Source organism: Actinomycetes bacterium (assembly GCA_035506535.1).
In the GTDB taxonomy this organism is placed as follows: Bacteria; Actinomycetota; Actinomycetes; order DATJPE01; family DATJPE01; genus DATJPE01.
On sequence record DATJPE010000001.1, the window covers coordinates 57,672 to 108,092 of the forward strand.

Below are 50,421 nucleotides of genomic sequence, written 5' to 3' on the forward strand. Positions count from 1 at the left end.
CGCCGCCGGTATGACCAAGACCGGCAAGGTCGCCACATACGGAGGAATCCCCATCCCGCCGGTCACGATCTACATGGACGGCTTCTGGGAGGGCGTCCAGTACTACAACAAGCAGAACAACAAGCAGGTCCAGGTCCTGGGGTGGAACGAGACCCAGCAGAAGGCCGGGACCTTCGTCAACGGGGGCAACCCCTTCAATGACCTCAACAAGGGCAAGCAGATCACCGCGGCGTTCCAGGGCCAGGGTGCAGACATCGTCTTCCCGGTGGCCGGTGGCACCGGTCTGGGCTCGGCCGCCGCTGCGAAGGCTTCGGGCGGCAAGCTCTCCGTGATCTGGGTCGACACCGACGGGTGCGTGAGTGCCCAGCAGTACTGCTCGGTGTTCCTCACCAGTGTCACCAAGGGGCTCACCACCTCCGTCACGGCGTACGTGAAGGCGCTGGCGTCCGGCGCCAAGCTCGGCGGCGGCAACTACATCGGGACCCTGCAGAACGGCGGTACCGGCCTGGCGCCGTACCACGACTACGCCAGCAAGGTCCCGGCGGCACTCACGGCTCAGCTGGCGCAGGTCAAGGCCGACATCATCTCCGGCAAGATCACGATTACGTCGCCCAGCCAGCCCAAGTAGCCCGGGGTACCGGTGAGGCTGGAGCTGCGAGGGATCACCAAGCGGTTCGGCAGTCTGGTCGCGAACGACCACATCGACCTGACCGTCGAACCCGGTGAGATCCACGCGCTCCTCGGCGAGAACGGGGCCGGCAAGAGCACGTTGATGAACGTGCTCTACGGCCTCTACGCCCCCGACGAGGGGGAGATCGTCATCGACGGTCGCCCGGTCCACTTCGGTGGGCCGGGCGACGCGATCGCGGCCGGGATCGGCATGGTGCACCAGCACTTCATGCTCATCCCCGTGTTCACCGTCGCGGAGAACATCGCCCTCGGCCACGAGGAGACGTTCGGCGGTCCACTGGGCTTCCTCGACCGTCGACGGATCAAGCGCGACGTCCAGGAGGTGTCCAAGCGGTACGGCCTTGCAGTGCCTCCCGACGCCCTCGTCCAGGATCTGCCCGTCGGCGTGCAGCAGCGCGCCGAGATCCTCAAGGCCCTCATGCGCGACGCGTCGGTGCTCATCCTGGACGAGCCCACGGCGGTGCTCACGCCGCAGGAGATCGAGGAACTCGCCGCCGTCATGCGGAGGTTGCGCGACTCAGGCACCTCGATCGTGTTCATCACGCACAAGCTCAAGGAGGTTCGCTCCTTGGCGGACCGCATCACCGTGATCCGCCGGGGTCGCGTCGTGGGAGAAGCGACGACGTCGATGTCGGAGGCGGACCTCGCCTCGATGATGGTTGGCAGAGAGGTCCGACTGACCGTCGAGAAGCAGAAGGCTTCCCCGGGCGAGGTCGTCCTGGACGTGCGCGATCTGCGATACCTCGATCCCGCGGGGGTCGTTCACGTCGACGGGGTGAGCTTCTCGGTCCGCGCCGGCGAGGTCGTGGCCATCGCTGGGGTGCAGGGGAACGGTCAGACCGAACTGACCGAGTGCATCCTCGGGCTCGAGCAGCCGCTCGCGGGCGTCATCGCGGTCAAAGGGCTTGACATCACCAAGTTCGGTGTCGAGGACCGCCTACGCATGGGCCTCGGGTACGTCCCCGAGGACCGGATGCACGATGGCCTGATCGGTGCGTTCACCGTCGCCGAGAACCTCGTGCTGGACGTGCACAACAGCCCGCCGTACGCCAAGGGGATGATGCTCGATCTCGGCGAGATCGAGCGCAACGCTCAGAAGCGCGTCGAGGAGTTCGACGTGCGCACACAGTCGGTCGAGAGCACCGCGGACACCCTGTCTGGAGGCAACCAGCAGAAGGTCGTGCTGGCCAGGGAGCTGTCTCGCCCGCTTGATGTCTTCGTCGTCGCGCAACCGACTCGCGGACTCGATGTCGGATCGATGGAGTTCGTGCACCAACGCATCATCCAGGAGCGTGACCGTGGGGCGGCGGTGCTGCTGATCTCCACCGAGCTGGAGGAGATCCTCGGTCTCGCGGACCGGATCCTGGTCATGTACCGGGGGCAGATCATCGGCGCGCTCGAAGCCGCGTCGGCCACGGCCGACCAGGTCGGCCTACTCATGGCTGGGGCGGCGCTGGAGTCGACGGGAACCGGCGAGGGCGCAGCATGACCGGGAGTGCGCAGAACGCACCCTCCTCCGACCCGACGACCGCCAGCACACGTGGCGGGGTCATCGCATGGCTGCGCACCGCCCATCCCGTCGTCGTCACGGCGTTGGCCATCCTGTCCGCGATCGTCGTGGGCGGGCTGCTCATCGCGCTCACCGACGATCGCACGACCCATGCGATGACGTACTTCTTCTCCTACCCGTGGGACACCTTCACCTTCGGGTGGGAGGCGATCTGGGAGGCGTACAAGGCCCTCTTCGAGGGAGCGATCTTCAACCCGTCCTCGATCTCGAGCGGAAGCATGACCCAGATGCTCTCGCCGATCTCCGAGACTCTGGTCACCGCCACCCCTCTGATCCTCGTCGGCCTCTCGGTCGGCCTCGCCTTCCGCTCCGGGCTGTTCAACATCGGCGGCCAGGGCCAGATCATCATGGGGGCGATCTGCGCCGGGTTCGTGGGCTTCGCGTGGAATCTTCCGCCTGGGCTGCACCTGCTGCTGGCCGTCGTCGCGGGCGTGATGGGTGGCGCGCTGTGGGGTGGTCTCGCCGGTTGGCTCAAGGCTCGGACCGGGGCGCACGAGGTCATCACGACGATCATGCTCAACTACATCGCGCTGTACTTCCTGCAGTACCTGCTCAGCATCTCCGGATTCCAGCGGCCCGGCTCGAACCAGGCGATCTCGAAGATCGTCTATCCCAGTGCCCGCCTGCCCCATCTGCTCGGACCGGATCTTCGTCTGCACGCCGGGCTGTTGGTCGCGCTGGCAGCGACCGCCGGAGTCTCCTGGCTGCTCACTCGGAGCACCACTGGGTTCCAGCTGCGCGCGGTCGGAGCGAACCCGAACGCAGCCCGGACCGCAGGGATGCGAGTCGAGCGCAGCTTCATCATCGTCATGGTGCTCGCGGGAGCCCTGGCCGGGCTGGCCGGCTGCACTCAGATCCTGGGTACCAACACGGCGATCACCGGTGACATCGACGCCGGCTTCGGCTTCGACGGGATCACGGTGGCGCTGCTCGGCCGGGCGAATCCATGGGGCACCGTGCTCGCGGGCCTGCTGTTCGGCGGGCTCAAGGCGGGCGGTCTCGCCATGCAGTCCCGTACGTCGACGCCAGTCGATCTGGTCACCGTCCTCCAGGCTCTGGTCGTGCTGTTCGTCGCGGCTCCCGCGCTGGTGAGCTCGGTGTTCCGCCTGAAGCCCACGGGCGAGGGGGTCAGTCCCCAGCTGGCCAAGGGGTGGAACGGATGAGCCTGACCGACCAGGAGCTCTCGTCGATCGAGCCGGGGGAGGCGCCGCTCGTTGTCGAGGTCCCCATCTCGCAGCGTCGCCGTCTTGTGACGGGGCTCGTGCTCATCGTCCTCGGCCTGTTGTGCGTTCTCGCTCTCGGACTCGGCTCCAAAGCTGGCCGAAGTGCCCACTTCTCGCTGACCCAGGCGGGGGCGCGCTTCACGATTCCCACGATCGCGCTGCCGGCGCGATGGGTGTGCGTCGTTCTGGGCCTGGTCGTGATCGGGCTGGGGGTCTGGCAGATCGCCCGCGGCTTCACCCGCCGGGCCATGCGATGGGTCATCGCCGTGACCGTCCTCGCGGTCGTGGTGTCGTTCTTCTGCTGGGCCGCGACGGGGCCCGGGGGCGAGACGGTGGACCTGTTCCAGCTCTTGCAGAACACCCTGATCAGCGCCGTCCCCCTCATCCTCGGCGCTCTCGCCGGTGTCGTCGGCGAGCGCTCGGGTGTCATCAACGTCGCCATCGAGGGGCAGCTGCTCGTTGGTGCGTTCACCGGCGCCCTCCTGGGGTCCGCGCTGCACAACGACGGGGTCGGCGTCGTCGGGGCGATGTTGGCCGGCGGTCTCATGGGCGGCTTGCTCGCCGTGTTCGCGATCAAGTACTTCGTGAACCAGGTGATCCTGGGTGTCGTTCTCAACGTCTTCGCCCTCGGCGTGACGGGCCTCTTCTACGACTCGCTCATGCAGAAGAACCCCGACACCTACAACAACCCGGCGGTTCTCGGGTCGATCAAGATCCCCATCCTCGGGGACATCCCCGTCATCGGGCCGCTGTTCTTCGACGAGAACATCATCGTGTATCTGACGTACCTGTTGATCATCGCGGTTGACGTGGGGCTCTTCCGCACGCGGTGGGGGCTGCGGACCCGTTCGGTCGGCGAGCACCCGAGGGCGGCTGACACCGTGGGCATCAACGTCAACCGGACTCGCTACGTCAACGTCATGGCGGCGGGGCTCATCGCCGGTCTCGGCGGGGCGTTCCTCACCATCGGACAGGTCGGGACATTCAGCAAGGACATCAGCGCCGGCAAGGGGTTCATCGCTCTGGCCGCGGTCATCTTCGGACGTTGGAGCCCTCGCGGCGCGGTCGCCGCCGCCCTGCTCTTCGGCTTCGCGGACGCCCTTCAGACGGTCCTGACGATCATCGGCACACCGGTCACCATCCCCTCGTCGTTCATGGCGATGCTGCCCTACCTCGCGACCATCTTCGCGGTCGCCGGCCTCGTGGGACGCGTCCGGGCGCCGGCCGCGGACGGGCAGCCGTACACGACGCGATGAGCGCGCCGGACTGGGAGCTGCTGCGGGAGCGCGCGGTCGAGGCGATGCGCGCCGCGTACGCGCCGTACTCCGCCTTCCCGGTCGGAGCCGCGGGTCTGGTCGACGACGGTCGCATCGTCGCCGGGTGCAACGTGGAGAACGCGTCGTACGGCCTCACGCTGTGCGCCGAGTGCGGGCTGGTGTCCGCCCTTCACGCGAGCGGAGGGGGACGGCTCGTGGCTGTTGTGTGCGTCAACGGCGAGGGCGACCTGCTCATGCCGTGCGGGCGCTGCCGCCAGCTGCTGTGGGAGCACGGCGGGGCCGAGTGCCTGCTGCTGACCCGTCAGGGACCGCAGCCGATGCGCGAAGTGCTGCCGGCCGCGTTCGACGCCGCAGAGCTGGGCGAGGTCGGTCCGTGAGCACCGAGGCGTTCAGCGCCGTGGAGGTTATCGCCGCCAAGCGGGACCGTCGGGAGCTGAGCGACGCGCAGATCGACTGGGTGGTCGACGCCTACACGCGGGGTGCCGTCGCCGACGAGCAGATGGCCGCGCTGGCGATGGCCATCCTGCTCAACGGCATGACCACAAGGGAGATCGCGCGCTGGACGGCCGCGATGATCGCCACGGGCGAGCGGATGGACTTCTCCAGCCTCGGGCGACCGACCGCCGACAAGCACTCCACCGGCGGGGTCGGCGACAAGATCACCCTTCCGCTGGCGCCGCTGGTCGCCGCCTGCGGGGTGGCGGTGCCACAGCTGTCCGGGCGCGGTCTCGGTCACACCGGTGGCACCTTGGACAAGCTGGAGTCGGTCCCGGGCTGGCGGGCGCTGCTGTCGAACGAGGAGATGCTCGACCAGCTGGTCGAGGTCGGGGCGGTGATCTGCGCCGCCGGGGAGGGGCTGGCGCCGGCCGACCGCAAGCTGTACGCGCTCCGCGACGTCACGGCCACCGTCGAGTCGATCCCGCTCATCGCCAGCTCGATCATGAGCAAGAAGATCGCCGAGGGCACCGGTGCACTGGTGCTCGACGTGAAGGTCGGCTCGGGGGCGTTCATGAAGGACGCGGAGCGGGCCGGCGAGCTGGCCCGCACGATGGTCGCGCTCGGCCAGGAGTCCGGCGTCCGGACCGTCGCCCTGCTGACCGCGATGGACACCCCGCTCGGTCTCACAGCCGGCAATGCGCTCGAGGTGCGCGAGTCGGTCGAGGTGCTCGCCGGCGGCGGGCCATCGGACGTGGTCGAGCTCACGCTGCGCCTCGCGCGCGAGATGCTGTCCGCTGCCGGGCGCGAGGACCTCGACCCCGCCCAGGTGCTCGCGGACGGGCGGGCGATGGACGTGTGGCGACGCATGATCCGCGCGCAGGGCGGCGACCCGGACGCGCCGTTGCCGCTCGCGCGGGAGAGCATGGTCCTGCCGGCCCCCGCCACCGGGGTGCTCACCCGGCTCGACGCGCTGGCCGTGGGCGTCGCCGCGTGGCGGCTCGGGGCGGGACGTGCGCGCAAGGAGGACCCTGTCCAGGCCGGGGCCGGCGTCCAGCTGCACGCGAAGCCGGGCGACCGCGTACGCGCGGGCCAGCCGCTGCTCACCCTGCACACCGACGACCCGGCCCGGTTCGGCCGTGCCCTCGAGGCCCTTCAGGGGGCCGTCGAGGTCGGCGGGAGCGTGGCCGCCCTGCCTCTCGTCATCGACAGGATCGCGTAGCACGCACCACCCAGCAGCCCCGAGGCGAGGAGGATCACCGTCGACTCCGCGCAGGTCACGATCGGCGACTCCATGCCGTCCCGCTCCCATCCGGCGACCCCCGGCCAGCCGCCGCTGCGCGCGTACGCGACGACGATCAGGCCGAGGGCGGCCGCACAGGCGAGGACGTAGCCGGGGCTGACCCACCACCGGCTGCCGAAGGCGGCCACGGTGGCCACGCCGGCGGCGAGCAACGCCCACCCGACGACCGCACGCATCACCGGCGTGTCGGCCTGGGTGGGGACGCCGCCGTAGCCGACGACGCCGAGGACGGCCACCGCCGCGAACAGGCCGTCGACGGCGAGGGCCGAGGGCAGGCCGCGGACGGGGCGCTGCGGTGGCGGCAGGCAACGTGCGGCGGCCCCCGCCCAGGTGAGGATGACCGCGGTCAGCGCCAACGCGACGAGCGCGCGCCACCACAGCGCGGTGTCGTCGCTGGCTGCCGTGACGAGCGACGCCCTGACGGGGACCGCGGCGAGCGTCATGGGGCCGAAGGCCGTACCAGCGGCTGTGATGGCGGCCAGCTCCCACTTCCCGAGACGGATCAGGCCGCTCGCGACGGCCACGGCGAGAGCGGCCACGGCGGTCATGGCCAGCACATGGGCCGGGAGGGAGTACCGCTGCCCCGCGGGCGTGGCCGACTGGGCCCACGCGGTCAGGGCGGAGAGGAGCAGGACCAGGACGACCGCCGCTGCGAGCGAGCGGGCGGCGAGACGTCGCGCCCAGCCGGGCACGCGCTGCCAGAAGTACGCCTCGCCGGGCCGGGTCCGCAGGTCCATGCCCGTCATGTCGACGGGTGTGCGCCGGCGGTGGAGGCGCCGAGGGTGTGAACCCGGTCAGGTCCCCTGGGTCGACGTCGGCTGCTGGAAGCCCAGCAGGGGCTCGCGCGGGCGGAAGGGGTCGCTGATGGGCGGTGCGGCGAGTTCGGCCCGGGGGCAGCGGGCGAGGGTCAGCCCGGCCCACGTCAGGGCGTCGTCGCAGATCGAGTCGACCGTCCAGCCCTGCTCCCGTCCGAGCCGGGTGACGGTCACCTTGTAGATGGTGATCTGGTGGCGACGTGGTGCGTCGTACATGACTGCGATCGACCCGATCAGACTGGAGCTCCCCCGAGTTCCCCCCACGCCGTCCCACGGACGGTCGTAGCGCTGCCACAGCGATGGCGTGGGGTTCCACAGCCCGCCCTTGGCCACATGCAGACGGTCCAGCTCGCGCATCACCCGCAGGGTGGAACGCTCGTCGAGGACCGCAGCGGGTCGGATGACCCGCGTCTCTTCCGTCAGCGCTGCCATGCGCAGGTTATCGGCAGGGGGCGGATCGTCTTGAGCCTCCGCGCGCGTGAGCCGGGGAGGGGCCTCGCTACCGTGAGGCCATGACGGCTCACGCGCTCACCGCCGACCGCGCGCTGCAGGCGCCCAAGGTGCTCCTCCACGACCACCTGGACGGCGGGCTGCGCCCCTCCACCGTCGTCGACCTGGCCGCGGAGCTCGGTTACCCGAGCCTGCCGACCAAGGACCCCGACGAGCTCGGGGCGTGGTTCGCCGAGGCGGCGAGCAGCGGATCGCTGGAGACCTACCTCACCACGTTCGCGCACACCGTGGGGGTGATGCAGACCCGGGAGGCGCTGGTTCGCGTCGCCGCCGAGTGCGCCGAGGACCTCGCGGCCGACGGGGTGGTCTACGCGGAGGTCCGCTACGCGCCGGAGCTGTTCCTCGAGCGTGGGCTGACCCTGCCCGCGGTCGTCGAGGCGGTCCTCGAGGGTTTCCGGCTGGGGGAGGAGCGCGCGCTGCTGGCCGGGCGGCGGATCCGCATCGGGACCCTGCTGACCGCGATGCGGCACGCCGCCCGCTCACGCGAGGTGGCCGAGCTGGTCGTGGCCTACCGCGACGACGGCGTCGTCGGCTTCGACATCGCCGGCGCCGAGGCGGGCTTCCCGCCCACCCGCCACCTCGACGCCTTCGAGTACCTCCGGCGCGAGAACGCGCACTTCACCATCCACGCCGGCGAGGCCTTCGGGCTCCCCTCGATCTGGGAGGCGCTGCAGTGGTGCGGCGCGGACCGGCTCGGTCACGGCGTACGGATCGTCGACGACATCGGGATCGACCGTGACGGCTCGGCTCGGCTCGGCCGCTTGGCCGCCTACGTCCGGGACAAGCGGATCCCGCTGGAGATGTGCCCGTCCTCCAACGTGCAGACGGGTGCGGCTGCCTCCATCGCCGAGCACCCCATCGGGCTGCTGGCGAGGCTTCGTTTCCGGGTGACCGTGAACACCGACAACCGGCTGATGAGCGCGACCTGCCTGTCCCGGGAGCTCGTGCTGCTCGGCGAGGCGTTCGGCTGGACCCTGGACGATGCCCGGTGGGTCACCATCAACGCGATGAAGTCGGCCTTCATCCCCTTCGACGAGCGGCTCGCACTCATCGATGAGGTCATCAAGCCGGGGTACGCCGCCCTCGGCGCGACCTGACCACCGTGCTCAGGGGATGGCGAGGGTCCATGCCGAGTAGGCGTGGACCAGGCCCAGCCGCTCATAGAGCCGCCGCGCCGGGTTCCCCTCGCTGACCGCCAGGGACAGCGACGGCGCTCCCGCCTCGGTCAGCAGCGCCAGCGCCCGCTGCAGCAGGGCTGCGCCCGCTCCCGCGTAGGCCGGGTCCGGGAGCCGTGCGACGTCGACCACCCAGGGGCCGCCATCCGGCGCCACCCCCTGCCGGTCGGTCACCGCGAGCAGGGCGACGACGCGCTCCTGGTCGACGACGAGGCCGCCGACCGGCAGCATCGGGCCGAGCACCTCCTCGAGGACGTACGGCCGCAGGTCCTTTGCGGCCACCTCGTCGAGGCTCGTCCGAGGGTGGTGGTCGGGGTGGCCCGGCGGGTACGCCGCCTGTACGACGACCGCGACCTCCTCGAGGGGGCGGTCCCAGCCGGTGATCCGTAGCCCGAACGGCAGCAGGGGGACGGCCCAGGCGGCCGGGGCGGGGTCGGCGATGAGGTCGCGGGAGTGGATGTGGGCGTGACGGGTCAGCACCGCCCCGCGCTCCCGCAGCGCAGCCACGAGCTGCGGATCCGTCGTCGCGGCGCGCCAGCCGGACAGCTCCCTCGCGGCCGCGTCGGCGGCCGCGTCCGGCCCCAGGGAGCCGGCCGTCACGAAGTCGGCGAAGGGTCCCCCGCCGGCTGCAAGGGGCAGGTAGCCCAGAACGAGCTCCCCGCTGTCGTCGCGGACCTCGACGTCGTCACCGTTCATGGTCTTCCCCCGATGTCATGGTCTTCCCCCGATGTAGCTCGTGGATGGTGCCCACCGTCTCGAAGCCGAGGCGCCGGTACAGCAGGCGGGGCCAGTCGTCGGCATCGGCAAGCAGGAACACGAGGTCGGCGCCGTCCCGATGGGCCCTGGCGATCGCGTGCAGGACGAGCGAACGCGCCAGCCCTCGGTTGCGGTACTCGGGCAGCGTGAGAACCATGTCCACCTCGGCGAGACCCAGCCACTGGCGCAGGTCGGCATGCGCCGCCGCGACGCCGTCGACGTACGCGAGGTAGGACACCACAGGCGCCACGTACGCATCGCGTCGGCTGACCAGCTGCTCCACGGTCGCGGACGGCATCTGCGGGTTCTCCACCCGCCAGGCGGTGCGGGCGAAGGAGCGCGTGGTCGCCTCGTCGGCCGTGCGGACGTCGATGGCGGGGTCGGGCGGGGCTACCGTCCGGGACCTGTCCAGGGCCATGACCAGCAGGGTGGACACGGTGTAGCCGGCGGCACGTGCCGCATCCGCGACCTCGGAACCGCCGCTCAGCATGAGGACCTGTCGGTGCGCCACGCCGGCCAGCGCGCTCTCGGCGAACTCCAGCAAGTCCGCGGCGTCGACGGCCCCGGTGACGACGACCTTGTTGTTGTCGTGCGAGTCCGGCCAGCGCGCATCGAGGACGGCGACCATCCCCCTCGGCCCGGGGACCACCTCGCCGGCCCGCGCGAGGGTCTCGTCGACCAGTGCCGAGACGGCGCGGCCGAAGGCGGGGTCAGACACCGATGGGGTGCCAGACGGTCTTGGTCTCCACGAAGGCGCGCAGGCGCGAGAGCCCAGGGGGCGCCGTCCAGTCGACCTCCGGCCCCTGCGTCGCTCGGAGCACCCGCTTGAGGTTGTCGGCCGCAGCGGCCTCGAGGTCAGCGGCGAGCGGCCCGGCACCGGTGAGGTCGATGGCGTTGACGTCCATGTGAGAGGCGAGAGTCGTCAGGGTCTCGGCGTTGTAGCCGGTGAGGAGGTTCACGACTCCGCCGGGGACGTCTGACGTCGAAAGCACCTCGGCGAAGGTGAGAGCCGGGAGCGGCGCCGTGCGAGAGGCGATTGCCACAACCGTGTTGCCACTGGCGATGGCTGGCGCGACCGTCGAGACCAGCCCGAGGAGGGAGGACTGTTGCGGCGCAGCGATGGCGACCACACCGGTTGGCTCGGGGACGGAGAAGTCGAAGTACGGTCCGCTCACCGCGTTCGCGCCCCCGAGCACCTGCGTGAGCTTGTCGGCCCACCCGGCGTACCAGACCAGCCGGTCGATGCTCGCGTCGACCACCGCTTCGGCCTTGCGTGCCGCCAGACCCTCACCGGCGCCGACTTCACCGACGAACTGCGAACGACGTCCCTCGAGCATCTCCGCGACGCGGTAGATGACCTGGCCCCGGTTGTACGCCGTCGCGCCGGACCAACCCGGGAACGCCTTCCGTGCCGCCTGCACGGCGTCCCGGGCGTCCTTGCGTGAAGCCAGGGCGACATTTGCCAGGAACTCGCCCTTGGCGCCGTGGACCTCGTACGTGCGTCCCGACTCGCTGCGGGGGAACGCCCCACCGACGTACAGCTTGTACGTCTTGCGCACCTCGAGCCGGCTCATGCGGAAGCCTCCGTCGCCAGGTAGGCCTCGAGGCCGTGGCGGCCGCCCTCGCGGCCGTACCCGGACTCCTTGTACCCGCCGAATGGCGACGCCGGGTCGAAGCGGTTGAAGGTGTTGGCCCACACCACGCCGGCGCGAAGCCGTGCGGCCATCGACAGGATGCGGCTGCCCTTCTCGGTCCAGACGCCCGCCGACAGGCCGTACGGGGTGTTGTTCGCCTTCTCCACCGCCTCCTCCGGCGTGCGGAACGTGAGCACCGACAGCACCGGCCCGAAGATCTCCTCGCGGGCGATCCGGTGCGCCTGCGACACCCCCGTGAACACCGTGGGCGGGAACCAGAAACCCCGGTCCGGCAACGCGCACGGCGCCGACCAGCGGTCCGCGCCCTCCTCGTCACCGGCGTCGGCGAGCGCCCGGACCCTCGCGAGCTGCTCGGCGGAGTTGATCGCGCCGATGTCGGTGTTCTTGTCCAGCGGGTCGCCGAGGCGAAGGGTGGTGAGCCGCCGTTTCAGGCGGTCCACCACGTCGTCGGCGACCGACTCCTGTACGAGGAGCCGTGAACCCGCGCAGCACACGTGTCCCTGGTTGAAGAAGATGCCGTTGACGATCCCCTCCACCGCCTGGTCCACGGGGGCGTCGTCGAAGACGATGTTGGCGCCCTTGCCGCCCAGTTCCAGGGTCAGCCGTTTGCCGGTGCCGGCTACCGCGCGGGCGATCTGGCGTCCGACCTCGGTCGACCCGGTGAACGCGACCTTGTCGATGCCGGGGTGCTCGACGACGAGGCGACCGGTCTCGCCGGCGCCGGTGAGGATGTTCACGACGCCGGCCGGCAGGTCCGCCTGCCGGCAGATGTCGGCGAACACCAGCGCGGAGAGCGGCGTCGTCTCCGCCGGCTTGAGGACGACGGTGTTGCCGCAGGCGAGGGCGGGGGCGACCTTCCACGCGAGCATGAGCAGCGGGAAGTTCCATGGGATCACCTGGCCGACGACCCCGACCGGGCCGGGGTTCGGCCCGAGCCCGGCGTACTCGAGCTTGTCCGCCCATCCCGCGTGGTAGAAGAAGTGCGCCGCTGCGAGGGGGACGTCGACGTCTCGCGACTCCCTGATCGGCTTGCCGTTGTCGAGGGTCTCGAGCACCGCGAGCTCCCGCGAGCGCTCCTGCAGGATCCGCGCGATCCGGAAGAGGTACTTGCCCCGCTCGGCCCCCGGCATCCGCGACCACACCCCGTCGTAGGCGGCGCGGGCAGCGCTCACGGCCCGGTCGACGTCGCGTGCACCGGCGGCGCTCACCTGCGCCAGCACCTGCTCGTCGGCGGGGTTCACGGTCGCGAAGACGCCGCCGTCGACCGGGTCGACGAAACTGCCGTCGACGAACAGGCCGTACGACGGCTCGAGGGTCACCACAGCCCGCGACTCCGGCGCCGGGGCGTAGGTGAACGTCTTGCCGGCCATGGGTGTCCTGTTCAGTCGAGGGTGAAGTAGTCGGGCCCGGAGTAGCGTCCGGTGGCCAGCTTGGTCCGCTGCATGAGCAGGTCGTTGAGCAGGCTGCTCGCGCCGAGGCGGAACCAGTCGGGGTCCAGCCAGTCGTCGCCGACCGTCTCGTTCACGACGACGAGGTACCGGAGCGCGTCCTTGGCTGCACGGATCCCGCCGGCCGCCTTGACCCCGACCTGTCGGCCGGTGGCGTCGCGGAAGTCGCGCACGGCTTCGAGCATGACCAGGGTGACCGGCAGCGTGGCCGCAGGGGAGATCTTGCCGGTGCTCGTCTTGATGAAGTCCGCGCCGGCCATCATGGCGAGCCAGGAGGCGCGACGGACGTTGTCATAGGTCTGCAGCTCGCCGGTCTCGAGGATCACCTTCAGGTGCACGGACCCGCACGCCTGCTTCACCGCGCGGACCTCCTCGAGGACCTCCAGGTAGCGCCCGGAGAGGAAGGCCCCCCGGTCGATGACCATGTCGACCTCGTCGGCTCCCGCGCGTACGGCGTCCCGCGTCTCGGCCAGCTTCACGTCGAGGAGCGCGCGCCCGGACGGGAAGGCCGTCGCCACGGCGGCCACCTTGACCCCGGAGGAGCCGAGCGCGGCGCGGGCGACCTCGACGAGGTCGTCGTAGACGCAGACGGCGGCCACCGGTGGCGCGCTCGGGTCGGCCGGGTCGGGCCGTCGCGCCTTCGCGCACAGGGCGCGCACCTTGCCGGGGGTGTCCGCGCCCTCGAGCGTGGTGAGGTCGACCATCCGGATCGCGAGGTCGAGCGCGAAGGCCTTGGCGTCGGTCTTGATGGAGCGGGTGGCCAGCGCCGCGGCCCGCGCGTCGGCGCCTACCTGGTCGACGCCCGGAAGCCCGTGCAGGAAGCGCCGCAGGGCGGCCTGCGAGGTCGTCGCGTCCGCCAGCACGTCCGGTCGCGTCGTCGTCGCGGTCGTCGTCGCAGTTGTCGTGGCGGTTGTCCGCACCGTCGTCGGCACCGCCTCAGCCTACGCGGGCGGAGTGGGTTCCAAGCCGGGGAAACGGTGTCATGAGGAGCGCAAGAGGCACCTCGCGCAAACGCCTGACAGTGGCTCAGCGGTTCAGTGGTATCTGCTCAACGGCTCAGCGCATCGGCGAGGTCCGCGCGGATCGCGTCGAGGTCTCGGCGCGCCCGCGCGCGGACCGCCGGGAGGTCGTCGCGGGAGGCGACCGGCAGCACGACCTCGAGATAGGACTTCACCTTCGGCTCGGTCCCCGATGGCCGGACGACGACGCGCCCGGCGCCCGCGAGGTGGAAGCGCAGCCCGTCGGTCGGCGGGAGGCCACCGAATCCCGCGGTGAGGTCGTCGACGCGCTGGACCTCGCGACCGCCGAGACTGGCCGGGGGTGCCGAGCGCAGGGCCGACATGGTCGCCGGGATGACGGCCACGTCCTGGATGCGCACCGACAGCTGGTCGGTGGCGTGCAGTCCGTGCTGGACAGCGAGGTCGTCGAGGAGGTCGAGCAGGCCGCGCCCCTTCGCCTTGAGCCCGGCCGCGAGCTCCGCGACGAGGAGAGCGGCGCTCACACCGTCCTTGTCGCGTACGGCCTCCGGGTCGACGCAGTAGCCCAGCGCCTCCTCGTAGCCGTACGCGAGCCGCGGCACCCGGCCGATCCACTTGAACCCGGTGAGCGTCTCGACGTGGGTCAGCCCGTTCGCGGCCGCGATGCGGGAGAGCAGGGAGGAGGACACGATCGAGCAGGCCAGGACGTCGCGCCCCGGCGGCAGGCCCCGTGCGAGCAGGTGCGCCGCGAGCAGGGCGCCGACCTCGTCGCCTCGCAGCATCCGGTAGACCCCGTTGCGGTCGGCGACGGCGACGGCGCAGCGGTCGGCGTCCGGGTCGTTGGCCAGCACCAGGTCGGCGCCGACGTCGGCGGCAAGGCGGAGGGCGAGGTCCATCGCCCCTGGTTCCTCGGGGTTCGGGAAGGCCACCGTCGGGAAGTCGGGGTCGGCCTCGGCCTGGGCCGCGACGACGTGGGGGTCGGGGAAGCCGGCGCGCCGCAGTGCCTCGCGAAGCACGGGGCCGCCCACGCCGTGCAGCGGCGTGGTGACGACGACGAGGTCGCGCGGGCCCCCCGGTAGCGGAAGGGACGCCACCCGGTCCAGGTAGGACTCGAGGACCGAGTCGTCGAGGATCGCCGCGTCCGCGGACCTGGGCAGGTCCCCCAGCTGCCCCACCGAGCGGATGCACGCGGCGATGCCCGCATCCGCAGGGGGCACGATCTGGGAGCCGTCGCCGAGGTAGACCTTGTAGCCGTTGTCCTGGGGCGGGTTGTGGCTCGCGGTCACCATCACGCCGGCGGACACGTCGAGGTGGCGGATGGCGTAGGCGAGGACCGGTGTGGGGAGCGGCCGCGGCAGCACGTACGCCGGCATGCCCGCACCCCGGACGACCTCCGCGGTGTCTCGGGCGAAGACGTCGGACTTGTGGCGCGCGTCGTAGCCGATGACCACCCCGCGCGTCATGCCCTGCTCACGGAGGTAGGCCGCCAGACCGGCGGCGGCCCGGGTGACCACGACCCGGTTCATCCGCGCCGGGCCGGGTCCGAGGGCGCCGCGCAGACCGGCCGTCCCGAACTCGAGGTCGCCGGCGAAGGCTGCGGCCAGGGCCGCGGTGTCGCCGGAGTCGAGCATGGCCCGCAGCTCGGCGCGCGTGTCCGGGTCGGGGTCCTCGGTGAGCCAGGCGAGCGCCTGGGCGCGCAGGTCCCTCATCGGCGCGTCACAGCCGGGCGACGACGCCGGCCAGCAGGTCGCCCATCCGCTGCGCGGCCGCCCGTCCCGCCGCGAGCACCTCCTCGTGGTCCAGCGCCGCGCCGGTGACGCCCGCGGCGGCGTTGGTGACCAGCGAGATCCCCAGCACCTCGGCGCCGGCCTCACGGGCCGCGATCGCCTCCAGGGCGGTGGACATGCCGACGAGGGATCCCCCGATGGCCGCGACCATCCGGATCTCGGCCGGCGTCTCGTAGTGCGGCCCGGGGAACTGGACGTACACGCCCTCGGGCAGCGACGGCTCGACCTCGCGGCACAGGGCACGCAGCCGTGCCGAGTACAGGTCGGTGAGATCGACGAAGCGCGCTCCCCGCAGCGGCGATCGCCCGGTGAGGTTGACGTGGTCGCTGATCAGGACGGGCGTCCCCGGTGTCCAGGCGGGGTCGAGGCCGCCGCATCCGTTGGTGAGGACGACGACCCGGGCACCGGCCGCCACCGCGGTACGCACGCCGTGCACGACGGCGTCGACGCCCCGGCCCTCATAGAGGTGGGTGCGGCCGAGGAACACCAGCGCCCGGGTGCCGGATGCGGACACGAGCGAGCGCACGATGCCCGCGTGCCCCTCGACCGCCGGGGCGGCGAACCCGGGCAGGTCGGTGACCCGCAGCTCCGCCGCGGTCGTCCCGATCCGGTCGGCGGCCGGCACCCACCCCGAGCCGAGGACCAGGGCGACGTCGTGGCTGCGGACGCCGGTGAGCTCCACGAGCCGATGCGCGGCGTCGCGCGCGAGCGCGTACGGGTCGTCCGTCACGACCGCAACGTACCGCCGCGGCTCCCGTCCTGTGGCGGCCTCTCCGTCACTCCGATGCCCGTGAGTGACGTGGCAGCCGCCACAAGTGGGCGGGGGCCGGCCGGGGGTCAGCCGATGGACCGGCAGGGCCGCCCGCGCAGCTCGGCGACGTAGTCCGCGGGCGCACCGGCGACCTCGGCCGCGTCGGCGATGATGCCGAGATAGCGGGCGGAGGGCAGGCCGCCCTCGTAGGCGTCGAGCACGTACACCCAGGCGAGCACGTCGGCCTCGAGCGTCGCGACCCGCACCCGAACCTTGCGGTAGAGCCCGATCGCGCCCCCCTCCCACTCATCGAGCGCCGCCTCGTCCGCATCGGTGAGCTCGTAGAGCATCACGTAGACCGAGCTGGTCGGGTCCTCGACGAGGGTGGCCAACGCGCCCTCCCAGCCGAGGTCCTCCCCGCCGAAGGTCAGGCGCCAGCCGAACAGCCAGCCCGAGGACAGCGGCGGGGAGGAGGGGGTGCGTTCGGCCATCTGGCGCGGGTCCAGGTTGCTGCCGTAGGCCGCGTAGACCGCCATGGCGGATCAGGGTACGGAACCCACGCCCGGGGTCGGCAACAATGGCGTCCGTGGCGCGCGTGGTGATCATCGGTGGCGGCCCGGGGGGCTACGAGGCTGCCCTGGTGGCCGCCCAACTGGGCGCCGAGGTGAGCATCGTCGAACGGGACGGGCTCGGCGGCTCGGCGGTGCTGACCGACTGCGTCCCGAGCAAGACCCTCATCGCCACCTCCGACGTCATGACCTCCGTGCGCGAGAGCGACGAGCTCGGGGTTCGTGTGGGCATCGGGCGGGCCCCCGCCGAGGGCGTTGGGGTCGACCTCGGTGCCGTCAACGACCGTGTCCTGCGGCTGGCCCATGCCCAGTCCGACGACGTACGGCAGCGCCTCGAGGCCGAGGGGGTGCACGTCGTCGTCGGGACCGCGCGGCTCGTCGACGGCGGGTCCGCGGTCGTGGCTCGCACCGCGGGCGGCGAGGAGCGGCTCGACGCCGATGCCGTCCTGCTCGCCACCGGGGCCCGCCCCCGCGAAGTCGCCGGCGCTGAGCCGGACGGGGAGCGCGTCCTCACCTGGACCCAGCTGTACGCCCTCGCGGAGCTGCCCGACCGGCTGGTCGTGGTCGGCTCGGGGGTCACGGGCGCCGAGTTCGCGTCGGCGTACGAGGCCCTCGGCAGCGAGGTGGTCCTCGTCTCCTCCCGCGACCTCGTGCTTCCGGGCGAGGACCCCGACGCGGCCCAGGTCATCGAGAACGTCTTCCGCCGGCGCGGCATGACCGTCCTCAACCGCTCGCGCGCGGCATCGGTCCGGCGTACGGCGGACGGCGTCCTGGTCTCCCTCGTCGACGGCCGGACCGTGGCCGGCTCGCACTGCCTGATGGCGGTCGGCTCGGTCCCCAACACCGAGGCACTCGGCTTGGAGGAGGCGGGCGTCGAGACCGACGAGCGGGGCTTCGTCGTCGTGGACCGCGTCTCGCGCACCTCTGCCCGTGGCGTGTACGCCGCCGGCGACTGCACTGGGGTCCTGATGCTCGCGTCGGTCGCCGCCATGCAGGGCCGCATCGCCATGCGGCACGCGCTCGGCGACGCCGTCGCGCCGCTCGCCCTGAAGACGGTGTCCTCCAACGTCTTCACCGATCCGGAGATCGCGACCGTGGGGGTCACGCAGGCCGACGTCGACGCGGGCCGGGCGGACGCGCACGTCGTGAAGCTCGCCCTGGCCGGCAACGCCCGCGCGAAGATGCAGGGCCTCCAGGACGGGTTCGTGAAGCTGTTCGCCAGCTTGGGCTCGCGTACCGTCACCGGCGGCGTCGTGGTCGCACCGCGTGCGAGCGAGCTGGTGTTCCCCATCGCGCTGGCGGTCAGCCAGCGCCTCACCGTCGACCAGCTGTCGGCGGCCTTCACCGTCTATCCCTCGCTGTCCGGGTCCGTCGCCGAGGCTGCCCGTCGCCTCCACGCCACGTCCTGACCCCCGGGAGCGGCCGGACCTGTCCACGTCCTGACCCCCGGGAGCGGCCGGATCTGTTTCGAATGAACGCGGCGTTGCTGCCGACCTAGTGGAAGAACGCCGCGTTCATTCCAAAGAAACGGGGGGGGGGCGTCAGATGAGGTACTTGGCGTAGGCCTCGGTGGTGAGGAAGGAGGGCAGGGTCTCCCCGAGGGCGACCTCGTCGAAGACGGCGCGGGCGTCGGCGAGGCGGGAGGCCGCGCGGTCCTCGGGCGCGAGGGCGGCCTCGATGGCGACGTACTCCTCGGCGAGCAGCTCGCGGACGAGGAGGCGGTCGACGGTACGCCCGTTGGTCAGCTTGGCCTCCCAGCGGATCCACTGCCACACCTGGCTGCGGGAGATCTCCGCGGTGGCCGCGTCCTCCATGAGGTGGTCGATCGCGGCGGCCCCGTTGCCACGAAGCCAGGAGTCGAGGTATCGCAGGGCGACGCGGATGTTGCCACGCAGGCCGGCCTCGGTGATGGTGCCCGGGGTGCGGTCGAAGGACAGCAGCTGCGAGGTGGTGACGTGCACCTCGGGGCGGCGCCGGGACCGCTGGTCGTCCTGGTCCCCGAGGAAGCGGTCGAACACCTCACGGCACACGGGCACGAGGTCCGGGTGGGCGACCCAGGAGCCGTCGAAGCCGTCGCCGGCCTCGCGCTCCTTGTCGGCGCGGACCTTGGCCAGGGCGACCTGCGTGACCTCGGGGTCGCGCCGGTCCGGGATGAAGGCGGCCATGCCACCGATGGCGTGCGCGCCCCGACGGTGGCAGGTCTGGACCAGCCGCTCGGTGTAGGCCCGCATGAACGGCACCGTCATGGTGATGTCGGCGCGGTCGGGCAGGACGTACTTCGGGCCTCGCTCGGCGTAGGCCTTGATGACGCTGAAGATGTAGTCCCAGCGGCCGGCGTTGAGCCCCGCGGAGTGGTCGCGCAGCTCGAAGAGGATCTCCTCCATCTCGAAGGCGGCGTGGATCGTCTCGATGAGCACGGTGGCGCGGATCGTGCCGAGCGGCATCCCCAGCGCCTCCTGCGCGTGCACGAACACGTCGTTCCACAGCCGCGCCTCGTGGTGGCTCTGCAGCTTCGGCAGGTACAGGTACGGGCCCGCGCCGCGGTCGAGCTGGCGCCGGGCGCAGTGGAAGACGTACAGCCCGAAGTCGAAGAGGCTGGCCGAGATCGGGGCGCCGTCGACGCGCACGTGCTTCTCGGGCAGGTGCCAGCCGCGCGGGCGCACGGTGATGGTGGGGACCTTCGAGCCGACCCGGTACTCCTTGCCCTCGGGGGTGGTGAAGTCGACGGTGCCGTCGAAGACGTCCATCAGGGTCAGCTGGCTGCCGACGATGTTGGCCCAGGTCGGGGACGTCGCGTCCTCCAGGTCGGCCATCCAGACGTCCGCGCCGGAGTTCAGCGCGTTGACCGCCATCTTCGGCTCGACCGGCCCGGTGATCTCGACGTGGCGACGCGACAGGCCGGCCGCCGGCGCCGCGACCTGCCAGGTCGAGTCCGCGCGGATCTCGGCGGTCTCGGGCAGGAAGTGCGGGTCGGCTCCCGCGTCGATGCGCGCGCGCCGCTCCCGGCGGGCCTGCAGCAGGCTGCAGCGGCGGTCGGCGAAGCGGGCGTGCAGGTCGGCGACGAAGGCGAGCGCGTCGGGGGTCAGCACCTCCTCGAAGCGACCCGTCACCGGGCCGGTCAGCTCGACCCGGCGGGACAGCGTGGGGACGCTCATGCGTGGCTCCCGAACTGCTCCGCCTCGGTCGAGCCCGCCAGCGCGGTGGTGTCGCTCGCCGGGTTGAGGGCGGTGGTGACGGCGTCGAAGTAGCCGGTTCCGACCTCCGCCTGGTGGCGCACCGCGGTGTAGCCGTCGTCGACGGAGGCGAACTCCGCCTGCTGCAGCCGCACGTACGCGCTCATGCCCTCGCGGGCGTAGCCGTGGGCCAGCTCGAACATCGAGTGGTTCAGCGCGTGGAAGCCGGCCAGGGTGATGAACTGGAACTTGTAGCCCATCGCGGCCAGCTCGCGCTGGAACTTCGCGATCGTGTCGTCGTCGAGCGCGGCCTTCCAGTTGAAGGACGGCGAGCAGTTGTAGGCGAGCATCTTGCCGGGGAACTGCGCGTGCAGCGCCTCCGCGAACTCCCGCGCCTGGCCGAGGTCCGGGGTCGAGGTCTCCACCCACAGCAGGTCGGCGTACGGCGCGTACGCCAGCCCGCGCGCGATGACCGACTCCATGCCTCCGCGCACCCGGTAGTAGCCCTCCGCCGTGCGCTCCCCGGTGCAGAAGCGGGCGTCCCGCTCGTCGACGTCACTGGTCAACAGCGTCGCCGCCAGCGCGTCGGTGCGAGCCACGATGAGCGACGGCACGCGGGCGATGTCCGCGGCCAGCCGGGCGGCGTTCAGGGTGCGGACGTGCTGGGCCGTCGGGATCAGCACCTTGCCGCCCAGGTGGCCGCACTTCTTCTCAGAGGCCAGCTGGTCCTCCCAGTGCACGCCCGCGGCGCCGGCCGCGATCATGGCCTTCATCAGCTCGAAGGCGTTCAGCGGCCCGCCGAAGCCGGCCTCGGCGTCCGCGACGATCGGCGCCAGCCACTCCACGTCGAGCTCCTGGCCACTGGAGACGGCGATCTGGTCGGCCCGCAGGAGCGCGTTGTTGATCCGGCGCACCACCGCCGGCACCGAGTTCACCGGGTACAGCGACTGGTCCGGGTAGGTCTGCCCCGCGAGGTTCGCGTCCGCGGCGACCTGCCACCCCGACAGGTAGATCGCCTCCAGCCCGGCCCGAACCATCTGCACGGCCTGCCCGCCGGTGAGCGCGCCCAGCGCGGGAACGTGGGTGCGAGTTTGCAGCAGCTCCCACAGCCGCTCCGCACCGCGGCGCGCCAGCGTGTGCTCCTCGTGCACCCGGCCCGAGAGCCGGACCACGTCGCGGGCGGAGTAGGTCCGCTCGATGCCCGCCCAGCGCGGGTGCGTCGCCCACTCGTGGGCCAGCAGGTCGGCCTCGGCCTGCAGGTCCGGCGCGAGGGTGGTGTCGGTGGTGGGGGCGGACATGGGGGTGCTCTCCTTGGGTCGGCGGCCGGCCTGGGCTCGCCCCGTGTACGGGCTCGTAGCCGGTTCCTCGAGATTGAGCGGAGAATCGACGTTCTTCAACGAGCTGACTCTGGAAAGAAACGCACTTCTTGTCGTATCGTGCAGACATGGCGAATGACGTGACGCTACAGCGCACGAATGGTGTTGCGGATGTCACATCCGGCGACCTCATCACCCTCGGGCGTCGGGTCCGGCACCTGCGCCGGGCGCGCGGGCTCACGCTGGAGCAGCTCGCGGCCGAGGTCCAGAGCTCACCCTCCCAGCTGTCGCTGCTCGAGAACGGCCGTCGCGAGCCTCGGCTGTCCTTGCTGCAGAACCTGGCCGCGGCCCTCGGGGTCAGCCCCGCGGAGCTGCTCGGGCCGGAGCCGCCGAGCCGCCGGGCGGCGCTCGAGATCGCCCTGGAGCGCGCCCAGCGCGGTCCGGCGTACGCCGCTCTCGGGCTGCCCGCCGTCCGTCCGGGCGCCCGGCTGCCGACCGACGCCCTCGAGGCCCTCGTCGGGCTGCACGCGGAGCTCGCCCGGCAGGCCGAGGAGCGGTCGGCGACCCCCGAGGAGGCACGGCGGGCCAACGCCGAGCTGCGCCTGGAGATGCGCGCCCGCGACAACTACTTCGAGGAGCTCGAGCGCGCGGCGGCGGACCTGTGCGCGGTCGCACCGTGGGAGGGACCGCTCTCGCAGCGGGCGCTCGGCGAGATGGCCGCCCACCTGGGGTACTCGCTCGTTCGGGTCGACGACCTGCCCGAGTCGACCCGCTCCGTGGTCGACCTCGAGAACCGGCGGGTGTACCTCCCGCAGTCGCCCGACTCCGGCGGGACCGACCTGCGGGCGCTCGCCCTGCAGGCGCTCGGGCACGTGGTGCTCGGGCACACGGTGCCCAGCGACTACGCGGAGTTCCTTCGCCAGCGGGTCGAGACCAACTACTTCTCCGCCGCGATCCTGGTCCCCGAGCGCCGCGCGCTGGAGCTGCTGCGCCGCTCGGCCGCGGCCAAGGACGTGGCGATCGAGGACCTGCGCGACGCCTTCGCCGTGTCCTACGAGACGGCGGCGCACCGGTTCACGAACCTCGCCACCCGTCACCTCGGCATCCCGGTCCACTTCATGCGCGTGCACGAGAGCGGCACGATCTACAAGGCCTACGAGAACGACGGGGTGCACTTCCCGACCGACGTGACCGGGGCGATCGAGGGCCAGCGCGCCTGCCGCCAGTGGACCGCCCGCCAGGTCTTCGCGCAGCCGGACAAGTCCATCGCCTACGCGCAGTACACCGACACCCCCAGCGGGACGTACTGGTGCACCGCGCTCACCGAGCAGACGCCGGCCGGTGAGTTCTCGGTCAGCGTCGGCGTCCCCTACGCGCACGTGAAGTGGTTCCGTGGCCGCGAGACGACGGAGCGGGCGGTGTCGCGCTGCCCCGACGAGCGGTGCTGCCGCCGGGCGCCGGAGCACCTCGCGGCCCGCTGGTCCGGGCGCGCGTGGCCGTCGGCGCGGATCCACAGCCACCTGCTGGCCGCGATGCCGCCGGGGACCTTCCCCGGCGTCGACGACACCGAGGTCTACTCCTTCCTGGAGTCGCGGGCGGGCTGATCGGCGCCGCGACACAATCGGCGCATGGCCCACCTGCGCTGCGACTTCTACTCCGACGTGCTCGGCCTGAGCACGTCGATGACCGTGATCCTCCCGCAGCAGACCGCGACCCAGATCGGCCTGGCCGGCCGAGCGTCGGACGCGCCGCCGCCGGTGCTGTACCTGCTGCACGGCCTCTCCGACGACGACACCATCTGGCTGCGCCGCACGTCCATCGAGCGCTACGTCGCGCCGCTGGGGCTCGCGGTGGTGATGCCCCAGGTGGGCCGCAGCTTCTACACCGACGAGGCGCACGGCGGGCGGTACTGGACCTTCCTCTGCGAGGAGCTGCCCGCCGTGGTCCGCTCCTTCTTCGTCGTCTCCGACCGGCGCGAGGACACCTTCGTCGCCGGGTTGTCCATGGGCGGCTACGGGGCCCTGAAGTGGGCGCTGCGTCACCCCGGCGCGTTCGCGGCCGCGGCGAGCCTCTCGGGCGCGCTCGACGTCGCCGCCCTCCAGGCCGCCCCGCCGATGCCGGAGGACCCCACGCTCATGCGCCGCGTGTTCGGCGAGCAGCCGGTGGCCGGGGGACCCGAGGACCTCCTGGCCCTGGTCGGCGGCGCGGACCCCGAGGAGCTGCCCGCCCTGTACGTCTGCTGCGGGAGGCAGGACCCGCTGCACGCGCGCAACCAGGTCTTCGTCGCGGCATGCGCGGAGGCGGGCGTACCCGTGACCACCTCCTTCGACCCCGGGGAGCACGAGTGGGGCTACTGGGACGAGAAGATCCAGGAAGTCCTTGCCTGGCTGCCCCTGAGGACGTGAGTCACGGACGCCGGGGCAGCCCCGAGGTGCTGTACGTGCGGCCGTCGAGGTCGACCGCGTACGCCTCGTAGCCCGGCTGCACCGTGAGCCAGTCCAGCCCGGGGACGCCGCACGCCACCAGTGCCGTCGCGAACGCGTCGGCGAGGGCGGCGTCGGGTCCCACCACCGTCGCCGATCGAAGCCGACGGGCCGGCCGGCCGCTTCGCGAGTCGATGACACCTGATCCCGTCGAGGTCGAGACCGCGATGTCGGTGACGTCGAGGACGGCCGTGAGGTCGGTCAGCGCGTCGGGTCGGCGTACGCCCACCGCCCAGGGCGCTCCCGCTGCGCGCTCACCGCGAACCAGCACGTCGCCGGCCGCGTCGATGCGCACGCCGGTCGCCACCGGCGCGAGCAGCTCGGCCGTCGGGCCGAGGGCCCAGCCGAGGACGATCCCGGCCGGGTCGAACCCGCCGGGCAGCCCCCAGGGGTCGAACCAGCCGTCGCTCGCCGCCCAGGCGCGCTCGCACGCCATGAGCAGGTCCTCGACGAGCGGCTCGTCGACCTCGGCGATGCGCCGGTCGCGGCGCAGCCGGGACACCGCGCTGTCGCGCCCGGGGCCGAACACGCCGTCGACCCGTCGAAGCCAGGCGGCGGCAGCAGCGGATGCGCGGTCCGCGGCTTCGTCGTCGGCCACCCCCCGAAGGTCGACGTGCAGCGTCTCGCCGAGCAGCTCGTGGCTGCGCACCAGCCGATGGCCGGCGCGCTCGACGGTACGGGTCATCCCCCCACCTCCCCTCTCGTGGCCGGGCATCGGCACTGTCGAGGCGGGGGTGTAGCCGAAATGATCACGAGTTCGCGCCTGGTGGGTGAGTGCCATGACCGCGACCCTTCTCGCCCTCGCTGGGGTCCGGCTGTGAGACCCGTGGGCGTCCCCTGTGGGTCTGCGTCGGCCGGCCAGGACCGACCCCCGGGGGGACCCTCCGGGGGCGGGCTCAGCGGGCCTGCTGGAGCGCCGCGGCGAGGGAGGACATGAACGCGCGGCTGGTGTCGGTGGCCCCCGAGACGACGGCGACCTGCGCGGACTGGGCCCGCAACGCCTCCTGGACCAGGATGGGGACGGCCCGGGCGTTGATGTAGGCCGACCGGCCATCACTGGGGGTCACCGGTACCGAGACGGCGGTGACCCGCTTGCCGCGGACGGTGACCCGCACCTGGATCGGACCCCAGCCGTTGGAGACGACCGGCCCGGTCACCGTCCGGGTGACCGGGGGCGGGGGAGCCGGGGGCGGGGCCGACCGCGTGGGGCGCGGCCGGCTGCTGCGGTGGGCCTTCGGAGACGTCGGCGCGGAGCGCGAGACCGACGCGGCGGCGTGCGCGCGTCGGTGCGAGGTCGGCGCGGGCGAGCGCGGCGACGGCGTGTTCCTCGTGCTCACCGGGGGGGCCGAGGCCGGGCCGGCCGCCAAGCCCGAGGCGTCGCTGGGGGCGGCCGGTGGGTCCGGGGTGGAGGCGGCGGGAGGTGGCGCCGCGCCGATCGCGGGGCTGCCGGCCCGGGGGGCGACGACGACCACCGCCGCAGCCCCGGCCGCGGCTGCCGCGGCCGCCAGGAGGACTCGCCTCACGCGTCCGCGCCCTCGGGCAGGAAGGCGAAGCTCTCGGCGTGCACCCGCTCCTCGGGGATCCCCAGTCGCCCCGCCTCGCGCCGGATGGCGCCCACCAGCGCCTGCGGCCCGCACACGAAGATCGTGCGGTGGCGGATGTCCGGGACGAGGGTGTGCAGGCGGTTGGCGTCGAGCGGCTGCTGGCGTCGGTCGCCCGCGAGGAGGAGGACCCTCGCGCCGTACGCCCTGGCCAGGCGCTCGAACTCATCGCGCCACAGCGCCTCCTGCAGGTCGCGGACCCGGTAGAGGACGACCGCGTGGGCGTGCCGACCCGCCTCCTCGAGGATCGCGCGCACCGGTGCGACGCCGACCCCGCCGGCCACGAGCAGCAGCTTCTGGCCGTGCAGCTCGCCGTGGGGGGCGCTGTGGAAGCGCCCGTACGGTCCTTCGACCGCGACCCGCGCACCCGGGCGGAGGTGCCGCAGCGCCTGCGAGTGCGGACCGACCTCGCGGGCGGTGACCCGGATGAAGCGCGAGTTCGGCACCGAGGACAGCGAGTACGGGTGCGCGCGCCACCACAGCCCCGGGACGAGGAAGCGCCAGAGGAAGTACTGACCGCCGTGCGCCTCGAGGTCGCGCAGGTGGGAGCCGGTGAGGTAGACGCTGACGATGCCGGGCGCCTCCTCGACCACGGAGTGCACCCGCAGCTCGTGGTACAGCGACGTCGCGACCGGTCGCAGCACCCGGCCCCACACGACCATGAGGGCGACCGTCACGAACAGGGCGAGCCACAGCCGTTTGGTCAGCGGGTGCGTCACGAAGCTGGCCCCGTTCATGACCTCGTGGCCGTACGCCAGGAGCACCGCGGCGTAGGTCGCGAGGTGGGTCAGCCACCACGTGACGTAGCGCAGCCGTCGGCGCACGCCAGGGACCGCGAGCACCCCGATGACGGCGAACACGGTGAAGGCCAGCGTGGCCCGCAGCATCGCCGGGTACCCGGTCACGATCCGCCAGGCCTCGGTGAGCGGGCTGACCTGGTCTGCCGCCGCATAGCCCCAGACGACGAGGGCGACGTGCGCGAGCAGCAGGTAGAGGGTGGCCGCACCGAGGCGGCGGTGGGCGTGCAGCAGCCGGTCGTGGCCGAGCCGCCGCTCGATCGAGGGCAGGCGCGCGGCGAGGGCCACGGTGCACAGCGCGAAGTACGCGGCCAGCAGGCCGGCGCAGCGGCCCAGGAACGTGGCGATCCCGCCCGGGCTCGAGGCGAAGCCCGGCGCCTCGCCGACCCAGGCAAGACCCGTGACGACCCCTGCTCCGAGTGCCACGATGCCCACGCCGAGGTCCACCCGTCGGGGGCCGGGCAGGACGGTCGTGTACGCCGAGGCCGGAGCCGGGGTCGTCACGACCTGAGCGTTCCCGAGCCCTCTGAGAGCCCTCTTAGAGCGCGCGTCGGTCAGGCGTCCTCGATCTGGCACCGGACGCCCTTCAGGCGTCCTCGATCTGGCACCGGACGCCCGTCAGGCGTCCTCGATCTGGCACCGGACGCCCGTCAGGCGTCCTCGATCTGGCACAGCACGGCCCCCGTGGCCACGGAGGCGCCCACCTCGGCGGTGAGCCCGCGGACGACGCCCGAGCGGTGGGCGTTGAGCGGCTGCTCCATCTTCATCGCCTCGAGCACGATCACCAGGTCGCCCTCGGCGACGGAGTCGCCCTCGGCGACGAGGACCTTGACGACGGTGCCCTGCATCGGAGCCTCGAGCGCGTCGGTTGAGGCGATGGCCTTGGCCTTGCGGGCCCCGGTGCGCCGCGGCGGGCCCTGGGTGGGGGCGGGCGCCGAGGTGCCGAGCCCGGCGGGCAGCACCACCTCCAGCCGCTTCCCGCCGACCTCCACCACCACCGCCTCCCGCCGCTCCTCCTCCGGCCGCGCGGAGGGAGCGGTGAAGCGCGGGATCGTGTTGTCGAACTCGGTCTCGATCCAGCGCGTGTGGATGCGGAACGGCTCGTAGGGGTCGGCCGGGGCGAAGGCTGGGTCGTCGACGACGACGCGGTGGAAGCTCAGCGCCGTCGCCATGCCGTCGACCTCGAACTCGCGAAGCGCGCGCCGGGAGCGCTCGAGGGCCTGCTGGCGGGTAGCACCCGTGACGATGAGCTTCGCGAGCAGGGAGTCGAAGTTCTGGCTGATGGTCGTGCCCGCCTCGACGCCGGAGTCCAGCCGCACGCCCGGTCCGGACGGCGCGCGCCAGGTCGTGATCGTTCCGGGCGCGGGCAGGAACCCGCGGCCGGGGTCCTCGCCGTTGATGCGGAACTCGATCGCGTGGCCACGGGGCTGCGGGTCGTCGTACCCGAGCGTCTCGCCCTCGGCCAGCCGGAACATCTCGCGCACCAGGTCGATGCCCGTGACCTCCTCGGTGACCGGGTGCTCGACCTGCAGGCGGGTGTTCACCTCGAGGAAGGACACCGTGCCGTCCTGGCCGACGAGGAACTCGCACGTCCCGGCGCCGACGTAGCCCGCCTCCTTGAGGATCGCCTTCGAGGCGCGGACGATCTCCGCGTGCTGAGCCTCGGTGAGGAAGGGCGCGGGCGCCTCCTCGACCAGCTTCTGGTGGCGGCGCTGCAGCGAGCAGTCCCGGGTGGAGACCACGACCACCCCGCCGTGCCGGTCGGCCAGGCATTGGGTCTCCACGTGCCGCGGGTTGTCCAGGTAGCGCTCGACGAAGCACTCGCCGCGGCCGAAAGCCAGTACGGCCTCACGGACGGCGGAGTCGTAGAGGTCGGGGATCTCCTCGAGGCTGCGGGCCACCTTGAGACCGCGCCCGCCGCCGCCGAAGGCGGCCTTGATAGCCACGGGCAGCCCGTGCGTCCGCGCGAAGTCCACCACCTCCTGCGCGCCGGCGACCGGGTCCGGCGTGCCCGGCACGAGGGGGGCCTGCGCCCGTTGGGCGATGTGGCGTGCCTTCACCTTGTCGCCGAGCGCCTCGATGGCCGCCGGCGGCGGGCCGATCCAGGTCAGTCCGGCGTCGATGACCGCCTGGGCGAAGTGGGCGTTCTCGGACAAGAACCCGTAGCCGGGGTGGACCGCGTCCGCGCCGGCGCGCGCCGCCACGTCGAGCAGCTTGTCGACGACGAGGTAGGTCTCGGCGGCGGTGCTGCCGCCGAGGGCGTAGGCCTCGTCGGCCGCCCGTACGTGCAGGGCGTCGCGGTCGGGGTCGGCGTACACGGCGACGCTGCCGATGCCCGCGTCGGCGCACGCGCGGGCGACCCGGACGGCGATCTCGCCGCGGTTGGCGATGAGGACCTTGCGCACGTGGCGGAGCCTAGTGTCCTCGGCTTGACGTTCGCTGCCGGACCGGTGGCCCGGGCACACCCACCCTCTAGGGGAGCGCCGCGGCGCGGACGCAGAGCACGTCGGGCATCCGCTGCCCGGCGAGGGTCCAGCCCTCCCCCTCGTCGGCGCTGACCCAGACCTCTCCGCCGCGGGTGCCCACGTAGATCCCCAGCGGGTCGGCCCCGTCGGTGGTGAGCGCATCCCGGAGCGAGATCGTCCAGCAGTGGTCGGGCAGGCCCGCCGACGCCGCGGCCCAGGAGGAGGCGCCGTCCCCGGTGCGCCACACCTGCAGCTGCCCGTCCGGGGGCAGCCGGTGCGCGTCGGCGACGAGCGGGACGAGGTAGGCCGTCCCCGCGCGCCGTGGGTGCGTCGCCACCCCGAAGCCGAAGTCCGCGGGCAGGCCCGCTGTCGCGAGCGACCAGGTGCGGCCGTCGTCGGTGGAGGTGAACACTCCGCCGTGGTTCTGCGCGACGAGGTGGTCGGGGTCGTCGGCGAAGCGGGCGACCTTGTGCACGCACTGGCCGAACTCGGGATAGCGGTCGGGCATGAACCGCGCCTCGATGCCGGTGTTGGACGCCGACCAGCTGCTGCCGCCGTCCTCGCTGCGGTAGACCCCGCCGGCGGAGATCGCCACGAGCAGCCGGTCCGGGTCCCGGGGATGCGGCAGGACCGTGTGCAGGCACATGCCCCCGGCCCCGGGGTTCCACTGGGGCCGGTGCGGGTGGTCCCAGAGCCCACGGACCAGCTCGAAGCTCTCGCCGCCGTCGACGGAGCGGAACAGCGCCGCCGGCTCCACGCCGGCCCAGACCTCCTCCGGGCGCTCGGCGGGTCCCGGCTGCAGCTGCCACACCTGCTCGACGGACGCACCCAGGTCGGCGGGGAAGCGCACGGCGCCACGTTCCAGCTCGGTCCAGGTCTCGCCCAGGTCGTCCGAGCGCACCACCACCGGTCCCCAGTGCTGGCTGTGGGCCCCGGCCAGCAGCCGAACGGGGTCACGCCGGGTGTCGATGCCGACCCCCGCGACTGCCTGCATCCCCAGGTGCGGATCCGACCAGGACCAGTCGACCCGGTCGGTCGAGGTGGCCAGGAACAGGCCCTTCTTCGTGCCGACCGCCATCAGGTACCTCGTCATGGCAGGCGATCCTCGTCCTCGCCACCGACAGGCCTCAACGCCTCCCGCGGCTGCGTTCGCAGGTGCGGTCGTCCCATGGTCGAAGGTCCGCGCACCTGCGGGTCAGGAGGTCCGCCACACGTCAGTGACGGCGACGCCGGCCTGGGCCAGCATGCGGCGCAGGAGGGGCAGGGACAGGCCCACGACGTTCGACGGGTCCCCGTCGACCCCGTCGACGAACCAGCCGCCGAGCCCGTCCAGGGTGAAGGCGCCGGCCACCCGCAGCGGCTCGCCGCTGGCGACGTACGCGTCGATCTCGTCGTCACCGACGTCGGCGAAGCGCACGACGGTCGACGCCGCGGCCGCGGCCTCCTGCCCTCGGTGGATCACGCAGTGGCCGGTCCGGAGCACCCCGTCACGGCCCCGCATCATCCGCCAGCGCAGCCGTGCCTCGGCGGCATCGGCGGGCTTGCCGTACGCCGTCCCGTCGAGGTCGAGCACCGAGTCGCAGCCGACCACGACGGCGTCCGGGTCGGCCAGCCGGTCGGCGACCGCGCGCGCCTTGCGGCGGGCCAGCTCCAGGGCGACCGCCTCGGGCGGGCCGTCCACGCCGTCCTCGTCGACCCCGCTCACGACGACCTCGGGCGACACCCCGGCCGCACGGAGCACCCCGAGCCGGCCGGGGGAGGCGGAGGCGAGCACGAACCTCACGGCGACGCCCACCATCGGTGCGCCACCAGCTCGGCGACGACCACGTCGGCGAGCAGCCGTACGTCGTCGACGTCGTCGTGGGCGTAGCGCAGGCCGTACGCCGACCCGGCCGGGTCCGCACCAACCGTGACGACGGTGGAGCCGCGCTGCGCCGTCCAGCCCAGCAGCTCGCCGTCCTGCGCCGATCCGGCGAGCAGCAGCAGCCGGTAGTCCAGGGTCTTGGTCAGGTAGACGTCGACGTGGTTCCAGTCGCCGGTCTCGCAGGCGGTCGAGGGGCGGCGGGGCCCTTCGCGGACCATGAGCGCCGACTGCTGCGCTGTGCCGAACCGGCGGGCCGGCGCCGCGATGTACACCCCGGCCGGCCCGTCGAGGTGATCCGCGACGGCTGGCAACCACCGATCGCGGCGCGACATCAGATCGGCGGTGGCATCGACCGCCGCCTCGAGGACCGGTGTGAGGTCGCCGAGCCGACCGGTCGCAGTCTTCTCGAGCGCCAGAAGCACGGCCTGGGTGTGGGTGAAGCTCCGGCAGGCGACACCTCCCTCCTCGGGGCCGCACAGCAGCGGCACGGTCTCGATGGCGAGTCCGTCGAGCGGGCTGCCGCCGACCTCGGTGACCGCCAGGACGCGGGTCCGCCCGCGGTATCGCTCGGTGGCGTCGAGGGTCTCCGGCGAGGTCCCCGAGGCCGACACCGCGACGACGAGCTGCCCGGAGCGCGGTGGTGGCAGCAGGTCGCTGGAGGCCAGCTCGGCGGTGGCCCGCAGCCCGTGCGCGCGCATCCGCGCCGCCGCGACACCCGCGGCGTACGCGGAGGAGCCCATGCCCAGCAGCACGATCTCGTCGATCCCGTCCAGCAGCCGCGTGAAGGGCCGGGCCTGGACGAGCACGTCCGCGAGGTACGCGAGCGTCTCGGGGCGGCGTTCGACGTCGGCGAGGAATCCGGCCGGGTCCATGGGCGCAGTCTGTCCGCGCGTCAGCCGAGCAGCGCCGGCAGCGCGGCGTCCGGGACGTAGAGCCAGCGGGGCAGGTGACGCGCGGCGTAGACGTACTCGCGGCACTCCTGCTCGACCGCGAAGGGGGCCAGCAGCCGCTCGTCGAAGCGGTCCGCGTCCGCACCCAGGGTCTCGAGATAGCTCGCCAGGAACGTCTCGTGGGCCGTCGCGATCCACGCCTCGACGCGGCTGGCGTCGGCGTCGGGCGCGTGTCGCAGCGCGACCCGCCCGACGTGGTCCAGCGATGCCAGCATCCCCGCGACGTCACGCGCCGTCGGCTGCGGGGCGAGCCGCTCGGCTGGCGGCAGTACCGGGTTGCCGTCGAAGTCGTTGACGGCGTACCCGCCCTCCCAGCGCAGCACCTGGCCGACGTGCAGGTCGCCGTGCACCGGCTGGACCGGCGTGCTGTCCACCTCGGACAGCACGGCGAGGCTCGCCCGGGCCTTCGGCGCGAGGGCGCGGAGGCGCTCGCCCTCTGGGCCACCCGTCAGGGCGAGCGCCTCCTCCAGGGTGTCGAGGGCTCGCTGGTGCCAGGTCCGCACGCGCGCCGCGTCCGCCGTGCCCCCGGGGTGCCGCTCGAGGGAGGAGGGTGTCGCGAGCGCGTTGTGCATCCGCGCGACCAGCCCGCCCAGGTGACGGGCCGCCGCGAGGACGTCGACGGCGTCGCCGCGGGCGTAGCTGCGGACGTCCTCGACGTAGAAGTCCCAGCCGTCACGTGCGCCCGGCAGGTGGCTGGTGACGGCGGCGAGCAGCACGGGCGTCCCGAAGTCCGCGTCCAGGTAGACCTCGCCCAGCGGCGCCGGCTGCTCGGTGAAGCCGACCTCGGCGAGATGCACGGTACGTCGTGGCGCGGGCGAGGCGGACGCGGTCGGGTGGACCGTCCACTTCACGACGACGGCATCCCCGCTCCCGACGCCGCCCACGATCACCGAGTACTGGGTCTGGTCCACGGTTATCGGCGTCTCCGTCGGTGCGGCGGGCGCCGGCCCGCCCCGCCAGACGCCCCGCAGCCGCCCGACCCTGACGCCGTGACCGACCGTCGTCCCGGTGACGAGGCCGGAGGTCCCGGCGGCGAGGCCGGAGACCAGCGCGGCCGAGTCGCCGTCGACGACCTCCACCCACCAGCCGTCCGGACCCTCGTGGACCGCCGGCTCGATCACCCCGTGCTCGATCACCCGATGCTCGATCGCCCCAGGCCGACCCGTTCGATCACGTCGGCTCCCCGCATCAGGCCGTCTCGCCCGCGGACCGCGGCGCCGATGCGCTCCAGGCGGGCCCGCAGGACCGCGTCGTCGGCGATGCGGTCCACGGCGCCGACGAGCTCGTCGTCGTCGACGCCGTAGGTGTCGAGCCGAAGGCCGTACCCGAGCTCGTGGACGCGCTGGGCGTTGTCGTACTGGTCCCAGAAGAGCGGCAGCACGACCATGGGCTTGCCGAAGTGGAACGCCTCGGTCGTCGTGTTGTTGCCGCCGTGGGTGATCACCAGGTCGACCTGCGGCAGGACCGAGGTCTGCGGCACGAACTCCGCTCCCCACATCGTGTCCGGCAGGTCCAGCTCGTCGTGGCGGGGTCCCTTCGAGACGATGAAGCGGTGCCGGCTGCGGCCGAGCACGGCCACGAGCCGACGCATGAGGTCGACGTCCGCACTCCCCAGGGAGCCCAGCGAGAGGTAGACGAGCGCGCTGCCCTCGGGGCGCTCGCGAAGCTGCTCCGGCACCTCGAAGGTCGCGTCGGTGCGCCGGACGCTCGAGTCCAGCCGGTGCCAGGTCCGGTCGAGGGGGCGCGCGTCGGTGTAGTCCGCCTCGCGCGGGAAGACGTACAGGTTGGCCGTCGGCGAGGTGTGGACGAACTCCAGGTCGGGAAGCGGCGCCGCGCCCTGCTCCTGCACCCACGCGTCGAACTCCTGCCACATCGGGCGGTGGGTCCGGTCGTACTCGGCACGGAACGCGGCCCAGACGGACGGGTCGGCCGCGGGCAGCCCGGAGTACGCCGGGGGGATGCCTGGCCCGGGGACCTCGAGGGGGTTGCAGGAGACGATGCGCACGAAGGGGGCGCCGTACGTCGTCAGCGCCGGGAACGCCACCACGTTGTCCTCGACCACGACGTCGGGGCGAACCCGCTCGAGGATCTCGCGCAGCTGCGGCTCGCAGTAGCGCGCGCCGTCGATGAGGGCCTGCCACGTCGGCCGCATGAACGTCTCGAGCTGCTCGATCGTCGGCTTGCGGAACTCCGGCGCGGTGTCGCGGATGAAGTCCTTCCAGAACTGCCCGGCGTCGCCGCCGTCACCGTCCGCCGGCGGAGGAGCGAGGTGGACGAGGTCCTCCTCGAAGCCCAGCGCCGCCAGCCGGCCCTGCCAGGACGCCTCGGCCGCGAAGACGACGCGGTGACCGCGCCGGCGCAGCACGTCGCCGATGCCGATGCAGTTGTTGGTCGGCCCGTACGCCGACTCGGGCATGAACAGGACCGTCAGGGGAGCGCCCGCGGCGCCGTCGCCGACCATGGGAGGCATTCAACACGCGTCAGCGCGGGTAGCCCGATGCCAGCCACGACCCGCGTCCGGGGCCGAGGGGCGGCCTGATGTTGCGCGAGGGGCGCGCCCACCACGACCGCGCCGGCTGTGGCCGGCGTTCGGTGCGCTGCCGGGCCGCCACCACGGCGAGGGCCGCGACGAGCGCCGCGACCTCCTCGTCGCTGGCGTGTCCCCGCACGACTCGTACCGAGGGGGGATCGGCGCTCACAGGGGGATGTTCCCGTGCTTGCGCGGCAGCCGGTTGCCCCGCTTGGTCCGCAGCGTGCGCAGCGCCCGCACGATGTGTTCACGGGTCTGGGAGGGCTCGATCACGGCGTCGACGTAGCCTCGCTCGGCGGCGATGTAGGGGTTGAGCAGGGTGTCCTCGTAGTCGTTGATGAGGCGAGTGCGGGTGGCCTCGACGTCGTCGGCCTCGCGCAGCTCCGAGCGGTACAGGATGTTCACCGCCCCCTGCGCCCCCATGACGGCGATCTGCGCGGTCGGCCACGCGAGGTTGACGTCCGCGCCGAGGTGCTTGGAGCCCATGACGTCGTAGGCACCGCCGTACGCCTTGCGCGTGATGACCGTGACCAGCGGGACGGTTGCCTCCGCGTAGGCGTAGATGAGCTTGGCGCCGCGCCGGATGATGCCGTTCCACTCCTGGTCGGTCCCGGGGAGGAAGCCGGGGACGTCCACGAAGGTCAGCACCGGGATGTTGAACGCGTCGCAGCAGCGCACGAACCGGGCTGCCTTCTCCGAGGCGTCGATGTCCAGGGTGCCCGCGAGCTGCATCGGCTGGTTGGCGACCACCCCGACGGAGCGTCCCTCGACGCGCCCGAAGCCGATCACGATGTTCGGGGCGAACAGCGGCTGCACCTCGAGGAAGTCGCCCTCGTCGAGCACGGCCTCGATCACCTTGCGGATGTCGTAGGGGTGGTTCGCGGCGTCGGGGACCAGCGTGTCGAGCGCGAGGTCCTCCTCGGTGGGGGTGAGGTCCGCGGGCTCGTCGAATGTCGGCGGCTCGTCGAGGTTGTTGCTGGGCAGGAACGACAGCAGCGCCTTGACCAGGTCGATGGCCGCCGCCTCGTCCGGTGCGATGTGGTGGGCGACGCCGCTTCGTGAGTTGTGGGTACGTGCTCCGCCGAGCTCCTCGAACTCCACGTCCTCACCCGTCACCGTCTTGATGACGTCGGGCCCGGTGATGAACATGTGCGAGGTCTGGTCGACCATGACGACGAAGTCGGTGATCGCGGGGGAGTAGACCGCCCCGCCAGCGCAGGGGCCCATGATGAGCGAGATCTGCGGGACCACCCCGCTCGCGTGCACGTTGCGCTTGAAGATCTCGGCGTAGAGGCCGAGCGCGGCGACACCCTCCTGGATGCGCGCCCCGCCCGAGTCGTTGATGCCTACCACGGGGCAGCCGATGCGCAGCGCGAGGTCCATGACCTTGACGATCTTCTCGCCGTAGACCTCGCCGAGGCTGCCGCCGAAGACGGTGAAGTCCTGCGAGAACACCGCGATGGGCCGCCCGTCGACCGTGCCGTAGCCGGTGACCACGCCGTCGCCGTACGGGCGCTGCGCCTGCAGCCCGAAGTTGGTCGTCCGGTGGCGGGCCAGGGCGTCGAGCTCGACGAAGGAGCCCTCGTCGAGCAGCATCTCGATGCGTTCCCGCGCCGTCCCCTTGCCGCGGGCGTGCTGCTTCTCGATGGCGACGACCGACCCGGCGTGGAAGGCCTCGTCGACCTTGTGCCGCAGCTGGGCGAGCTTGCCGGCGGTCGTGTGCAGGTCGGGGATCTCGGGGGGCACGGGCTCGGCGACCATGGGCGTGTGCGTCTCCTCGGCAGCGGCGGCGGCCAGCGGGCCGTAGCGTAGTCCGGTGCTCGAGACGCTGGACGCTCAGCGGGTCGAGGAGCTGCTGCGGCCGGGCGGTCCGTGGACCCGGCTGGCGTTCGTCGCCGAGACCGGGTCGACCAACACCGACCTCGCCCACTGGGCGCGGGAGGGGCGTGCCGAGGCCGGCACGGTGCTCGTGACCGAGCTGCAGCGGGCCGGGAAGGGCCGGCAGGGACGTGGCTGGCAGGCTCCGCCCGGACGCGCGCTCACCTTCTCGTCACTGCTGCACCCGAAGGTGCCCGCACCGCGCTGGGGCTGGCTCCCGCTGCTCGCCGGCATCTCCCTGCGCGACGCGGTCACCGAGGCGACCGGCGTGTCGGCCCGGTTGAAGTGGCCCAACGACCTGCTCGCGCCCGACGGACGCAAGCTGGCGGGGGTCCTCGCCGAGCGGGTCGAGGTGGGCGAGGCCGCGCTGGCCGTGATCGGGATCGGTCTCAACGTGTCCCAGCGCGACGACGAGCTGCCGGCACCGTCGGCCACGTCGCTCGTCCTCGCCGGAGCAGGTGAGGTGGACCGTGAGTCACTTCTGGCGCGGATCCTCGACGAGCTGGGCGCGCGGCTGCTCGCCTGGGAGGCGGCGGGCGGGGACCCGGACCAGGGACTGCGGAAGGCGTATCGGCAGTGCTCGGCGACGCTGGGCACCCTGGTGCGCGTGGCCCTGCCGACGGGCGACGTCCTCGCCGGCACCGCGCTCGACGTGGACCACGAGGGGTGCCTGGTCGTGCGTCCCGAGGGCTCAGCCGAGGTCGTCGCTGTCGCGGCCGGGGACGTGGTGCACGTCCGCTGAGTGTGTCGGGACCCTCGTTCTGCCACCATGCTTGGCCATGGCCTACCCAGCGAAGCTGCTCGCCTCCGGAGAACGGATCGAGTTCGAGATGCGTCAGCACTGGCGCGCCCTGGTGACGCCGGCCATCGTGCTGGTGGCGATCGTCGCCGGGACGACGTACCTGCTCACCGTCATGCCCGGGGGCGACACCGGCAAGTACCTGACCTGGCTGGTGCTCATCGTGGCGCTGGTGCTCATCGTGCGCTACGTGGTCAAGCCGTTCCTTGGCTGGATGACCAGCCAATACGTCTTCACCGACCGCCGCATCATCACCCGTACCGGGATCCTCTCGCGCAGCGGGCGTGACATGGCGCTGTCGAAGGTCAACGACGTCTCCTTCGACTACAACCTGCTGGAGCGCCTGCTGAACTGCGGGACCCTGAGGGTCGCCTCCGCCTCCGACGACGACCTCGTGATCAGCAACCTGCCGCACGTCGAGGAGGTGCAGCGCGAGATCTACCGGCTGCGCGAGGCCGACGACGAGCGCCGCCGCGCGGGCGGCCACGGGGAGGCGGCCGTCTCGGACGACTGAGCCCTGTCGCCGCGGCCCTGTCGCCGGCGCTGCTCCGGGCGGGTGAGACTCGCCCTTCCCGGGCGGCGTTCGGGGGACGTAGCGTCAGGCCCCAGTCTCGACCGGCCGAGGACGATGCCGGGGGATCCTTCCGCGTGTCGGGAGGAGATGCTGTTCTAGGGAGCGGTCGAGCAGCGGCCGGCCGGGAGGTGGGTAGCCGTGGAGGGCGAGGTCACCCTCGGGCATCCGCCTGTCGACAGGCAGACGGACACCTCGCGCCGACTCGCCGCCCTCGTCGAGATCGCCAAGGTCGTCGCGAGCGCGGAGGCCTTCGACGAGGTGCTGCGGCTGACCGCCGAGGCCGCTCTGCAGGCGCTCGGGGCGGCCAGCGTGTCGGTCTCGGTCTGGGAGCGCGACCGGGGCCGGGTACGCGCGCTGCTCAACGTGGGCGACCTCGGCCCGGGCGAGGTCCCGGAGCCGGTCGATGAGTTCTACCTGGTCGACGAGTACGGCGTCGTCGAGCCGCTCTTCGAGGACGCCATCCCCTATCTGCAGACGCTGCACGACGACCCCTCGAGTCCCGGGATCGACGCCGGGGTCGCCGGCCTGCTGCGCCAGCTCGGCAAGGGCTCGTGCATGGGGGTCCCGATCGTCCTCGAGGGCCGGGTCTGGGGTGAGCTGTTCGCCACGCGCTACGTGGAGGACCCGCCCTACACCGCCGCCGACATCGACTACGCGCTGGCCGTGTCCGGCCAGATCGCGGCCGGCGTCGCGCAGGTCCAGCACCTGGAGCGGGTGGCCCGGCTGGCCTACACCGACCCGCTGACCGGTCTGGCCAACCGCCGGGCCATCGACGACCGGCTGGACGCGGCGCTGGCCCACCACCGCCTCGACCAGCGGACCGTCAGCCTCGTCGTGGTCGACGTCAACGGGCTGAAGCGGATCAACGACCAGCGCGGCCACGACGCCGGCGACCGCGCGCTGGTGCACGTGGCCGGGCTGCTGTCCGCCGCGGCCGGGCTCGCGCCGGGCAGCCTGGCCGGGCGTACCGGCGGCGATGAGTTCTGCGTCGTCCTGGAGGGCAGCGACGCCGACCTCGCCGCGATGGTCGCCGAGGACCTCTGTCGTCGGGCCGCCGCCAGCCTCGACGAGGGCGTCGCCTGCGGCGTGGCGTCGACCGGTGACCCGGTCGGCCCCGTGGAGACCCCGGCCCGGCTGTTCCGGCTCGCCGACGCCGCCCAGATGCGCGCCAAGCGCAGCCGGTCGCGCCGCCCGGTCATCGCCGGGCGAGGGCTCCCGGATGACGCCACGGTGCGGTTGGCCGACGTACGCACCCCTGCCGGGCACGATCGTCGACGGCTGCGCTCGCGCAAGACGGCCGACGCGGTCCGCGTTCTCGACGACGTCGTCGAGTCCCTCGACCACCACCCGGGCCGCGACTCCGCTGGCCGCATGGAGGTGGTGGCGGACACCGTCGCCCGCCTCGTCGACGCCTCTGCCTGGTGCGTCAGCCACGAGCTGCCCGGGACCGGCGTCGTCGGCACGGTGACGTTCTCCTCCTTCCGCAGCTCGGCCGACCACGCCGCGGGACGCAGCGAGTTCTGGAACCCGGCCAACTCCGACTACGCGCTGGCGGACTACCCGGTGACGGCGGCCGCGCTGGACGGCGCCGGCGTCGTCCTCGACGTGGCCAGCGCCGACTGCGACCCGGCTGAGCAGACCCTGCTGGCGGGTGCGGGCTACACGCGCAACCTCATGGCCGGCGGGCGGGACCGCGACGGCGTGGGCTGGCTGCTCGAGGTCTTCACCGACGAGATCAGCGCCGGAGTCGACCACCTCGGACCCACGCTGCGCGCCCTCGTGGCCGTCGCGCTCGCCGGGCCGTGACCGGACCCGACCGCGTGCCGGCCGGCCCGGGGGCGTCGGAAGCGGGCGACCGGCTGGCCGGGTTGGCCCGCCTCGCCCGGGCCCTGGTACCCGCGCGCACCGTGGTCCAGGTCGCCGAGGTCGCCGCCCACGAGGCGCGCTTCGCCTTCGGCGCCCGCATCGCCGCGATCGGGCGCTTCGAGCTCGAGCGTGGCTCGCTGCGGGTGCTGGTCACGGCGGGGGACCTGAGCGCGGCGGAGCGCGCGCGCCACGCCGACGACGTACGCACCCTCGCCGACCACCCCGAGTTCGCCGCCCTCGCCGCCGACGCCGCCCCGTGGGTGGCCTCCCTCGACGACCCGCTCGTCTCGCCGGCCGCCCGCCAGGACCTCACGTCGGACGGCAGCCGGTCCGCGCTCGGCGTGCCGATCGTCCACGACGGCAGCGTCTGGGGTGCGCTGCTCGTGCGCCGCGGTCCCGACGCCGCCTCCTTCGGCCCCGGTGACCTGGACTTCGCGGTCGCCTTCGCCGGGCTGATCTCGGCGGGTCTCGGGCAGGTCGAGCACGTGGCCCGGGTCCGGCGCCTGGCCTACTCCGACCCGCTGACCGGGCTGGGCAACCGCCGGCTCATCGAGGAACGCCTCGAGCGCCTGCTCGGGTCCGCCGACCACGGCCCGGTCGCCCTGGTGATGGCCGACGTCAACGGCCTCAAGGCGGCCAACGACGCCTTCACCCACGCCCAGGGCGACCAGGCGTTGCGGGCCATCGCGGCCGCCCTGTCACGAGCGGCCGGGCGGCACCCCGGCTCGCTGGCGGGGCGCATCGGCGGGGACGAGTTCTGCGTCGTGGTCGAGGGCGACGCCGACGACGCGCTCGCGGTGGCCGAGGACTTCCTGCACCTGGCCACCGACGTCCCCTACATCCGCGGCGTGGCCGTCGGCGTGGCCAGCAGCAGCCTCGCCCCCGGCCCGGTCACCCGTGAGCAGCTGCTCTCCTGGGCGGACGAGGCGCAGTACGCGGCCAAGGCGGCCGGCTCGGCGCGACCGGTGGTCGCCGGTCGCGACGCGGTCGGCCGCCCCGAGCGGCGCCGTTGGCGTGGCCGGCCGGGCTCGGACCTGCTGCCCCGCGTCCTCGCGGACCTGGCCAGGGAGGCCGGTCCCAGCCCCGCGGACCGTCTGGCGTTCTTGGCGCGGACGATCTGCGAGGAGGTCGGCGCGGAGTCGTGGGTCGTCTCCCGCGTGAGCGACGGCGCCGCCACGCCGGTGGTCTCCTCCGCGGGCGAGCCCCGGATGGCGTTGCCGTGGCCGTCCGGCGCGGTCTGGGTACGCGCGGCCGCCACGTCGGGGGCCGAGCTCCTCGCGGGCGACCCGGACGCGCCGCTCGCCGAGGTGCGGGGGCGGCTGCGCGTCGGTTTCGTGCAGGTGGGCGACTGGGTGGTCGAGCTGGCCTCCGACGCCGACGCCACCCTGCTCGGCGTCCTGCCGACCCTGCGCGCTCTCGCCGCCGTCGCCGTCGTCGGCTGACCGCCCCCCTGGCACCCCACCCCTCTGGCAACTCCACCCCTCTTTGATGCGATGAACGCGGCGTTCTTCCAATAGGGCCGACGGAACGCCGCGTTCAGTCGCGATCGGCGGGTCCGGGGATGGGCGGGTCCGGGGTCGGGCGGGGCTGGGGTCCGGCGGTGGGTTCGGGGTCGGGTGGCGGCGGGCCGTGGGCGGCGGGGACCCGCCCGGGGCTTAGCCTCGGGGCATGCCGGACGACGAGGCACCCGCCCTGGAGACGCTGCGGACGAGGGTGCTCGCCGGCGGCGCGGCTCGCTACCACGAGGCGGCGGCGGCCAAGGGCAAGCTGTTCGCGCGCGAGCGCGTACGGCTGCTCGTCGACGAGGGCTCCTTCGCCGAGGACGGCCTGCTGGCCAACGTCCTGGCCGAGGGGCTGCCCGCGGACGGCGTCGTCACCGGCAGCGCCACCGTCGACGGGCGCCCGGTCTGCCTGATGGCCAACGACTCGACGGTGAAGGCCGGCTCGTGGGGTGCGCGCACCGTCGAGAAGATCATCCGGGTGATCGAGCGCGCCTACGCCACCGGCGTGCCCATGGTCTACCTCGTCGACTCGGCCGGCGCCCGGATCACCGACCAGGTCGCGATGTTCCCGGGGCGGCGGGGTGCGGGACGCATCTTCCACACCCAGGTACGCGCCTCCGGCTCGATCCCGCAGGTGTGCGCGCTGTTCGGGCCGAGTGCGGCCGGTGGGGCGTACATCCCGGCGTTCTGCGACCTGGTCGTCATGGTCGAGGGCAACGCGTCGATGTACCTCGGCTCCGCGCGCATGGTCGAGATGGTGACCGGCGAGAAGACGACGCTGGAGGAGATGGGCGGGGCCCGGGTCCATTGCGAGCAGTCCGGGGTCGGGCACGTGCTCGTCCCGGACGAGCCCGCGGCCCTGGAGGTCGTCCGGCGCTTCCTCTCCCTGCTTCCGTCGTCGTGGACCGGTACGCCTCCCGCGGCCGACCCCCGACCGCCGGAGCCGGTCGACCTTGCGTCGCTCGTCCCGGCGAGCGAGCGCCAGGTCTTCGACATGCGCCGCTTCGTCCGCGGCCTGCTCGACGCAGACTCCTTCTTCGAGGTGCACGCGCGCTGGGCGCGCGAGCTCGTCACGGGGATCGGCCGCCTCGAGGGCGAGGTGGTGGGCATCGTCGCGAACAACCCGATGGTCAAGGGCGGGGTGCTCTTCGTCGACTCGGCGGACAAGGCCACCCGCTTCGTCCAGATGTGTGATGCGTTCAACGTCCCGCTGGTGTTCCTCGCGGACGTACCCGGCTTCATGGTCGGCACGGCCGTCGAGAAGCAGGGCATCATCCGCCACGGCGCCAAGATGATCAGCGCGGTGTCGGAGGCGACGGTCCCGAAGGTGTGCGTCGTCGTGCGCAAGGCGTACGGCGCCGGCCTGTACGCCATGTGCGGGCCCGCCTTCGACGCGGATGCCACGCTCGCGCTCCCGTCGGCCCGGATCGCCGTGATGGGTGCGGAGGCGGCGGTGAACGCCGTCTACGCCAACACGATCGCCGCACTGCCCGAGGACGAGCAGGCGGCCTTCGTTGCGGCCCGGCGGGCGGAGTACGACGAGGACGTCGACCTGATCCGGCTGGCCAGCGAGCTCGTGGTGGATGCAGTCGTCGAGCCGGACGAGCTGCGCGGGGAGCTCGTCCGCCGGCTACGGGCTGCGGCGACCAAGGACCGCTCCTTCTCCCGCCGCCGCCACGGGATCACCCCCGTCTAGCGACCACCCTCCACTCCGGCGATTGCGCGGAATCGGGGGGTTGGGGCGCTCGGAAGGTCTGGATTCCGCGCAATCGCGGTCAGTGCGTCGGGCGACAGTCCGAGCAGCGGGCATTGGTTGGTCCCCTGACACGAGGGTCACAGGCCGGTCAGGGCGTTGCCGAGGTCGATGAACTGCTCCGTCGAGGGCACCTGGGGCCAGCTGCTGCTCATCATGACCACGGTCATCCCGTGCTTGGTGAAGTAGGCGTCGTCACCCCAGATCTCCTTGCGGCCCCAATGGGTCACGTACCCCTTGACGCCGGCGATTCGGACGGTGGTCGTGGTGAAGTACAGACCCTGCAGATTCGGGTTGGTCCCCGGGAGAGTGGGGAGGGGGAACTTGCCGACGAGGATCGTCATGCGAACCTGTGTGGAGGGGGACGCTTGGATGGCGGGCGTTGCCGGTCGCCCCACTTCGAATGACGCGGCCCACCTCGGCGGCGCCAGCCACCTCGGACCGGTCCCTAGCCATTTGTCCGTGAGATCCCAGTCGCTCGTCAGCACAACCCGGTCCGTGCGGAGGCGTAGCGGGAACGCGGGCGCGGGGTCGGGCAGGCGGACGACCTGCACGTACCTGGGTGGCCGTCCACTCGGCTTGGGGGAGCTGACGGACGTGCTCGCGCGGGCGTGACTCCCGGCCGCGGCGGGGTTCGACCTGTTCGCAGAGACGGCCGGGCGGGCTGTCTGAGTCGTCCGGCTGGCTGAGGCGGTGGCGGAAGCAGGGGGCGTGGGACGGCCCACCGGCGTCGGGCCCTCGCCCGTGCGCGTCCCCGCGTCGCCGAACGCCAGCGTGCCCAGGAGCGCGGCGGCGGCTGTCACGAGCGCAGCCGCGGCGGCCATGAAGGCGCGCTGCCGGGTACGCAGCCGCCGGCCCCTCGCCATGGCCGAGTGGAGGTCGACCCTCGAGGGCGGGGCGTCGCGTCCCGCACGGTCGAAGCGGGTGCGCAGGTCGGTGCTCATGCCAGGCTCCGCGGTGCTCGCGTGACGGACGAAGGGGAACCCGATGGCGCACCGGACGGAGCCAGCTCGCGTCTCAGGCTCTCGGTGGCTCGGGAGAGCCTGCTCTTGACCGTGCCGGGGCGTACGCCGAGCACGGCGGCGATCTGTTCCAGGGGGAGGTCATCGCCGTAGCGCAGGACGACGACGGCTCGTTGGCCGGGCGGCAGCGACCGAAGCGCACGTGCGAGCTCGTCGTCGGCGCGCTCGACCCGGCCCATGGCCTGCTCGCTCGAGCGGTCCGCGCGGTCCGGGACGGCGTCGACCGGGGTCTCGCGGCGCCACGGGCGGCGACGCTCGTCGAGCAGCTTGTGCAGCATGACGCGGGCGGCGTACGCGTCCAGGTTGCCGCCACGTGCAATCCGCGGCCACGACTTGAACATCCCGGCGAGCGACTCCTGGACGAGGTCGTCCGCGGTGTGCCAGTCCCCGCTGAGCAGGTAGGCCCGGCGCCGAAGCGTCGGCATCCGGCTCGCGGCCCACGCCAGGAACCCGGCGTCGTCGGCCGTGGGCAGATCGGGGTCGTCCAGTTCCTGACGAACCACGTCCGCCAACCCCTCTCGTCCCTGCGGCTGGGAACGACCCAACCATCGATCGCCCGATAAGCGCGATCAAGGTGTCGGAAGGTTCCGTCCGTCCACGCGATCCGGCGATTGCGCGGAATCGGGGGGTTGCGCCGCTCTGAAGGCCTGGATTCCGCGAAATCGCGAGCAGGTCAGACGGGGTCGCGCAGGGTCTCGGCGAGGGGGTCGTCGGTGTCGGCCTGGCCCGGAACGAAGACGTAGCGCCGGTAGCTCCAGAAGCGGAACGCGGTGGCCAGACCCAGGCCGATGACGTTGGCCGAGATGTTGTCCGCGAGGGGGGAGGTGAGCCCGAGGCCGTAGTGCGTGAGCGCCAGCACGCTCAAGGTGATGGCTAGGCCGATCGCGTTGAGCACGAAGAAGATGGCGTACTCGCGCGCCGGGCTGCCCTTGGGCCGCGCGCCGTAGGTCCAGAACCGGTTGCCGACGTAGGCCACCACCGTCGCGACGACGGTAGAGATGGCCTTCGCGGTCAACGGCTTCTCGTGCAGGACGCCGTCGCCACCGCCGTAGCGGAGCAGGTTGAACAGGCCGACGTCGACGAGGTAGGCGAGGCCGCCCACCGTGAGGAACCGGACCAGCTCCGGGCTCAGCCGTCGGACGGCCTGAGTCAAGGCGGTCACCCCTGGAGGATAGCCGGGCCGCCTGAGAGGTCCCTGCACGCCAGACGTGACACCATGACGTCAGGACGGAAGCCCGACTGTCACGTCGACAACGGGGTGCCCGCCGAAGGAGGGACCGTGGTCGACATCGGCCTGGACGAGGAGCACGTCGCCCTGCGCGAGTCGGTACGCGCGTTCGCGACGGAGGTCGTGGCGCCGCAGGTCGCCGGCTGGTACGAGAAGGGGACCTTCCCCGTCGACGCCGTACGTCAGATGGGCCGCATGGGCCTGTTCGGGCTCTCGCTCCCCGAGGACGTGGGCGGGATGGGCGGTGGGCTGCTGGCGCTCGGGGTCGCCATCGAGGAGCTGGCCCGGGTCGACTCCTCCCTCGCCATCACCCTCGAGGCCGGTGTCTCCCTGGGCGCGATGCCCATCCACCGCTTCGGCTCCCCCGAGCTCAAGCGGGCCTGGCTGCCCCGGCTGGCCAGCGGCGAGGTGCTCGGGGCCTTCGGGCTCACCGAGGCGGCCGGCGGCACCGACGCCGGGGCCACGCGCACCACGGCCCGACTCGAGGGTGGGGAGTGGGTCCTCAACGGAAGCAAGGCGTTCATCACCAACAGCGGGACCGAGCTCACCGCGTTCGTCATCGTCACTGCGGTGACCGGCACGCGTCCGGACGGGCGTCCCGAGATCTCCTCGATCCTCGTCCCGCAGGGCACGCCGGGCTTCACGGTCGGGCCGTCCTATGACAAGGTCGGCTGGCGCTGCTCGGACACCCACGAGCTCGCCTTCGAGGACTGCCGGGTGCCGGCCGAGCACCTCGTCGGGCAGCGCGGGCGCGGCTTCGCGCAGTTCCTCGAGATCCTCGACGGCGGCCGGGTGGCGATCGCGGCACTGGCGACCGGGCTCGCCCAGGGATGCGTGGACGAGAGCACGCGTTACGCCGTCCAGCGCGAGGCCTTCGGCCGCCCGATCGGCGCCAACCAGGCGGTCGCCTTCCAGGTGGCCGACCTCGATGCCCGTGCCCACACCGCGCGGCTCGCCTGGTGGCACGCAGCGGGGCTGGCCGACTCCGGGCGGCCGTACCGGCGGGAGGCGGCCATCGCCAAGCTGGTCGCCTCCGAGGCGGCGATGGACAACGCGCGCTGGGCGGTCCAGGTGCACGGCGGCTACGGCTACACCAACGAGTCGGCGGTCGGCCGCTTCTACCGGGACGCGAAGATCCTCGAGATCGGCGAGGGTACGTCCGAGGTGCAGCGCCTGCTCATCGCGAGGGACCTCGGCCTGCCCGTCTGAGCCCGGGCAGCATGCCTGTCCACCCGCGAGTCCGAGGCCTTCGTCGGTCTTGTTCCTGCGCAGGGTGGCCCCGCTGTCGAGGGGCACTCGCGGGGGGCACTGAGCGCGCTCCGCGTTGCGCTGGCTACGCTCGCGGCTCGTGAGCCTCGCCGGAGCCCCTGTCGTGGGCATGGTGGGCGGCGGCCAGCTCGCCCGGATGACCCACCAGGCCGGCATCTCCCTCGGTGTGCGTTTCCGCCTGCTCTCGGAGGCTGCCGACTCCGCGGCCGCCCAGGTCGTCTCGGACGTGACCGTCGGTGACGTGGACGACCTGGACACCCTGCGCGCCTTCGCAGAGGGATGCGACGTCGTCACGTTCGACCACGAGCAGGTGCCGACGCGCCACCTTCGCGTGCTGGAGGCCCAGGGGTACGTCGTCCGCCCCGGCCCGGCCGCGCTCGAGCACGCGCAGGACAAGATCCTCATGCGCGAACGGCTCTCCGCGGACGGCGTACCTGTCCCCACGTGGGCCCCGGTCGCGACCCTGGCCGAGCTCGAGGAGTTCGCGGAGGAGCATGGCTGGCCGGTGGTGCTGAAGACCGCACGCGGCGGCTACGACGGCAAGGGCGTCCACGTCGTCGACTCCCTCGACCAGGCCTCGGGGGTGCTCGCGTCGTCGCGAGCCACCGGGGTACGGCTGCTCGCCGAACAGCACGTGCCGTACACGCGCGAGCTCGCCGCCCTGGTCGCTCGATCCCCGAGTGGCCAGGCCGTCGCCTATCCCGTGGTCGAGACGCTGCAGATCCGCGGCGTGTGCCGGGAGGTGGTGGCCCCGGCCCCCGGCCTGTCCGCCGAGCACGCGGCCCTCGCGCAGCAGGTGGCCCTCGAGGTCGCCGGGGTGCTCGGCGTCGTCGGTCTCATGGCGGTGGAGATGTTCGAGACCGTCGGCGGCGTCCTGGTCAACGAGCTCGCGATGCGTCCGCACAACAGTGGGCACTGGACGATCGACGGCTCGGTCACCTCGCAGTTCGAGCAGCACCTGCGGGCGGTGCTGGACTACCCGCTCGGCTCCCCGGCGGCGCTCGCCCCGCACACGGTCATGGTCAACGTCCTCGGCGGCGACCTGCCGGACCTGCACGGCGGCTTCCGGCACGTGCTGGCCCGCGACCCCGGGCTGCACGTCCACGTGTACGGCAAGCAGGTGCGCGCGGGCCGTAAGGTCGGCCACGTGACCGTGACGGGCGCGGACCTCGGCGACCTGCTGGAGCGGGGCCGCCACGCGGCGGCGTACCTGCGCGGTGACGTGGATGAGTGAGGCGGCGGACCCCCTCGTCGGGGTGGTGATGGGGTCGGACTCCGACTGGCCGGTGCTCCAGGCCGCGGCCGAGGTCCTCGCAGACTTCGACGTCGCCTTCGAGGTGGACGTGGTCTCCGCGCACCGCATGCCGCGCGAGATGGTGGCCTACGCCGAGTCGGCAGCCGGCCGCGGGCTGCGCGTGATCATCGCCGGGGCCGGCGGCGCCGCCCACCTCCCGGGGATGCTCGCGTCGGTGACGCCGCTGCCCGTGGTCGGCGTACCGGTCCCGCTGGAGCAGCTCTCCGGGCTGGACTCGCTGCTGTCCATCGTGCAGATGCCGGCCGGCGTGCCGGTCGCGACGGTCTCCATCGGCGGCGCGCGCAACGCCGGGCTGCTCGCCGTACGGATCCTCGCCGTCTCCGACGCGCGCCTTCGCGAGCGGATGATCGGGTTCCAGGCGGAGCTCAACGCGACGGCCAAGGCGAAGGGCCAAGCCCTGCGCCGCCGGCGGGAGACGCCCACCGGCTTCAGCGCCTAGCTCGCCTCTTCCCCGCAAGAGCGGGTGGACGGTCAGGGGCGCCCGAGGCCCCGGTACGTCCAGCCGGCGGCGCGCCACGCCGATGCGTCGAGGATGTTGCGGGCGTCGATGACGCTGCGCTCGGCCACCACCTCGCCCAGCTCGGCCGGGTCGAGCTCGCGGAACTCGCGCCATTCGGTGAGGTGGAGAACCAGGTCGGCCGACTTCGCGGCGTCCACGACGCTGTCGGCGTAGGTCAGCGTCGGGAACAGGCGCCTCGCGTTGTCCATCGCCTTGGGGTCGTACACCGACACCTGGGCGCCCTGCAGCTGCAGCTGGCCGGCGACGTTGAGGGCGGGGGAGTCGCGGATGTCGTCGGAGTCGGGCTTGAACGCCGCCCCCAGCACCGCCACCCGACGGCCTAGCACGGAACCACCGCACGCCTCGCGTGCCAGGCTCACGACGCGCTCGCGCTGCCGCATGTTGATGGCGTCCACCTCGCGCAGGAACGTGAGGTCGGCACCCAGCTCGCCGGCCCTGGCCATGAAGGCGCGGATGTCCTTGGGCAGGCACCCGCCGCCGAAGCCGAGACCGGCGTTGAGGAACTTGCGCCCGATCCGTACGTCGTGGCCGATCGCGTCAGCGAGCGTCGTCACGTCCGCCCCAACGGTCTCGCAGACCTCCGAGATGGCGTTGATGAAGGAGATCTTGGTGGCGAGGAAGGCATTCGCGGACACCTTCACCAGCTCGGCCGTGGCCAGGTCGGTGACGATGAGCGGCGTGCCGGCCTCCAGCATCGGCCGGTAGACCTCGCGCAGGAGCTGCTCGGCGCGGGCGGTGTCGTGAGCCGGCTCGAGGCCGAGCACCAGCCGGTCAGGGTGCAGGGTGTCCTCGACGGCGAAGCCCTCACGCAGGAACTCGGGGTTCCAGACCAGGGCGACGTCCTCGCCGGCCGGAGCCAGCAGCCGCAGCTTCGCGGCGAGCCGGGCGGCCGTGCCCACCGGGACCGTCGACTTGCCGGCGACGACGCTCGGCCGCGTGAGCAGTGGCGCGAGGCTCTCGACCACCGCGTCGAGCGCCGAGACGTCGGCGGCGTACTCGCCCTTCTTCTGCGGGGTTCCGACGCCGATGAAGTGGACGTCGCCGAAGTCGGCCGCCTCCGCGTAGCTCGTCGTGAACCGCAGCCGCCCCGACTCGATGTTGCGCTCGAGGATCTCGTCCAGCCCAGGCTCGAAGAATGGCACCCGCCCCTCGGAGAGGGCCTCGATCTTCGCCGGGTCGACGTCGACGCCCAGGACCTCGTACCCGAGCTCGGCCATGCAGGCGGCGTGGGTCGCTCCGAGATAGCCGGTGCCGAACACGGTGATGCGCAACGTCATGCGCACAGGTTACGTGGGGGCCGTGCACGCACTGTTACTCCGGGCGGGTCAGCGCCCGGCAGGGGTGATGGGCCGATCGGGTGAACCAGTCACGGATCGCCGGCCGCGGGGTCACCGGTCGTCGCCGCTTCGGCTGATGTGACACCCTTGGAGCAGAATCACCCCAGATCGGTCACAAGCGAGGGCGGAACCATGGCTTCAGACGACCCGATGTTCGCCACCTCGGAGGAGCACGAGATGCTTCGCGAGGCCGTCCGCTCGCTCGCCGACGACAAGATCGCCCCGCGTGCCGCGGAGGTCGACGAGACCGGCGAGTTCCCCTGGGACGTCTACTCGGCGCTGGTCTCCGCCGGCTTCCACGCGGTGCACGTCCCCGAGGAGTACGGCGGCCAGGGCGCGGACGCCGTCGCGACCGCGATCGTCATCGAGGAAGTCGCCCGCGCCTGCGTGTCGTCCTCGCTGATCCCTGCGGTCAACAAGCTCGGCACGATGGGCATGCTCCTGGCCGGCGGCCCCGAGGTGTGCCAGCGCTACCTGCCGGAGGTGGCCTCGGGGGAGGCGATGTTCTCCTACGCCCTGTCGGAGCCTGGCGCAGGCAGCGACGCCGCCTCCATCACGACCCGCGCCGTCCGTGACGGTGACGGGTGGCGGCTCACGGGCGCCAAGCGCTGGATCACCAACGCGGGCGTGTCGACGTACTACACGGTCATGGCCGTCACCGACCCCGATGCGGGGACTCGGGGCATCTCGATGTTCGTCGTGCACGCCGAGGACGAGGGCTTCAGCCTCGGTGCCCCCGAACGCAAGATGGGCATCAAGGGCTCGCCGACCCGCGAGCTGTACTTCGACGGGGTGCGTCTCGGCGAGGACCGTCTCATCGGGGCCCCGGGCACTGGGTTCTCCACCGCGCTGCGCACCCTCGACCACACCCGTCCCACCATCGCGGCGCAAGCGGTGGGGGTGGCGCAGGGGGCGCTGGACTTCGCCGTCGGCTACGTCAAGGAGCGCAAGCAGTTCGGCCGCCCCGTCGCGGACTTCCAGGGCCTGCAGTTCATGCTCGCTGACATGGGCATGGCGCTGGAGGCCGCACGGCTGATGACGTACGCCGCCGCCGCGAAGGCCGAGCGCGGTGACGCGGACGCGACGTACCTCTCCGCCGCCGCGAAGACCTTCGCCTCGGACACCGCTATGAGGGTGACGACGGATGCGGTGCAGCTCCTCGGTGGGTACGGCTACGTCAAGGACTACCCCGTCGAGCGGATGATGCGCGACGCGAAGATCACCCAGATCTACGAGGG

At 72.6% G+C, this 50,421-nt stretch carries 46 protein-coding genes (1 of these 46 cut by a window edge); 19 read left to right on the forward strand and 27 right to left on the reverse strand.

The genetic code is table 11. The features are described from left to right. The 6 genes in view from VMI11_00260 to VMI11_00285 are tightly spaced (at most 12 nt apart) and all read left to right on the forward strand, a layout consistent with a single transcriptional unit that may run on beyond the window. Positions 1 to 628, forward strand: partial view of a BMP family ABC transporter substrate-binding protein gene (locus VMI11_00260; GenBank protein ID HTY70836.1) — the 3' portion only. The gene continues 524 nt to the left of window position 1, outside the view; the window shows 628 of its 1,152 coding nt (coding positions 525-1,152); its start codon lies beyond the left edge, outside the window; it ends in the stop codon at positions 626 to 628. 12 nt (positions 629 to 640) lie between these two features. After that, positions 641 to 2,179, forward strand: coding sequence for an ABC transporter ATP-binding protein (locus tag VMI11_00265; protein HTY70837.1), 1,539 nt, complete (start codon positions 641 to 643; stop codon positions 2,177 to 2,179). Continuing rightward, positions 2,176 to 3,423 carry an ABC transporter permease gene (locus tag VMI11_00270; protein HTY70838.1) on the forward strand — a complete coding sequence of 416 codons (1,248 nt, stop codon included), beginning with the start codon at positions 2,176 to 2,178 and terminating at the stop codon, positions 3,421 to 3,423. Before VMI11_00265 ends, VMI11_00270 begins: the two co-directional genes overlap by 4 nt. Continuing rightward, on the forward strand, positions 3,420 to 4,739 hold the full coding sequence (locus tag VMI11_00275; GenBank protein HTY70839.1) for an ABC transporter permease: 1,320 nt from the start codon (positions 3,420 to 3,422) through the stop codon (positions 4,737 to 4,739). Before VMI11_00270 ends, VMI11_00275 begins: the two co-directional genes overlap by 4 nt. Next, positions 4,736 to 5,137 (forward strand): cytidine deaminase, encoded by a 402-nt coding sequence (locus tag VMI11_00280; protein HTY70840.1) that lies wholly within the window; start codon positions 4,736 to 4,738, stop codon positions 5,135 to 5,137. The genes VMI11_00275 and VMI11_00280 overlap by 4 nt, the downstream gene beginning before the upstream one ends. Continuing rightward, on the forward strand, positions 5,134 to 6,417 hold the full coding sequence (locus tag VMI11_00285) for a thymidine phosphorylase (protein HTY70841.1): 1,284 nt from the start codon (positions 5,134 to 5,136) through the stop codon (positions 6,415 to 6,417). Before VMI11_00280 ends, VMI11_00285 begins: the two co-directional genes overlap by 4 nt. Here the strand turns inward: VMI11_00285 and VMI11_00290 are convergent. Together VMI11_00290 and VMI11_00295 are read right to left on the reverse strand one after the other, a co-directional pair. Then, complete coding sequence (locus VMI11_00290; protein ID HTY70842.1) at positions 6,351 to 7,244, reverse strand: hypothetical protein; 894 nt, start codon at positions 7,242 to 7,244, stop codon at positions 6,351 to 6,353. The two genes, VMI11_00285 and VMI11_00290, sit on opposite strands and share 67 nt — an antisense overlap. A 48-nt stretch (positions 7,245 to 7,292) precedes the next feature. Beyond that, the gene (locus tag VMI11_00295; protein ID HTY70843.1) at positions 7,293 to 7,745 is read right to left on the reverse strand and encodes a hypothetical protein; all 453 of its coding nucleotides are present in this window, start codon (positions 7,743 to 7,745) and stop codon (positions 7,293 to 7,295) included. A gap of 80 nt (positions 7,746 to 7,825) precedes the next feature. On the opposite strand from VMI11_00295, the gene VMI11_00300 reads away from it, so the two are divergent. Continuing rightward, positions 7,826 to 8,920: an adenosine deaminase gene (locus VMI11_00300; GenBank protein HTY70844.1), complete on the forward strand. Its 1,095-nt coding sequence runs from the start codon at positions 7,826 to 7,828 to the stop codon at positions 8,918 to 8,920. 9 nt (positions 8,921 to 8,929) lie between these two features. Here VMI11_00300 and VMI11_00305 read toward each other — a convergent pair whose 3' ends face one another. The 8 genes from VMI11_00305 to VMI11_00340 form a co-directional block, all read right to left on the reverse strand. Then, entirely contained in the window at positions 8,930 to 9,694 is a 765-nt protein-coding gene (locus tag VMI11_00305; protein ID HTY70845.1) for a GNAT family N-acetyltransferase, read from the reverse strand. Beyond that, positions 9,684 to 10,472 carry a GNAT family N-acetyltransferase gene (locus tag VMI11_00310; protein ID HTY70846.1) on the reverse strand — a complete coding sequence of 263 codons (789 nt, stop codon included), beginning with the start codon at positions 10,470 to 10,472 and terminating at the stop codon, positions 9,684 to 9,686. Before VMI11_00310 ends, VMI11_00305 begins: the two co-directional genes overlap by 11 nt. Then, positions 10,465 to 11,328: an aldehyde dehydrogenase family protein gene (locus tag VMI11_00315; GenBank protein HTY70847.1), complete on the reverse strand. Its 864-nt coding sequence runs from the start codon at positions 11,326 to 11,328 to the stop codon at positions 10,465 to 10,467. The genes VMI11_00310 and VMI11_00315 overlap by 8 nt, the downstream gene beginning before the upstream one ends. Then, on the reverse strand, positions 11,325 to 12,779 hold the full coding sequence (locus VMI11_00320) for an aldehyde dehydrogenase family protein (protein HTY70848.1): 1,455 nt from the start codon (positions 12,777 to 12,779) through the stop codon (positions 11,325 to 11,327). The genes VMI11_00315 and VMI11_00320 overlap by 4 nt, the downstream gene beginning before the upstream one ends. An 11-nt stretch (positions 12,780 to 12,790) precedes the next feature. Then, positions 12,791 to 13,720, reverse strand: coding sequence for a deoxyribose-phosphate aldolase (gene deoC, locus VMI11_00325; GenBank protein ID HTY70849.1), 930 nt, complete (start codon positions 13,718 to 13,720; stop codon positions 12,791 to 12,793). Between the two features lie 185 nt (positions 13,721 to 13,905). Further along, positions 13,906 to 15,543, reverse strand: coding sequence for a phospho-sugar mutase (locus VMI11_00330; protein ID HTY70850.1), 1,638 nt, complete (start codon positions 15,541 to 15,543; stop codon positions 13,906 to 13,908). A gap of 7 nt (positions 15,544 to 15,550) precedes the next feature. Beyond that, positions 15,551 to 16,351, reverse strand: coding sequence for a purine-nucleoside phosphorylase (locus tag VMI11_00335; GenBank protein ID HTY70851.1), 801 nt, complete (start codon positions 16,349 to 16,351; stop codon positions 15,551 to 15,553). Positions 16,352 to 16,458: 107 nt separating this feature from the next. Next, positions 16,459 to 16,908, reverse strand: a complete 450-nt coding sequence (locus VMI11_00340) for a gamma-glutamylcyclotransferase (GenBank protein HTY70852.1) — start codon at positions 16,906 to 16,908, stop codon at positions 16,459 to 16,461. 41 nt (positions 16,909 to 16,949) lie between these two features. On the opposite strand from VMI11_00340, the gene VMI11_00345 reads away from it, so the two are divergent. After that, positions 16,950 to 18,350 carry an NAD(P)H-quinone dehydrogenase gene (locus tag VMI11_00345; protein ID HTY70853.1) on the forward strand — a complete coding sequence of 467 codons (1,401 nt, stop codon included), beginning with the start codon at positions 16,950 to 16,952 and terminating at the stop codon, positions 18,348 to 18,350. A 132-nt stretch (positions 18,351 to 18,482) separates the two neighbouring features. On the opposite strand, the gene aceB is transcribed toward VMI11_00345, so the two are convergent. Further along, on the reverse strand, positions 18,483 to 20,096 hold the full coding sequence (gene aceB / locus VMI11_00350) for a malate synthase A (GenBank protein ID HTY70854.1): 1,614 nt from the start codon (positions 20,094 to 20,096) through the stop codon (positions 18,483 to 18,485). Then, on the reverse strand, positions 20,093 to 21,412 hold the full coding sequence (gene aceA / locus VMI11_00355; protein ID HTY70855.1) for an isocitrate lyase: 1,320 nt from the start codon (positions 21,410 to 21,412) through the stop codon (positions 20,093 to 20,095). The genes aceB and aceA overlap by 4 nt, the downstream gene beginning before the upstream one ends. Before the next feature lie 146 nt (positions 21,413 to 21,558). On the opposite strand from aceA, the gene VMI11_00360 reads away from it, so the two are divergent. Both VMI11_00360 and VMI11_00365 read left to right on the forward strand, forming a co-directional pair. Further along, on the forward strand, positions 21,559 to 23,034 hold the full coding sequence (locus VMI11_00360) for a helix-turn-helix domain-containing protein (protein HTY70856.1): 1,476 nt from the start codon (positions 21,559 to 21,561) through the stop codon (positions 23,032 to 23,034). A 24-nt stretch (positions 23,035 to 23,058) separates the two neighbouring features. Further along, a complete protein-coding gene (locus VMI11_00365) occupies positions 23,059 to 23,835 on the forward strand; it encodes an alpha/beta hydrolase family protein (GenBank protein ID HTY70857.1) in 777 nt (258 codons plus the stop codon). A 1-nt stretch (position 23,836) separates the two neighbouring features. On the opposite strand, the gene VMI11_00370 is transcribed toward VMI11_00365, so the two are convergent. From VMI11_00370 to VMI11_00420, 11 genes are all read right to left on the reverse strand, one after another. After that, entirely contained in the window at positions 23,837 to 24,598 is a 762-nt protein-coding gene (locus VMI11_00370) for an FAD:protein FMN transferase (GenBank protein HTY70858.1), read from the reverse strand. A 211-nt stretch (positions 24,599 to 24,809) separates the two neighbouring features. Further along, positions 24,810 to 25,436: an FMN-binding protein gene (locus VMI11_00375; GenBank protein ID HTY70859.1), complete on the reverse strand. Its 627-nt coding sequence runs from the start codon at positions 25,434 to 25,436 to the stop codon at positions 24,810 to 24,812. Next, positions 25,433 to 26,815 carry a ferredoxin reductase family protein gene (locus VMI11_00380; protein HTY70860.1) on the reverse strand — a complete coding sequence of 461 codons (1,383 nt, stop codon included), beginning with the start codon at positions 26,813 to 26,815 and terminating at the stop codon, positions 25,433 to 25,435. The genes VMI11_00375 and VMI11_00380 overlap by 4 nt, the downstream gene beginning before the upstream one ends. A 146-nt stretch (positions 26,816 to 26,961) precedes the next feature. Further along, entirely contained in the window at positions 26,962 to 28,716 is a 1,755-nt protein-coding gene (locus VMI11_00385) for a biotin carboxylase N-terminal domain-containing protein (protein HTY70861.1), read from the reverse strand. A 67-nt stretch (positions 28,717 to 28,783) separates the two neighbouring features. After that, entirely contained in the window at positions 28,784 to 29,869 is a 1,086-nt protein-coding gene (locus VMI11_00390) for an exo-alpha-sialidase (GenBank protein HTY70862.1), read from the reverse strand. A gap of 102 nt (positions 29,870 to 29,971) precedes the next feature. Further along, a complete protein-coding gene (locus tag VMI11_00395) occupies positions 29,972 to 30,574 on the reverse strand; it encodes a Maf family protein (protein ID HTY70863.1) in 603 nt (200 codons plus the stop codon). Continuing rightward, positions 30,556 to 31,512, reverse strand: coding sequence for an SIS domain-containing protein (locus tag VMI11_00400; protein HTY70864.1), 957 nt, complete (start codon positions 31,510 to 31,512; stop codon positions 30,556 to 30,558). The genes VMI11_00395 and VMI11_00400 overlap by 19 nt, the downstream gene beginning before the upstream one ends. Before the next feature lie 20 nt (positions 31,513 to 31,532). Next, the gene (locus VMI11_00405) at positions 31,533 to 32,726 is read right to left on the reverse strand and encodes an aminoglycoside phosphotransferase (protein HTY70865.1); all 1,194 of its coding nucleotides are present in this window, start codon (positions 32,724 to 32,726) and stop codon (positions 31,533 to 31,535) included. Then, the gene (locus VMI11_00410; GenBank protein ID HTY70866.1) at positions 32,723 to 34,051 is read right to left on the reverse strand and encodes a nucleotide disphospho-sugar-binding domain-containing protein; all 1,329 of its coding nucleotides are present in this window, start codon (positions 34,049 to 34,051) and stop codon (positions 32,723 to 32,725) included. Before VMI11_00410 ends, VMI11_00405 begins: the two co-directional genes overlap by 4 nt. 19 nt (positions 34,052 to 34,070) lie before the next feature. After that, complete coding sequence (locus tag VMI11_00415; GenBank protein HTY70867.1) at positions 34,071 to 34,289, reverse strand: acyl-CoA carboxylase subunit epsilon; 219 nt, start codon at positions 34,287 to 34,289, stop codon at positions 34,071 to 34,073. After that, positions 34,286 to 35,881, reverse strand: a complete 1,596-nt coding sequence (locus VMI11_00420; protein HTY70868.1) for an acyl-CoA carboxylase subunit beta — start codon at positions 35,879 to 35,881, stop codon at positions 34,286 to 34,288. Before VMI11_00420 ends, VMI11_00415 begins: the two co-directional genes overlap by 4 nt. A gap of 55 nt (positions 35,882 to 35,936) precedes the next feature. Between VMI11_00420 and VMI11_00425 the strand changes: the two genes are divergently transcribed. From VMI11_00425 to VMI11_00445, 5 genes are all read left to right on the forward strand, one after another. Beyond that, positions 35,937 to 36,740 carry a biotin--[acetyl-CoA-carboxylase] ligase gene (locus VMI11_00425; protein ID HTY70869.1) on the forward strand — a complete coding sequence of 268 codons (804 nt, stop codon included), beginning with the start codon at positions 35,937 to 35,939 and terminating at the stop codon, positions 36,738 to 36,740. Between the two features lie 37 nt (positions 36,741 to 36,777). Then, positions 36,778 to 37,311 (forward strand): PH domain-containing protein, encoded by a 534-nt coding sequence (locus tag VMI11_00430; protein ID HTY70870.1) that lies wholly within the window; start codon positions 36,778 to 36,780, stop codon positions 37,309 to 37,311. A gap of 198 nt (positions 37,312 to 37,509) precedes the next feature. Next, a complete protein-coding gene (locus tag VMI11_00435; protein ID HTY70871.1) occupies positions 37,510 to 39,177 on the forward strand; it encodes a sensor domain-containing diguanylate cyclase in 1,668 nt (555 codons plus the stop codon). Continuing rightward, on the forward strand, positions 39,174 to 40,679 hold the full coding sequence (locus VMI11_00440; protein HTY70872.1) for a diguanylate cyclase: 1,506 nt from the start codon (positions 39,174 to 39,176) through the stop codon (positions 40,677 to 40,679). The genes VMI11_00435 and VMI11_00440 overlap by 4 nt, the downstream gene beginning before the upstream one ends. Before the next feature lie 226 nt (positions 40,680 to 40,905). After that, the gene (locus VMI11_00445; GenBank protein ID HTY70873.1) at positions 40,906 to 42,435 is read left to right on the forward strand and encodes an acyl-CoA carboxylase subunit beta; all 1,530 of its coding nucleotides are present in this window, start codon (positions 40,906 to 40,908) and stop codon (positions 42,433 to 42,435) included. Positions 42,436 to 42,572: 137 nt separating this feature from the next. Here VMI11_00445 and VMI11_00450 read toward each other — a convergent pair whose 3' ends face one another. The 3 genes from VMI11_00450 to VMI11_00460 form a co-directional block, all read right to left on the reverse strand. Further along, positions 42,573 to 42,836: a hypothetical protein gene (locus VMI11_00450; protein ID HTY70874.1), complete on the reverse strand. Its 264-nt coding sequence runs from the start codon at positions 42,834 to 42,836 to the stop codon at positions 42,573 to 42,575. Positions 42,837 to 43,432: 596 nt separating this feature from the next. Next, a complete protein-coding gene (locus VMI11_00455; protein ID HTY70875.1) occupies positions 43,433 to 44,017 on the reverse strand; it encodes a SigE family RNA polymerase sigma factor in 585 nt (194 codons plus the stop codon). A gap of 170 nt (positions 44,018 to 44,187) precedes the next feature. Further along, positions 44,188 to 44,676 carry a GtrA family protein gene (locus VMI11_00460; GenBank protein HTY70876.1) on the reverse strand — a complete coding sequence of 163 codons (489 nt, stop codon included), beginning with the start codon at positions 44,674 to 44,676 and terminating at the stop codon, positions 44,188 to 44,190. Positions 44,677 to 44,793: 117 nt separating this feature from the next. Here VMI11_00460 and VMI11_00465 point away from each other — a divergent pair, with 117 nt between their 5' ends. The 3 genes from VMI11_00465 to purE all read left to right on the forward strand — a co-directional run bounded on the left by VMI11_00465 (position 44,794) and on the right by purE (position 47,765). Then, a complete protein-coding gene (locus VMI11_00465) occupies positions 44,794 to 45,951 on the forward strand; it encodes an acyl-CoA dehydrogenase family protein (GenBank protein HTY70877.1) in 1,158 nt (385 codons plus the stop codon). A 139-nt stretch (positions 45,952 to 46,090) separates the two neighbouring features. Next, positions 46,091 to 47,245, forward strand: coding sequence for a 5-(carboxyamino)imidazole ribonucleotide synthase (locus VMI11_00470; GenBank protein ID HTY70878.1), 1,155 nt, complete (start codon positions 46,091 to 46,093; stop codon positions 47,243 to 47,245). Continuing rightward, positions 47,238 to 47,765, forward strand: coding sequence for a 5-(carboxyamino)imidazole ribonucleotide mutase (purE, locus tag VMI11_00475; protein HTY70879.1), 528 nt, complete (start codon positions 47,238 to 47,240; stop codon positions 47,763 to 47,765). The genes VMI11_00470 and purE overlap by 8 nt, the downstream gene beginning before the upstream one ends. 32 nt (positions 47,766 to 47,797) lie before the next feature. On the opposite strand, the gene VMI11_00480 is transcribed toward purE, so the two are convergent. Then, positions 47,798 to 49,123, reverse strand: coding sequence for a UDP-glucose/GDP-mannose dehydrogenase family protein (locus VMI11_00480; protein HTY70880.1), 1,326 nt, complete (start codon positions 49,121 to 49,123; stop codon positions 47,798 to 47,800). A 192-nt stretch (positions 49,124 to 49,315) separates the two neighbouring features. On the opposite strand from VMI11_00480, the gene VMI11_00485 reads away from it, so the two are divergent. Further along, positions 49,316 to 50,421: acyl-CoA dehydrogenase family protein (locus VMI11_00485; protein ID HTY70881.1), on the forward strand; the 1,106-nt coding region annotated here is incomplete at its 3' end.

What these genes read in the sequence shown, in the direction of transcription:
- VMI11_00390 (HTY70862.1), bottom strand. Translation starts at nt 29,869, where the DNA reads ATGACGAGGTACCTGATGGCGGTCGGCACGAAGAAGGGCCTGTTCCTG.
- VMI11_00410 (HTY70866.1), bottom strand. Translation starts at nt 34,051, where the DNA reads ATGGTCGGCGACGGCGCCGCGGGCGCTCCCCTGACGGTCCTGTTCATG.
- VMI11_00330 (HTY70850.1), bottom strand. Translation starts at nt 15,543, where the DNA reads ATGAGGGACCTGCGCGCCCAGGCGCTCGCCTGGCTCACCGAGGACCCC.
- purE (HTY70879.1), top strand. Translation starts at nt 47,238, where the DNA reads ATGAGTGAGGCGGCGGACCCCCTCGTCGGGGTGGTGATGGGGTCGGAC.
- VMI11_00480 (HTY70880.1), bottom strand. Translation starts at nt 49,123, where the DNA reads ATGACGTTGCGCATCACCGTGTTCGGCACCGGCTATCTCGGAGCGACC.
- VMI11_00420 (HTY70868.1), bottom strand. Translation starts at nt 35,881, where the DNA reads ATGGTCGCCGAGCCCGTGCCCCCCGAGATCCCCGACCTGCACACGACC.
- VMI11_00365 (HTY70857.1), top strand. Translation starts at nt 23,059, where the DNA reads ATGGCCCACCTGCGCTGCGACTTCTACTCCGACGTGCTCGGCCTGAGC.
- VMI11_00345 (HTY70853.1), top strand. Translation starts at nt 16,950, where the DNA reads ATGGCGTCCGTGGCGCGCGTGGTGATCATCGGTGGCGGCCCGGGGGGC.
- VMI11_00450 (HTY70874.1), bottom strand. Translation starts at nt 42,836, where the DNA reads ATGACGATCCTCGTCGGCAAGTTCCCCCTCCCCACTCTCCCGGGGACC.
- VMI11_00360 (HTY70856.1), top strand. Translation starts at nt 21,559, where the DNA reads ATGGCGAATGACGTGACGCTACAGCGCACGAATGGTGTTGCGGATGTC.
- VMI11_00340 (HTY70852.1), bottom strand. Translation starts at nt 16,908, where the DNA reads ATGGCGGTCTACGCGGCCTACGGCAGCAACCTGGACCCGCGCCAGATG.
- VMI11_00300 (HTY70844.1), top strand. Translation starts at nt 7,826, where the DNA reads ATGACGGCTCACGCGCTCACCGCCGACCGCGCGCTGCAGGCGCCCAAG.
- VMI11_00320 (HTY70848.1), bottom strand. Translation starts at nt 12,779, where the DNA reads ATGGCCGGCAAGACGTTCACCTACGCCCCGGCGCCGGAGTCGCGGGCT.
- VMI11_00270 (HTY70838.1), top strand. Translation starts at nt 2,176, where the DNA reads ATGACCGGGAGTGCGCAGAACGCACCCTCCTCCGACCCGACGACCGCC.
- VMI11_00315 (HTY70847.1), bottom strand. Translation starts at nt 11,328, where the DNA reads ATGAGCCGGCTCGAGGTGCGCAAGACGTACAAGCTGTACGTCGGTGGG.
- aceB (HTY70854.1), bottom strand. Translation starts at nt 20,096, where the DNA reads ATGAGCGTCCCCACGCTGTCCCGCCGGGTCGAGCTGACCGGCCCGGTG.
- VMI11_00295 (HTY70843.1), bottom strand. Translation starts at nt 7,745, where the DNA reads ATGGCAGCGCTGACGGAAGAGACGCGGGTCATCCGACCCGCTGCGGTC.
- VMI11_00370 (HTY70858.1), bottom strand. Translation starts at nt 24,598, where the DNA reads ATGACCCGTACCGTCGAGCGCGCCGGCCATCGGCTGGTGCGCAGCCAC.
- aceA (HTY70855.1), bottom strand. Translation starts at nt 21,412, where the DNA reads ATGTCCGCCCCCACCACCGACACCACCCTCGCGCCGGACCTGCAGGCC.
- VMI11_00280 (HTY70840.1), top strand. Translation starts at nt 4,736, where the DNA reads ATGAGCGCGCCGGACTGGGAGCTGCTGCGGGAGCGCGCGGTCGAGGCG.
- VMI11_00400 (HTY70864.1), bottom strand. Translation starts at nt 31,512, where the DNA reads ATGGACCCGGCCGGATTCCTCGCCGACGTCGAACGCCGCCCCGAGACG.
- VMI11_00395 (HTY70863.1), bottom strand. Translation starts at nt 30,574, where the DNA reads ATGGTGGGCGTCGCCGTGAGGTTCGTGCTCGCCTCCGCCTCCCCCGGC.
- VMI11_00305 (HTY70845.1), bottom strand. Translation starts at nt 9,694, where the DNA reads ATGAACGGTGACGACGTCGAGGTCCGCGACGACAGCGGGGAGCTCGTT.
- VMI11_00445 (HTY70873.1), top strand. Translation starts at nt 40,906, where the DNA reads ATGCCGGACGACGAGGCACCCGCCCTGGAGACGCTGCGGACGAGGGTG.
- VMI11_00290 (HTY70842.1), bottom strand. Translation starts at nt 7,244, where the DNA reads ATGACGGGCATGGACCTGCGGACCCGGCCCGGCGAGGCGTACTTCTGG.
- VMI11_00275 (HTY70839.1), top strand. Translation starts at nt 3,420, where the DNA reads ATGAGCCTGACCGACCAGGAGCTCTCGTCGATCGAGCCGGGGGAGGCG.
- VMI11_00430 (HTY70870.1), top strand. Translation starts at nt 36,778, where the DNA reads ATGGCCTACCCAGCGAAGCTGCTCGCCTCCGGAGAACGGATCGAGTTC.